General features: G+C 68.0%; 41 protein-coding genes and 1 tRNA gene (2 of these 42 running past the window's edge). 24 read left to right on the top strand and 18 right to left on the bottom strand.

Annotation, left to right across the window (positions count from 1 at the left end; translation table 11 throughout):
* The 5 genes from radC to ACIPR8_RS16380 form a co-directional block, all read left to right on the top strand.
* Window positions 1-251 carry the 3' portion of a RadC family protein gene (gene radC / locus ACIPR8_RS16400; protein ID WP_323438243.1) on the top strand. 424 nt of this gene lie to the left of the window's left edge, so only the last 251 of its 675 coding nucleotides appear in the window; its start codon lies off the left edge, out of view; its stop codon occupies window positions 249-251.
* Window positions 252-363: 112 nt separating this feature from the next.
* Window positions 364-2,052 carry an arginine--tRNA ligase gene (gene argS / locus ACIPR8_RS16395; protein WP_192288222.1) on the top strand — a complete coding sequence of 563 codons (1,689 nt, stop codon included), beginning with the start codon at window positions 364-366 and terminating at the stop codon, window positions 2,050-2,052.
* A 20-nt stretch (window positions 2,053-2,072) separates the two neighbouring features.
* Window positions 2,073-2,939: an SPOR domain-containing protein gene (locus ACIPR8_RS16390; protein ID WP_446541702.1), complete on the top strand. Its 867-nt coding sequence runs from the start codon at window positions 2,073-2,075 to the stop codon at window positions 2,937-2,939.
* 590 nt (window positions 2,940-3,529) lie between these two features.
* Complete coding sequence (locus ACIPR8_RS16385) at window positions 3,530-4,282, top strand: SDR family NAD(P)-dependent oxidoreductase (RefSeq protein WP_446541701.1); 753 nt, start codon at window positions 3,530-3,532, stop codon at window positions 4,280-4,282.
* Between the two features lie 56 nt (window positions 4,283-4,338).
* Window positions 4,339-4,800, top strand: a complete 462-nt coding sequence (locus ACIPR8_RS16380; RefSeq protein ID WP_446541700.1) for a hypothetical protein — start codon at window positions 4,339-4,341, stop codon at window positions 4,798-4,800.
* A 42-nt stretch (window positions 4,801-4,842) separates the two neighbouring features.
* On the opposite strand, the gene ACIPR8_RS16375 is transcribed toward ACIPR8_RS16380, so the two are convergent.
* Complete coding sequence (locus ACIPR8_RS16375; protein WP_446541699.1) at window positions 4,843-7,689, bottom strand: TonB-dependent receptor domain-containing protein; 2,847 nt, start codon at window positions 7,687-7,689, stop codon at window positions 4,843-4,845.
* Between the two features lie 221 nt (window positions 7,690-7,910).
* On the opposite strand from ACIPR8_RS16375, the gene ACIPR8_RS16370 reads away from it, so the two are divergent.
* Entirely contained in the window at window positions 7,911-9,071 is a 1,161-nt protein-coding gene (locus tag ACIPR8_RS16370; RefSeq protein ID WP_446541698.1) for an OsmC family protein, read from the top strand.
* Between the two features lie 129 nt (window positions 9,072-9,200).
* Here ACIPR8_RS16370 and speA read toward each other — a convergent pair whose 3' ends face one another.
* Window positions 9,201-11,090 carry an arginine decarboxylase gene (speA, locus tag ACIPR8_RS16365; protein WP_446541697.1) on the bottom strand — a complete coding sequence of 630 codons (1,890 nt, stop codon included), beginning with the start codon at window positions 11,088-11,090 and terminating at the stop codon, window positions 9,201-9,203.
* Between the two features lie 234 nt (window positions 11,091-11,324).
* On the opposite strand from speA, the gene speE reads away from it, so the two are divergent.
* Together speE and ACIPR8_RS16355 are read left to right on the top strand one after the other, a co-directional pair.
* Complete coding sequence (gene speE / locus ACIPR8_RS16360) at window positions 11,325-12,182, top strand: polyamine aminopropyltransferase (RefSeq protein WP_192288233.1); 858 nt, start codon at window positions 11,325-11,327, stop codon at window positions 12,180-12,182.
* Window positions 12,183-12,447: 265 nt separating this feature from the next.
* Window positions 12,448-13,110, top strand: a complete 663-nt coding sequence (locus ACIPR8_RS16355) for an RIO1 family regulatory kinase/ATPase domain-containing protein (RefSeq protein WP_132862600.1) — start codon at window positions 12,448-12,450, stop codon at window positions 13,108-13,110.
* A 125-nt stretch (window positions 13,111-13,235) separates the two neighbouring features.
* Here ACIPR8_RS16355 and ACIPR8_RS16350 read toward each other — a convergent pair whose 3' ends face one another.
* On the bottom strand, window positions 13,236-13,574 hold the full coding sequence (locus tag ACIPR8_RS16350; protein ID WP_057635941.1) for a P-II family nitrogen regulator: 339 nt from the start codon (window positions 13,572-13,574) through the stop codon (window positions 13,236-13,238).
* A gap of 179 nt (window positions 13,575-13,753) precedes the next feature.
* On the opposite strand from ACIPR8_RS16350, the gene ubiK reads away from it, so the two are divergent.
* The 3 genes from ubiK to ACIPR8_RS16335 all read left to right on the top strand — a co-directional run bounded on the left by ubiK (window position 13,754) and on the right by ACIPR8_RS16335 (window position 17,288).
* Window positions 13,754-14,011 (top strand): ubiquinone biosynthesis accessory factor UbiK, encoded by a 258-nt coding sequence (gene ubiK, locus ACIPR8_RS16345; protein ID WP_132862599.1) that lies wholly within the window; start codon window positions 13,754-13,756, stop codon window positions 14,009-14,011.
* 10 nt (window positions 14,012-14,021) lie between these two features.
* Complete coding sequence (locus ACIPR8_RS16340; RefSeq protein ID WP_446541696.1) at window positions 14,022-15,539, top strand: YifB family Mg chelatase-like AAA ATPase; 1,518 nt, start codon at window positions 14,022-14,024, stop codon at window positions 15,537-15,539.
* Window positions 15,540-15,761: 222 nt separating this feature from the next.
* On the top strand, window positions 15,762-17,288 hold the full coding sequence (locus tag ACIPR8_RS16335; RefSeq protein WP_132862597.1) for an esterase/lipase family protein: 1,527 nt from the start codon (window positions 15,762-15,764) through the stop codon (window positions 17,286-17,288).
* A gap of 9 nt (window positions 17,289-17,297) precedes the next feature.
* Here ACIPR8_RS16335 and ACIPR8_RS16330 read toward each other — a convergent pair whose 3' ends face one another.
* From ACIPR8_RS16330 to ACIPR8_RS16285, 10 genes are all read right to left on the bottom strand, one after another.
* Window positions 17,298-18,761 (bottom strand): aminotransferase-like domain-containing protein, encoded by a 1,464-nt coding sequence (locus ACIPR8_RS16330; RefSeq protein ID WP_313255181.1) that lies wholly within the window; start codon window positions 18,759-18,761, stop codon window positions 17,298-17,300.
* A 550-nt stretch (window positions 18,762-19,311) separates the two neighbouring features.
* Window positions 19,312-22,059, bottom strand: a complete 2,748-nt coding sequence (locus tag ACIPR8_RS16325; RefSeq protein ID WP_446541695.1) for a DUF6923 family protein — start codon at window positions 22,057-22,059, stop codon at window positions 19,312-19,314.
* A gap of 143 nt (window positions 22,060-22,202) precedes the next feature.
* Window positions 22,203-25,928, bottom strand: a complete 3,726-nt coding sequence (locus ACIPR8_RS16320; protein ID WP_446541694.1) for a hypothetical protein — start codon at window positions 25,926-25,928, stop codon at window positions 22,203-22,205.
* Window positions 25,925-32,830 (bottom strand): DUF7507 domain-containing protein, encoded by a 6,906-nt coding sequence (locus tag ACIPR8_RS16315; protein WP_446541693.1) that lies wholly within the window; start codon window positions 32,828-32,830, stop codon window positions 25,925-25,927. Before ACIPR8_RS16315 ends, ACIPR8_RS16320 begins: the two co-directional genes overlap by 4 nt.
* Window positions 32,831-33,530: 700 nt before the next feature.
* Window positions 33,531-34,094: a flavin reductase family protein gene (locus ACIPR8_RS16310; RefSeq protein WP_446541692.1), complete on the bottom strand. Its 564-nt coding sequence runs from the start codon at window positions 34,092-34,094 to the stop codon at window positions 33,531-33,533.
* 97 nt (window positions 34,095-34,191) lie between these two features.
* Window positions 34,192-35,787, bottom strand: a complete 1,596-nt coding sequence (locus ACIPR8_RS16305; protein ID WP_446541691.1) for an alkaline phosphatase D family protein — start codon at window positions 35,785-35,787, stop codon at window positions 34,192-34,194.
* Window positions 35,788-35,798: 11 nt separating this feature from the next.
* A complete protein-coding gene (locus tag ACIPR8_RS16300; protein ID WP_446541690.1) occupies window positions 35,799-38,738 on the bottom strand; it encodes a TonB-dependent receptor in 2,940 nt (979 codons plus the stop codon).
* Window positions 38,739-38,866: 128 nt separating this feature from the next.
* Window positions 38,867-39,880 (bottom strand): FecR family protein, encoded by a 1,014-nt coding sequence (locus ACIPR8_RS16295; RefSeq protein ID WP_446541689.1) that lies wholly within the window; start codon window positions 39,878-39,880, stop codon window positions 38,867-38,869.
* Window positions 39,877-40,392: an RNA polymerase sigma factor gene (locus ACIPR8_RS16290; protein WP_446541688.1), complete on the bottom strand. Its 516-nt coding sequence runs from the start codon at window positions 40,390-40,392 to the stop codon at window positions 39,877-39,879. Before ACIPR8_RS16290 ends, ACIPR8_RS16295 begins: the two co-directional genes overlap by 4 nt.
* Before the next feature lie 209 nt (window positions 40,393-40,601).
* Window positions 40,602-40,678, bottom strand: a tRNA-Arg gene (locus ACIPR8_RS16285).
* A 126-nt stretch (window positions 40,679-40,804) separates the two neighbouring features.
* Between ACIPR8_RS16285 and ubiA the strand changes: the two genes are divergently transcribed.
* Window positions 40,805-41,701, top strand: coding sequence for a 4-hydroxybenzoate octaprenyltransferase (gene ubiA / locus ACIPR8_RS16280; RefSeq protein ID WP_132862426.1), 897 nt, complete (start codon window positions 40,805-40,807; stop codon window positions 41,699-41,701).
* A gap of 136 nt (window positions 41,702-41,837) precedes the next feature.
* On the opposite strand, the gene ACIPR8_RS16275 is transcribed toward ubiA, so the two are convergent.
* Both ACIPR8_RS16275 and ACIPR8_RS16270 read right to left on the bottom strand, forming a co-directional pair.
* A complete protein-coding gene (locus tag ACIPR8_RS16275; RefSeq protein WP_192288244.1) occupies window positions 41,838-42,404 on the bottom strand; it encodes an HdeD family acid-resistance protein in 567 nt (188 codons plus the stop codon).
* A 79-nt stretch (window positions 42,405-42,483) separates the two neighbouring features.
* A complete protein-coding gene (locus ACIPR8_RS16270) occupies window positions 42,484-43,221 on the bottom strand; it encodes a double zinc ribbon domain-containing protein (protein ID WP_446541687.1) in 738 nt (245 codons plus the stop codon).
* A gap of 49 nt (window positions 43,222-43,270) precedes the next feature.
* Between ACIPR8_RS16270 and bioB the strand changes: the two genes are divergently transcribed.
* The 5 genes from bioB (at window position 43,271) to bioC (ending at window position 48,112) form a co-directional block, all read left to right on the top strand.
* On the top strand, window positions 43,271-44,299 hold the full coding sequence (bioB, locus tag ACIPR8_RS16265) for a biotin synthase BioB (RefSeq protein WP_446541686.1): 1,029 nt from the start codon (window positions 43,271-43,273) through the stop codon (window positions 44,297-44,299).
* Window positions 44,300-44,379: 80 nt separating this feature from the next.
* Complete coding sequence (gene bioF, locus ACIPR8_RS16260) at window positions 44,380-45,591, top strand: 8-amino-7-oxononanoate synthase (protein WP_132862422.1); 1,212 nt, start codon at window positions 44,380-44,382, stop codon at window positions 45,589-45,591.
* A 16-nt stretch (window positions 45,592-45,607) separates the two neighbouring features.
* The gene (bioH, locus tag ACIPR8_RS16255; protein ID WP_446541685.1) at window positions 45,608-46,375 is read left to right on the top strand and encodes a pimeloyl-ACP methyl ester esterase BioH; all 768 of its coding nucleotides are present in this window, start codon (window positions 45,608-45,610) and stop codon (window positions 46,373-46,375) included.
* A gap of 46 nt (window positions 46,376-46,421) precedes the next feature.
* Entirely contained in the window at window positions 46,422-47,204 is a 783-nt protein-coding gene (locus ACIPR8_RS16250) for an SDR family oxidoreductase (protein ID WP_192288248.1), read from the top strand.
* Between the two features lie 26 nt (window positions 47,205-47,230).
* Window positions 47,231-48,112 carry a malonyl-ACP O-methyltransferase BioC gene (gene bioC, locus ACIPR8_RS16245; protein ID WP_132862419.1) on the top strand — a complete coding sequence of 294 codons (882 nt, stop codon included), beginning with the start codon at window positions 47,231-47,233 and terminating at the stop codon, window positions 48,110-48,112.
* 58 nt (window positions 48,113-48,170) lie between these two features.
* Here bioC and ACIPR8_RS16240 read toward each other — a convergent pair whose 3' ends face one another.
* From ACIPR8_RS16240 to ACIPR8_RS16230, 3 genes are read right to left on the bottom strand one after another with little or no spacing between them, the layout of a single operon-like run.
* Window positions 48,171-48,596, bottom strand: a complete 426-nt coding sequence (locus ACIPR8_RS16240; protein ID WP_446541684.1) for a ketosteroid isomerase-related protein — start codon at window positions 48,594-48,596, stop codon at window positions 48,171-48,173.
* 36 nt (window positions 48,597-48,632) lie between these two features.
* Complete coding sequence (locus tag ACIPR8_RS16235; RefSeq protein WP_165931091.1) at window positions 48,633-49,250, bottom strand: YdcF family protein; 618 nt, start codon at window positions 49,248-49,250, stop codon at window positions 48,633-48,635.
* Window positions 49,235-50,197, bottom strand: a complete 963-nt coding sequence (locus ACIPR8_RS16230) for a pyridoxal-phosphate dependent enzyme (protein WP_132862416.1) — start codon at window positions 50,195-50,197, stop codon at window positions 49,235-49,237. The genes ACIPR8_RS16235 and ACIPR8_RS16230 overlap by 16 nt, the downstream gene beginning before the upstream one ends.
* A 140-nt stretch (window positions 50,198-50,337) precedes the next feature.
* Between ACIPR8_RS16230 and ACIPR8_RS16225 the strand changes: the two genes are divergently transcribed.
* The 7 genes from ACIPR8_RS16225 to ACIPR8_RS16195 form a co-directional block, all read left to right on the top strand.
* Window positions 50,338-50,907, top strand: coding sequence for a hypothetical protein (locus ACIPR8_RS16225; protein WP_192288251.1), 570 nt, complete (start codon window positions 50,338-50,340; stop codon window positions 50,905-50,907).
* 499 nt (window positions 50,908-51,406) lie between these two features.
* Window positions 51,407-53,296 (top strand): tRNA uridine-5-carboxymethylaminomethyl(34) synthesis enzyme MnmG, encoded by a 1,890-nt coding sequence (gene mnmG, locus ACIPR8_RS16220; protein ID WP_446541683.1) that lies wholly within the window; start codon window positions 51,407-51,409, stop codon window positions 53,294-53,296.
* Between the two features lie 108 nt (window positions 53,297-53,404).
* On the top strand, window positions 53,405-54,223 hold the full coding sequence (locus ACIPR8_RS16215; protein WP_446541682.1) for a nucleotidyltransferase domain-containing protein: 819 nt from the start codon (window positions 53,405-53,407) through the stop codon (window positions 54,221-54,223).
* Window positions 54,224-54,295: 72 nt separating this feature from the next.
* Complete coding sequence (locus tag ACIPR8_RS16210; RefSeq protein WP_446541681.1) at window positions 54,296-54,835, top strand: gamma carbonic anhydrase family protein; 540 nt, start codon at window positions 54,296-54,298, stop codon at window positions 54,833-54,835.
* Window positions 54,836-54,917: 82 nt separating this feature from the next.
* Window positions 54,918-55,826 carry a DUF2167 domain-containing protein gene (locus ACIPR8_RS16205; protein ID WP_132862412.1) on the top strand — a complete coding sequence of 303 codons (909 nt, stop codon included), beginning with the start codon at window positions 54,918-54,920 and terminating at the stop codon, window positions 55,824-55,826.
* A gap of 199 nt (window positions 55,827-56,025) precedes the next feature.
* Window positions 56,026-56,703: an RDD family protein gene (locus ACIPR8_RS16200; protein WP_446541680.1), complete on the top strand. Its 678-nt coding sequence runs from the start codon at window positions 56,026-56,028 to the stop codon at window positions 56,701-56,703.
* Window positions 56,700-57,671: the 5' portion of a stage II sporulation protein M gene (locus tag ACIPR8_RS16195; protein ID WP_446541679.1), read on the top strand. It continues 21 nt past the right edge of the window; 972 of the gene's 993 nt are visible here — the first part of the coding sequence; the start codon lies at window positions 56,700-56,702; the stop codon falls past the right edge of the window. The genes ACIPR8_RS16200 and ACIPR8_RS16195 overlap by 4 nt, the downstream gene beginning before the upstream one ends.

Here is a 57,671-nt window from a genome sequence, read left to right as displayed (position 1 = left end):
TGTTCAGCGGCACCCTCGACAGCGCCCAGGTCCATCCGCGCGAGCTGGTCCGGCGGGCCCTGGCCCACAACGCCGCGGCGGTGATCGTCGGCCACAACCACCCCTCCGGCGACCCCGAGCCCTCGGCGGCCGACCGCGCCCTCACCCGGTGCCTGCGACAGGCGCTGGCGCTGGTGGAGGTGCGCCTGCTGGACCATTTCGTGGTCGGTGACGGCCCGCCGGTGTCATTGGCCGCGCGTGGCTGGGTGTGAAGCCCGTCAACGCGGTTTTGACAATCCTGACCCCCACCTGCGGCGATCCGGGGGCGGTTGACCCACAGGTCGGGTAAAATGGGCAGTTCCGCGCTTCAAGCAGATAGTCCACGTGAAACCCCAACTCCGCGCCCTCATCGGCCAAGGCATCGAAGCCTTGCGCGCCAACGGCACCTTGCCTGCCGACACCCTGCCGCCGGAATTCGTGGTCGAGCGACCCAAGACCCGCGAACACGGCGACTTCGCCACCAATGCCGCGATGCTGCTGGCCAAGGCCGCGCGCAGCAACCCGCGCGCACTGGCCCAGGCGCTGGTCGAGGCCATGCCCGCCAGCGATGACATCGCCAAGGTCGAGATCGCCGGCCCGGGCTTCATCAACTTCAAGCTCGCGCCGGTGGCCTACCAGCGCGAAGTGGTCAGCGTGCTCAAGGAAGGCGCCGACTACGGCCGCAACCTGAGCGGCAACGGCCGCTCGGTCGGCGTGGAATACGTCTCGGCCAACCCGACCGGCCCGCTGCACGTCGGCCACGGCCGCGCCGGCGCGATCGGCGACTGTATCGCCCGCGTGCTGGAAGCCAACGGCTGGAACGCCAAGCGCGAGTTCTACTACAACGACGCCGGCGTGCAGATCGAGAACCTCGCCAAATCGGTGCAGGCGCGCGCGCGCGGCTTCAAGCCTGGCGACGCACAGTGGCCGGCCGACGCCTACAACGGCGACTACATCGGTGACGTGGCCAAGGCCTACCTGCTCGGCCAGACGGTCGAGCTGGAAGGCAGCCAGGTGGTCGGCACCAAGGATGCCGAGGACATCGAGTCCATCCGCCGCTTCGCCGTGGCCTACCTGCGCAACGAGCAGAACCTGGACCTGGCCGCGTTCGGGGTGGATTTCGACATCTACTTCCTGGAAAGCTCGCTGTACAAGGACGGCAAGGTCGCCGAGACCGTCAACCAGCTGATCAGCTCGGGCCACACCTACGAGGAAGGCGGCGCGCTGTGGCTGCGCTCCACCGATTTCGGTGACGACAAGGACCGCGTGATGCGCAAGTCCGACGGCACCTTCACCTACTTCCTGCCGGACGTGGCCTACCACCTGAGCAAGTGGCAGCGCGGCTACGAGCGCGCCATCACCGAGCTGGGCGCCGACCACCACGGCTCGCTGGCGCGCGTGCGCGCCGGCCTGCAGGCGCTGGACCTGGGCATCCCCCAGGGCTGGCCGGAGTACGTGCTGCACCAGATGGTCACGGTGATGCGCGGCGGCGAGGAAGTGAAGCTGTCCAAGCGTGCCGGCAGCTACCTGACGCTGCGCGACCTGATCGAGGAAGTGGGCAGCGACGCGGTGCGCTGGTTCCTGATCGCGCGCAAGCCGGATTCGCAGCTGACCTTCGACATCGACCTGGCCCGCCAGCAGAGCAACGACAACCCGGTGTTCTACGTGCAGTACGCGCATGCCCGGGTCTGCTCGCTGCTGCGTCAGGCCCAGGAGAAGGGCCTGGACTACAAGCAGGCCGACGGCCTGGCCGCGCTGTCGCTGCTCGGCGACGAGCTGTCGCTGGAACTGATGAACGAAATCTCGCGTTACCCGGAGGTGGTGGAAGCCGCCGGCGCCGCGCTGGAACCGCATCAGGTCGCGCAGTACCTGCGTGAATTGGCGCACGCTTTCCACACGTGGTATCACGGGACGCCGGTGCTGGTGGACGACGGGGCCTCGCGCAACGCCAAGCTGACGCTGGCCTGCGCGGCCCGTCAGGTGCTGGCCAATGGTCTGGGCATCCTGGGCGTGAGCGCCCCGGAAAAGATGTAAGTCAAGGAGACGCAGTAGAAATGGCAGCACGACGCGGCAAGACACAGGCACGACGCAACAGCGGCAACGGCACGCCCGGGTGGGTGTGGCTGGTCGCCGGTGCGGCGATCGCTGCCGTGGTGTTCCTGGCGGCCCCGAACCTGTTCAAGAAGGACGGCGACGGTTTCCTGCGGGTAGGCCCGCAACCCAACCCGGACGCGCAGCCGGCGCCGGTCGCCGATGCCGACGTCGATGCGGGCGTGGATGTGCCACGGCCGGCCGCGCAGGCGGCCACCAAGCCGGAAGACAAGCCTGCCACGCAGTACGAGTTCTACAACCTGCTGCCGGGCACCGAAGTGCAGATGTCCGACGCCGAGCTGGCGGCCAGTGCCAAGGCCGAGGAACAGCGCCGTGCCGCGGCTGCGCGTGCCGCCGCAGCGGCCAGCGCCACCCCGCCGACCGAGGCGCAGCGTGCGCAGGCCGCGCTGGAAGGTCGCCCGCTGCCGGCCACCGCCGCCCTACCGGCACCGGTCAGCGAAACGCCGCGCCAGCCGACGCCGGTGGCCGAAGCCACGCCGGCCCGCCCGGCCCAGGTCGCCTCCGCCCAGCCCGCTACCCGGCCGGCCGCGGCAACCCCGGTACCGGCCGCCGCCGCACCTGCGGCAGCCAGCGAGAACGTGCGCTACATCCTGCAGGCCGGCGCGTTCGGCGCTTCCGGCGAGGCCGAAGCCACCAAGGCCAAGCTGGCGATGATGGGCCTGGCCGCGCGCGTGGAATCGGCGCAGATCAACGGCAACACCGTGTACCGCGTGCGCATGGGACCGTACGGCACCGCCAGCGAACTGGCCGAGGCCAAGTCCAAGCTCGACGGCAGCGGACTGCAGGCGATGGCGATCAAGGCGCAGTGAAGTCGCCTACGGTGGCTTCACCCCAAAGTTTGTGAAGCAAACTTTGGGCCCCGTGCCCCTCTTCTCCAAATCCCCGCGCCTGTCGGCGCGCCCCCTTTACTCAAGGGGGCTGTTGCGACTGACAGATAACTTGAAGAGCCCTTCGAACATTCAGGCCCTGACATCGCTTTGGTGTTGGGGCTTTTTGTTTGTGCCGTTGTAGCCCGGGTAAGCGGAGCGCACCCGGGGCTTTGAGTGCGCGCCTGCTCGAAATTCAATCTTTATGCGACGTTGATTTACCTGCAAAGAGCACCCCTCCCCAACCCTCCCCAGCACCTGCGGCGCAAGGGAGGGAGCAGAGCGCTGCTTCGCCACGCCGCGGCCCGACAGATCACTCAGTCACCCCCTCCCTTGCGCCGCAGGCGCAGGGGAGGGTTGGGGAGGGGGGCTTTGGCTCTTGGCTCTTGGCTTTAGCCCTTCTCCCGCCTGCGGGAGAAGGGTTGGGATGAGGGGGCGCTTTGGCTTTGGCCCTTTGCTTGAGGCGGCGACCTCCCCACACCCGCACCACCGCAAAGTGCGAAAATCGAAATCCCTGCCCCAAGGATTCCGCAATGTCCAAGACTGCATTGATCACCGGTGCCACTTCCGGCTTCGGCGCCGCCACCGCACGTCGCTTCGCATCGGCCGGCTGGAAGGTGATCGTCACCGGTCGCCGTGCCGAGCGCCTGCAGCCGCTGGTCGACGAATTCGGTTCCGGCACCGTGCATGCGGCGGTGTTCGACATCCGCGACAGCGCGGCCATGCAGGCGGCGCTGGCGGCATTGCCGGCCGGCTTCCGTGACATCGACCTGCTGGTCAACAACGCCGGCCTCGCCCAGGGCACCGCCGCGGCCCAGCACGCCAGCCTGGACGACTGGCGCACCATGATCGACACCAACATCACCGCGCTGGTCACGCTGACCCATGCGCTGCTGCCGAAGTTGATCGAACGCCGTGGCGCGATCATCAACATCAGTTCCACCGCCGCCATCTACCCGTACCCGGGCGGCAATGCCTACGGCGGCACCAAGGCCTTCGTGAGCCAGTTCTCGCTGGGCCTGCGCTCGGACCTGCACGGCACCGGCGTGCGCGTGACCGCGATCGAACCGGGCATGGCCGAAACCGAATTCACGCTGGTGCGCACGCACGGCAACCAGGCCGCGTCGGACCAGTTGTACAAGGGGGCCGACCCGATGACGGCTGCCGACATCGCCGAGCAGATCTTCTGGGTGGCCACGCTGCCGCCGCACCTGAACATCAACCGCCTGGAACTGATGCCGGTCAGCCAGTCGTTCGCTGGCTTCCAGGTCGCGCGACAGGCCTGACCACCACAGCGGCGGTCGTGCGGACCACGCATCCACAGACAAGGAGACGCAGCGAGATGGAACGCCCCGGACATGCCGTCGCGGCACTGGCCCTGACCGCCGCATTCACCGCCATGCCGGCCGCGGCCAGCAACACCTGTGCCGCGACCGAAACACCGCTGTTCACCTGCAACACCACCAACGGCAAGCAGGTGCTGCTGTGCGATGCAGGCGATACGCTGCACTACACCTTCGGCAAGCCCGGACGGCCCCCGGAAATGCAGCTGAAGGTGCGCCGCGAAGAGGCCTCCACCTGGCAATGGGAAGGCATCGGGCGGGCGATCTCCTATTCGATCAACGTGCCCAACGGCAACACGGTCTATGACGTGTTCTGGAGCGTGGACCGCATGACCGACGAGCACGAAGTGCAGGCCGGCGTGAACGTGGAGGTCAATGGTCGCCACGTCGCCACCGTGCGCTGCAACGCGGACAGCGTTGAACAGGCGATGGAAGGCGTGGACCTCAAGCCGGCCAGCTGACCCCTCAACGGGCCAGCCTGGCCGGCGATGCCTTCCTGCGCCTCAGTACAGCGACGCCTGCACGGTCACGCCCAGCCAGCGCGGAATGCCCGGCTTGTACGAGTTCCAGGTCAGCGGCACGCCGGTGTCCTGGTCGAACAGGTTCCTGGCCACCAGGCTGATCGCGAAGCGGCCATCCTGGCGGCCCAGGCCGATCGAGAAATCGGTGGTGCCCAGCGGATCGGTCCTGGCGTAGCGCGACAGCAGCGTGTCGGTGTAATAGCTGCTCTGGTAGTTGTAGTTGAGGTTGGACTGCAGCGCCCACACCTGCCCCAGCGGGTACGAGAAGTCGGCGAACAGGTTGCCACTGACCTTCGGCGCACCCGGCAGGGTCTTGCCGCTGGCGTCGTAGTACGGGCCGGCCGGATTGCCGCCACCCAGCTCGGCCGGGTTCGGCGCGCGCGGGAACGAGCGGTAGGTCGCGTCGGTGTATGCACCGGAGAAGCGCAGCGTGGTGTACGGGATGCCGAAGTAGGCCACGTCCAGTTCCAGGCCGCGGGTGCGCACCTTGGGCACGTTGCCGAGCGCGGCCACGTAGGCCGACTTGCCGTCGTTGTTCAGCGCGGTCTGCACCTCGTCGTAGACGAAGGTGTTCTGGATGTAGTCGTTGATGTCCTGCAGGAACACGGTGCCGGCCAGCGAGAGCTTGTCATCGAGCAGCAGCGACTTGAAGCCCAGCTCCCAGGCATGCGTGGACTCGGCCTTGGCCGGCACCGACTTCCCGCCCAGCGCGGTGGCGCCAACGATCTGGGTGATGCCCGGCTTTTCGCCATAGCGGTACGAGCCGTACACGGTCAACGCGTCGTTGATGCGGTAATTCGCACCGAGCACGCCGCTGAACAGCGTCTCCTGGTACTCCGGCGCGGCAACCTCCAGGTAGGAGCTGCCGATGCGGCCGGCGCGGATCGCCTTGGCTGCGGCCACCTGCTGGCGTTGCCTGGTGCTCAGCGCGCCGTAGGTGGCCACGCCGAAGTACTTCTGTGCGACCAGGTCGGCCAGCGCCAGCTGCGCCGCGTTGTTGCCCGCGGCGAGGTTGCCGGATGCATCGTTGGCAAAGCCGTTGTAGGTGACGTTGTTGACCTTGGCCGGATTCAGCTCCCCGGCAAAGCCGTCGGCCAGGATCGCGCTGCCGGCGCGGGTGTTGCGGGTCTCGCGGCTGACACGCAGGCCCGCGTTGACGCTGAAATCGTCGCTGACCTCCCACTTGAGGTTGGAGTACGCCGCCAGCGTCTTGTTGTCGTAACGCTCCTTGCGCTGGGTGACCAACCCATAGGTGGAGTTGAACAGCAGCAGCCGGCCGGCGGCATCCACCGCATTGGGCAGTGCCGGATTGATCGGATCAAGCACCGCGTACTGCGCGGCGTTGGCGTAGTAGGCGCCACCATCGGTGCCATAACGCTCGGTCTGGCTGTAGTTGGGGAACTTGCCGTGGAAGTAGAAGCCACCGGCACGCAGGCTCAGGCCATCGCTCAACTGCGTGTCCAGGCGCAGTTCCTGGCTGAGCTGCTCGAAACGGGTCTGGGTGCCGCGCGGGGCACGCAACCACTCAAAGCCGGTATGCGAGCCCGCCCCCTGCGAGAAGTCGTAGTCGCGCCAGCCGGTGATCGAGGTCAGCGTAGTGGCGTCACTGAGCGTGTAGGCGACGTTGGCGGTGACGCCCGCGGTCTTGTAGGTGTTCGGGTACTCGCCGATGGTGTTGACGCGCGGGCGGTAGTAGTCATCGATGGTGTAGTTCGGGTTCTGCGCGAACCAGCGGCGCTGCAACTTGCCGAACACGTCCTCGGCGTAGTTCACCTGCCCCGGCTGGCCGGTGACCGGATTGGTCCAGTCGTAGGTGGCTGGCGTCCTGGTGTTGAACCAGAAGCAGTTCTCGCAGATCTCGCGGCCCTTCGGGGTGACATCCACCGACAGGTTCGCTTCCAGGTGGTCGTTCGGCGTGAACAGCAGTTGCGCGCGCACGTTGGTGCGGTCGGTATTGCGCCAGCTGTAGTGCGTGTCGTTGGCGTTGTCGAAGGGACCGTCGGCCGCCTCGCGGTTGACGCTCAGGCGATAGGCCAGCTTCCGGTCGATGAGGGCCCCACCCACCACCGCGGTGGCGATGGTGGTGTTGCGCTCGCCCAGCGTGATCGCCGCGCGCGCCTCCGGGGTGAAGCTCGGTTTCCGGGTGGTGATCTCCACGCGCCCCACGTTGGCCGCGCGACCGCCTTCGGTGCCGTTGGGCCCACGCACCACCTGCACCGACTCGATGTCCAGGTAGTTGCTCAACGCGGAGATCGCATTGATGCCGTGGCCGACACCGTCCACGCTGACGCCGACACTGGGCTCCAGTACACCGGCACCGGCGGCCCAGCCCACGCCACGCACGAAGATCGAGGCGGTGTTCGGGTTCTGCCACGAGGTGCGCACGTTGCCGATGCGATTGACGATGTCGCGGAAGTTGTTGACGTGGAACTTCTCCAGCTCCTCGCCGGTGACCGCCGAGATCGACGCGGCCTGCTGCTTGATCTGCTCGCTCTTGACGATCACCGCATCCAGCAGCGCTGCGTCCCCGACGTCCGATGCTGGTATCGGCTCGACCGATGCCTGCGCCGCGGTATTCGGCGGCGTCGCGGTGCCGGCTTCCGGCGGGAGGCCGGCCGCCTGGCGCAGGCGCGCGATCTCGGCCTTCAACTGCGCGTTCTCACGCTGCAGCTGTTCGGCCGATTGCGCATGGGCCTGCGACGGCGACAGCACACCGGCCAGCGCAGCGACGATCACGCAGGCAAGCACGGAGCGTGCAGGCAGATAACGGCTGTGCCCCGCGATAGCGGGACTGATGGTCTTGCGATGACGCTCGTGCTGGGACTGCATCCGTACACTTCCTCTGATCGGGCTGAGCGACGGATGCTAGGAACTCGTTCACACGCTGAATAATGACCGCATCGCATGAGATCCTGCGCTCGGCGGTATCAGCCAGCAGGAGATGCCGGCGGTAATAACAGCATCGCCATCGGCTATTTCCGCGTATTCATCGCAACGTGGAAAGTCGGCAGTCTTCCGGCCATCCGGCCCGCTGTGGAGTCCTGCCTGTCATGTCCATCGCACGTCCGTTGTTCCTTGCCCTCACCGTGCTGTCCACGACGTTGCTGCTGCCACCGGCATCGGCGGCGCCGTCGAGCACGCCATTGCGCGACTATCTGGTCGAGAAGAAGGCCGCCATCCAGGCGCAATCGGCGCAGGACGGCGTACCGACCGCCATCCATACCAAGGTCACCGCCGAAAGTCGCTCGGGCGTGCGCCGCCTGCGCATCGGCCCGACCGGCACCTTCCAGTACCTGAGCGACAGTGGTCGCGACTATGCCGGCTACAACCTGGGCGCGGGTTCGTGGGATTCGCTGGTGGGCGTGCTGTCCAGCGCCATCGCCGACGAGTACCTGGTGCAGGCCGCGGCGGCGAACATCCCGATCGATGGGCTGGACGTGGTGTTCACCAGCATCCCCAAGCGCAAGAGCGCCAACCTGAGCTACCCGAACAACCTTTCCTACGTGGCCTACATCGACTCGCCGGCCACCGATGCGCAGCTGCAGGCGCTCAAGCGCAGCGTCCACGAGCAATCCTCGGCGATCAACCTGGTGACGCAGGCGCAGCCGATCAGCCGCATCGAGGTCGAGTACATCCAGACCCCGGCCACGCGTGACCCCAGCCTGCCGCCGGGCCTGCGCGATTTCATCACCCAGGAGAAGCGCCCGGCCGTGCTGGCCAAGCAGCGCGAAGCCGCGTCGGGCACGCCGGCCAACCCCGAAACGCTGGTCGCGCGCGCGCACGTCGAGCCACACACCGGCCTGCGCCAGGTGTTCATCGGCAAGGACGGCTACCACCTGCAACTGCACGACAGCGCAACGGGCCTGCTCGGCTATGGACTAGCACCGACCGCCGAGGAACACCTGATCGGCGTCACCACCACCTGCCCCACGCATATCTTTGAAGTACAGGCCGGTGCGCGCAACGTGCTGCTGGATTCGCTGGAAGTCACCGCCGATGCCGAGCTCAGCCCGCGCTTCGGCAAGAACGTGAGCGGCCCGGCGCGCTTCCACAACATCCGCTACACCGCGCGGATCGAGTCACCGGCCTCGGAACAGGAGATCCTGGCACTGCGCGATGCGGTCGAGGAAACCTGCCCGTTGTACAACCTGGTCAAGGATGAGCAGACGCTGGAAGGCAGCATCGTCCACGGCGCCTACAAGGGCGGCTGAGGCCGTACTGCAGGAGCATAGCGATGCAATGCGAACGGCGGCGCAAGCCGCCGTTTTCTTTGGGTCGGATGCCGGAAACGAAAACGCCCCCCTCCCGCACGCGGGAGAGGGGCGCATCCACCACCGGGATCAGCCCAGCGGTTCGTCCGACAGGTAGGTGTAGCCGGTCAGGCCCGCTTCCAGCGCGGCATCCAGCTCGGCGGCACGCTCGGCCGACAGGTTGGCCGCAGCCACGCGCTGCTTGTAGGCCGCGCGCAGGTCGTCGAGCTTGTAGCCCACGTAGTCCAGCATCACGTCGGTGGTGTCACCGCGACGCTGCTGGGTGATCGAGTAACCATCGGCGTCGGCCACCACTTCCACCGCGTCGGTATCGCCGAACAGGTTGTGGATGTCGCCGAGGATTTCCTGGTAGGCGCCCACCAGGAAAAAGCCGATGCGGTAGCTCTCGCCGTGGCGCACCGCGTGCAGCGGCAGCGAGCTGTCCAGGCTCTCGTTCTCGACGTAGGTCTTGACCATGCCGTCGGAGTCGCAGGTCATGTCGGCGATCACGCCGCGGCGGTCCGGGCGCTCGTTCAGGCGTTCGATCGGCACGATCGGGAACACCTGGTCGATGGCCCAGGCATCGGGGATCGACTCGAACACGCTGAAGTTGACGAAGTACTTGTCGACCAGGCGCTCGTTCAACTCATCCAGCGCCGGGCGGTGGCTCTTCTCGTCGTAGCTCAGGCGCGCACGCACGCCGTGGGCGATCGCGTAGAACAGGTCGTCGATGCGTGCCCGCTGCGGCAGGTCGATCTGGCCCAACGCATAGGCGCTCAGGCCTTCGGCGTGGAAGTGCTGGGCCTCCTGGAACAGCTCCACCGCCGGACGCTGGTCCAGCTCGTCATGGATCTCGCGCAGGTGGCGGACCGCGGCCGGCTCATCGTCGTGCGCCTCGGGGATGCGGCCTTCGGCGGCCTGCTCCACTTCGGACACGTTGGCGATCAGCACCGCGTGGTGGGCGGTCATCGCGCGGCCGCACTCGGTGATGATGCGCGGCGGGGTCAGCGCGTGTTCCTCGCAGGCCTCGGCCAGCGGCTGCACGATGTTGCTGGCGTAGGCGTTCAGGCCGTAGTTGATCGAGCAGTAGCTGCGCGAGCGGGTGCCTTCGTAGTCGATGCCCAGGCCACCGCCGACGTCGACGTGGCTGATCTTCGCGCCCAGGCGCGAGAGCTCGACGAAGTAGCGGGTGGCCTCGCGCATGCCGTTGGCGATGTCGCGCACGTTGCTGATCTGGCTGCCCATGTGGAAATGCAGCAGGTTCAGGCAATCGGCGTACTCGGTGTCACGCAGCGACTTCCACAGGTCCAGCAGCTGCCGCGGCGACAGCCCGAACTTGGCCTTGTCGCCGCCGCTGTTCTGCCACTTGCCGGCGCCCAGCGAGGCCAGGCGCATGCGCACGCCCAGGCCCGGCTTCACGTCCAGTGCCTTGGATTCCTCCAGCACCAGCTTCAGCTCGGAGGGCTTCTCGATGACGATGTAGGTCTGCAGGCCGAGCTTGCGGCCGATCAGCGCCAGGCGGATGTATTCACGGTCCTTGTAGCCGTTGCAGACGATCAGCCCGCCCGGCCGGCTCAGCGCCAGCACCGCCATCAGTTCCGGCTTGGAGCCGGCTTCCAGACCGAAGCCCTCGCCGTGGTGGCTGGCCAGGGTGCCGGCCACGCCACGGTGCTGGTTGACCTTGATCGGGTACACCGCGGTATAGCCGCCGGCGTAGTCCCAGTCCGCCTGGGCCTGGGCGAAGGCCGCCTGCAGCTTGCCCAGGCGCTCGCCCAGGATGTCCGGGAAGCGCACCAGCAGCGGCAACTTGGCGCCTGCGGCACGGGCCGAATCGACGATCTGCGGCAGGGAAACGGTGACGCCCGCGCTACCGGCGGGGCGGACCACGACATGCCCTGCGGCATCGACGTCAAAATAACCATCGGACCAGTGCGGGATCGAATAGGTCTTGCGGGCCTGTTCGAGGGACCAATCGCTCATCGGCGTAGCAACTCTCGGCTGTGGATAAATAAGGACGCGCATTCTAACGCCAGCGGGGCACCGGTCCGTTACAATCCGCGCCCGCGCCACGCCCTCTCTCTGCCCGGGAGGGGGATCGGGGGTGAGAGTAAGCGTGAAACCTGACTGTGACAGGCTTCGCCCTTACCCTCATCCGCCCCTTCGGGGCACCTTCTCCCGGTGGGAGGAGGACAGCCCCAGCACCCAGGAATCATCATGACCTCCAACGAAAACTGGTTCATCGAACACTTCCAGCCGACCGGCTCGGCCATTGGTTTCCGCATCACCGGCAAGCTGGACGAAGTGCAGTCGCCGTTCCAGAAGATCGAGATCTACGACAGCACCGACTGGGGCAAGTTGATGGTCATCGACGGCGCCATGATGCTGACCACCAAGGACAACTTCTTCTACCACGAGATGATCAGCCATCCGGTGCTGTTCACCCACACCGCGCCCAAGCGCGTGGTGATCATCGGCGGCGGCGACTGCGGCACCCTGCGCGAGGTGCTCAAGCACCCGGGCGTGGAGAGCGCCACCCAGTGCGACATCGACGAGCAGGTCACCCGCATGGCCGAGAAGTACTTCCCGGAACTGTGCGAATCCAACGGTGACGCGCGCGCCGAGCTGCTGTTCGACGACGGCGTGGCCTACATGGCCAACTGCGCCCCGGGCAGCGTGGACGTGGTGATCGTGGACTCCACCGACCCGGTCGGCCCGGCCGAAGGCCTGTTCAACAAGGCGTTCTTCGAAAGCTGCTTCCGCGCCCTGAAGGACGACGGCCTGCTGGTGCAGCAGAGCGAGTCGCCGCTGGCGCTGCTGGACCTGATCAAGGACATGCGTGCGGAGATGGGCAAGGCCGGCTTCCAGTCGTTCAAGACCCTGCCGTTCCCGCAGCCGTGCTACCCGACCGGCTGGTGGTCGGTGACCGTGGCCAGCAAGCAGGCCGGCTTCGGTTTCGGCTTCCGTGAGGCCGATGCGGCCGCCAAGCCGTTCGACACGCTGTACTACACCGCCCCGCTGCATACCGGCGTGCTGGTCAGCCCGCCGTTCGTGGCCAAGGCACTGGGCGAGTAAGCCACCCAGGCCCGCCGTGGTGACCCAACCCCGCGCCCGCAAGGCGCGGGGTTTTCGTTTGTGGCGATGGCGAGCGCAAAGGCCCGGCAGTGTTGCAAGCCAACCAGCGCAACGATCCTTTCCGTCACACGGTTCCTACATTTTTTTTACATTCAGCAATTCGTGGACTGTTCAGTTTTATAATTCGGCCACTCAACACGAATCACCCCGAAGACCGGCAGTTCACGACGCTTTCCGCGCCCACGCCGCGTCAGGAAGGTCTGCCATGAATTCCCTGCCCGCCTTTGACGGTGAACATGCCGTCGTCCCCACCCCCAACCTGCTCAAGCGCGGCGAACGCCTGCTCGAGCCCGACGTCTACCGCACCGAGCTCGATGGTCGGCCGGCCGTGGTCAAGGACTACCGCCGCTACCGTGGCACGCCGCTGGCGCCGGTCGCGCGCCTGCTGGTCCGCCGCGAGGCCCGGGTACTGGAACGCCTGAAAGGCTGGAAACATGCGCCGGCGCTGCTGGGCACTCTGGGCGGCCTGGCGCTGGGCATGGAGTTCATCCCCGGCGATACCCTCAGCGCCGGCGTGCAGGGCGTCACCCAGGAAGTCTTCGACCAGCTGCAGAACGCGCTCGGCCGCCTGCATGCCGCCGGCATCACCCACAACGACCTGCATGGCACCAACGTGGTGGTCAGCGCCGGCGTGCCGGTGCTGCTGGATTTCACCTCGGCGTGGCGCTCGCCGCGCTGGTTGCGCAACGGGCCGATCAGCCGCCAGCTGCGCCGCAGCGACATGAAGAACCTGGTGAAGATGCGCCAGCGCCTGACCGGCCAGCGGCCGAGCGCCGAACAGGTGGCCCTGCTGGCCGAGCCGGGCTGGGTGCAGGCCATTCGCGGTACGTGGAAGCGCCTGTACCGGCGGATCAAGGGCCAGGAGTGACCACGCGGGGCGTGCAGGCCTGGCGTGATGGGGCCTGATGCGTTGGTTCCGGGCGGAACCGGGAGCCGGAGCCCCCTCCCCGGCGATGTGCACTGCCGGGATGGCGCCCCGGCCTGCGCGGCGGCTCAGAGTGCGTCGGCGTCCACTTCGCCGGTGCGGATGCGCACCACGCTGCCCAGGTCGTAGACGAACACCTTGCCGTCGCCGATCTTGCCGGTACCGGCCGCCTTGACGATGGCCTCGACCACTTCGTCGGCCTGGGCGTCGGTGACCGCCACCTCGATCTTCACCTTGGGCAGGAAGTCGACCACGTACTCGGCACCGCGATAGAGCTCGGTATGGCCCTTCTGCCGGCCAAACCCCTTCACCTCGGTGACGGTGATGCCGGCCACGCCACGCTCGGCCAGCGCTTCACGCACATCGTCCAGTTTGAACGGCTTGACGATGGCCATGATCATCTTCATCGGTCGCTTCCCTCGGGTTATCTGTCCGAAGGATACCCTCTACGCCGGTGCGCTTGGCCACCCCGGCCAAGGTGCCGGCATGGGCATTACGGACTATCCTTACCGCCTGCCATAACGGACCCCGATGCGCCGCACGCCGCCGACCCACTAGGCTCGGCCAATTCCTGCGGAGACCCACCATGATCGACCTGAACCACATCGACGAACTCGCCCGTCGCCTGAGCGACCTGGTACCGCCGGGCCTGCGTCAATCGCGCGAGGAGCTGCAGGCCACCTTCAAGAGCGCCCTGCAGGCCGGCCTGGGCAAACTGGACCTGGTGACCCGCGAGGAGTTCGAGGTGCAGCGCGCCGTGCTGCTGCGCACCCGCGAGAAGCTCGAGGCGCTGGAACAGGCCGTCTCCGCATTGGAAAGCCGCACCGACACCCCGTCCGCCTGAGCCGGGCCCGATGAGCCTGGCGCTGGTGCACAGCCGCGCCCGCGCGGGTGTGCACGCGCCCCCGGTACGGGTGGAGGTCCACCTGTCCGGTGGCCTGCCTTCGACCCAGATCGTCGGCCTGCCCGAGGCCGCCGTGCGCGAATCGCGTGACCGCGTGCGCGCCGCCCTGCTCTGCGCGCAGTTCGAGTATCCCGCGCGGCGCATCACCATCAACCTGGCACCTGCCGACCTGCCCAAGGACGGCGGCCGCTTCGACCTGCCGATCGCCCTGGGCATCCTCGCCGCCAGCGGCCAGATCGACCGCAATGCACTGGCCGGACACGAGTTCATCGGCGAGTTGGCGCTGACCGGCGAGCTGCGCGCGGTCGACGGCGCGTTGCCCGCGGCCATTGCCGCCGCGCAGGCGCAGCGCACGCTGGTGGTCGCCGAAGGCAATGCCGCCGAAGCGGGGCTGGCGCGGCATGCGCAGGTCAAGGTGGCCCGCACCCTGCTGGAGGTCTGCGCCGGCGTGAGCGGCGCCAAGGCGTTGCCGGAGGCAAGCGTGCCGATGGCCACGCCTTCGCCACAGCCGGACCTGGCCGATGTGCGCGGCCAGCAGCAGGCGCGACGTGCCCTGGAGATCGCCGCCGCCGGCAGCCACCACCTGCTGATGCTGGGTTCGCCAGGCTGCGGCAAGACGCTGCTGGCCTCACGCCTGCCCGGCATCCTGCCCGATGCCAGCGAAGCCGAGGCCCTGGAGACCGCGGCGGTCGCCTCGTTGAGCGGGCGTGGCTTCGATCCGGCGCACTGGCGCCAGCGCCCGTTTCGATCCCCGCACCACACCGCCAGCGCGGTGGCGCTGGTGGGTGGTGGGTCGCACCCGCGCCCGGGCGAGATCTCGCTCGCGCACAACGGCGTCCTGTTCCTGGACGAATTGCCGGAATGGAACCGTCAGGCGCTGGAGGTACTGCGCGAACCACTGGAGTCGGGCACGGTCACCGTGTCGCGGGCGGCGCGCAGCCTGGAATTCCCGGCGCGGTTCCAGCTCGTCGCCGCGATGAACCCGTGCCCATGCGGCTGGGTGGGGGATGCCAGTGGCCGCTGCCGGTGCCCGCTGGAAGCGATCCGCCGCTACCGGGCGCGTATCTCCGGACCGCTGCTGGACCGCATCGACCTGCACCTGCAGGTGCCGCGCCTGCCGCCGGCGGAACTGCGCGGCGATGCACCACCGGGCGAGGACAGCGCGACCGTGCGTGCGCGGGTGATGCAGGCACGTCACCGGCAGCTGGCGCGGGCCGGCAAGGCCAACGCGCACCTGGGGCAATCGGAAACCCTGCGCGATTGCACGTTGCAGGCGGCCGACCACGACCTGCTCGAACAGGCGATGGAACGGCTGCAGCTGTCGGCGCGCTCGATGCATCGCATCCTGCGGGTGGCACGGACCATCGCTGATCTGGCGGGGGCCGCTGCGATTGAACGGTCGCACCTGACCGAGGCGATCGGGTACCGGCAGCTGGATCGCGGGAGCGCGGCGGGAGACCGGCGGTAGTCCTGCGTGTGGCGTTGGGGCGTCAGGGGCGATCTACGGCCCCACCCCTTGCGGGAGGGGCGGAAGCAGGCCCGTGAAGGTCGGCAATGGCCTGCGCAACGGCGCGCCCGGTGCAGGGAGGGCCAGGGAAGGCGCGATCATGTGAGACGCGACGCTTCCCCGATTCATGCAACTGACCAACAATCCGCCCACCATTCCCGCGTGCAGCGACGGAGCCGTCCCATGGAACGTATCGAACGCCCCTATTACCCGATCATCTACGTGCGCGGCTATGCGATGACCCGCGACGAGATCGTGGAAACCACGTCCACGCCGTTCATGGGTTTCGAGGCGGGCTCGACCAAGATGCGCCAGGCGCAGGACGGCTCGGTGGTGAAGTTCGTGTTCGAATCGCCGCTGGTGCGGCTGATGAAGGACCACAACTACCGCGACGTGTACGAGTTCGGGGCCGAGCGGCGCGACCGCATCTCGCCGCGCTGTATCGTCATCCACCGCTACTACGACCCGGCCGACCCGGCCTTCGGCGATGGCCGGACACCGTCCATCATCGACGCCGCCACCAGCCTGGGGCGTCGCATCGAGGAACTGCGTGACAGCGTCTGCGGCAACAACGCCGCCATGCGCCGCGACTTCCGCGTCTACCTGGTCGCCCATTCGATGGGCGGGCTGATCTGCCGCTGCCTGCTGCAGAACCCGGAGGTGGCCAGTGCACAGACCCGTGCGATGGTCGACAAGGTGTTCACCTACGCCACCCCGCACAACGGCATCGAGGTCGGCGGGATCAACCTGCCCAACCTGCTGTCGATCAATGACCTGAACAACTTCAACCGCACCAATATGGGCAAGTACCTCAAGGTGCCCAAGGACAAGGTCAACACGCTGGGAAAGGCGGAGTTCCCGCCGCAACGCATGTTCTGCCTGATCGGCACCAACAGCCGCGACTACGCCGCCGCGCATGGCCTGTCCTCGTTCGCGGTGGGCGCGCTGAGCGATGGCCTGGTGCGCATCGCCAACGCCTACGTGGAAGGCGCGCCGCGCGCCTTCGTCAACCGCAGCCATAGTGGCTACTTCGGCATCGTCAATTCCGAGGAGGGCTACCAGAACCTGGTGCGCTTCCTGTTCGGCGATACCTGCGCCACGGCGCAGCTGGACATCACCGCCCTGCCCTTCCCGCCCGAGATCGAGGCCGCGCGCCGCAAGGGCAAGAAGATCCAGTCCTCCTACTACATCGAGTCCACGGTCGCCCCGCGCGGTGCGTATACCTACGAGCTGACCTCGCGCACGCAGGCCAACCAGTGCGCCATCCGGCGCAGCTACGACGAGATGTTCAATGCCGACGGCAGCGTGCGCCGCGAGGCACGCTCGCCGGTGCTGTTCTCGGTGTTCCTGGACAGCGGCAGGATCATGGCCGGCAGCGAGATCGCCTTCTCCATCGACCTGGCGGTATGCAATGCCGGCTACGAGGTCGATGGCGCGCTGTTCCTGAAGAACCACATCCCCGGCGAGCACCTGTTCCGCAACACGCTGGTGCTGTTCGCCAAGCCGGCCGATGGCGGCGGCTGGCGCCTGCGCTATGTCTGGAGCGACGACCAGTGGGCCGGCGGGCCGAAGAACGAGGCCGAGCTCGACGCCGCGCGCACCAAGGCGATCGGCATCGTGCAGCAGGCACCGGATGTGTTCTCGGTGCCGCTGCGCTCGGCCAAGGGCTTCGCCGCCGAGCTGAAGCTGTCCCTGTCGGCCTGGCAGTGAGGGCCGCGCCTAGCGGCCCCATTCCGGCGGCGTGAACAGCCCCGGGCGTGCCAGCGGCGACGCGGTTCCCGCGGCCCGGTCCAGCTCCTGGTTGAGGCTGTCCACGAACACCGGCTCGTTGAGGTAGGCCACGTTCAACCGCGTCCACGGCGAGACCCGTTCCGGATCCAGCTGGAACAATGCGCCCGGGGCCAGCACCACGCCGCGCGACAACAACCGCGTGGTCAACTGGTGGGTGTCGGTGATGTTGGCAAAGCGCGCCCACAGGTACAGGCTCTGCGCCGGTTCGGCGAACACGGTGGCGCCCATGCCGTGCAGCACCTCCAGGCCCCTGGTGGTGGCCGCGCGGGCGCGATCCTGCAGGCGTTTGACGTGGCGCAGGAAGTTGCCCCCGCGCAGCATCGCCTCGAGCACCCGCTCGGCGTACTCGCTGCCTCCCAGGTGCAGCAGCAGCTTGATGTCGGCCAGCTCCTCGACGTGGGCCTTGTCGCCGGCGATGAAGCCCACCCGCAGCGAGGCGGACACCGATTTGGAGAAACTGCCGACGTAGATGACGTTCTTCAGCTGTGCCATCGCCGATACGCGCGGCGTGGCGTTGGCCTTGAAGTCGGCCATCGCATCGTTGTCGACGACCAGCAGGTCATGCGCGGCCGCGAGCTTGGCCAGGCGCTGCGCGACGTCGGCCGAGATATCGGTGCCGGTGGGGTTGTGGGCCACCGACTGCATGAAGAACAGGCGCACCTTGTTCCGCTGCAGGATGGACTCCAGCACGGCCAGGTCCGGGCCATCGGCGCGCCGCGGCACCGCCACCAGGTTGGCCCCCTGCAGGCGCAGCTTGCCGTACAGCGGGTGGTAGCCCGGCTCCTCGACCAGCACCGTGTCGCCGGGACGCACGTGGCAGCGGATGATGATGTCCAGGGCGTGGTTGGCACCGAAGGTGGTCACCACCTGCCGGGGGCCGACCTCGATGCCGTAGCCGGCCAGCCGGCGGACCAGGTGCTGGCGCAGCGGCAGGTGACCGTAGCGGTTGCCGTAGCGGAACAGGTTGGCCACGCCGGAGCGGACGATATGCCGGTGGAAGCGGTCCACGCGCATGTCCATCAGCCACTCCACCGGCGGGAAGCCCTCGCCCAGATGCGCGCGGCCGGGTTCGCGCACTGCCTGCTGGCGCATCAGCCAGATGGTGTCGATGGCCTGGTTGTAGGCCGGTGGATCCTCGTCGGTATCGCGCTCCCCCAACCCGGCCATTTCGCGCACGTAGAAGCCCTTGCCATGGTGTGGCTCGACCAGGGCGCGCTCGCTGAGCAGATCGAAGGCGGCGATCACGGTGTTCTTGGAGTAGCCGTTCAATCGGGCGTACTCGCGCAGGGAGGGAAGCTTGTCACCGGGCTTGAGCGCGCCGGCCAGTATCTGCCGGCCGATATCGGTGGCGACTTTTTCAGCCAGGGAGAGAGGGGGGTAGTCGACAGTCATGGTTGTCCATACGGCAGATGCGTCCAATCGCGCCACAGGGATGACGGACCCAACGCGTGTGCCCGTCGGCGAGCGGACTGTCCATGGATGCCTGAAGCATCGGGGCCCGCATCGCAGCGCGCCGCTACTGTCGTCGCAAACTGTACCTCCGGGCGAAGCGTGCAACGCAACGCTCCATCCCGGTTGGGCGACAGCACAGGCGACTTCTTATGTGTACCAGATGCGGCGCCGGGCGCAGTGGAAAACCTTGCAGAACATGTCGGTGCTGACATGGATCTGCATGGACCGATCCAGCCATCGCATTGAACGTCCTTCGGCACGGCGCTCGCTCCACGCACGATGTCGTCGCGTGTCAGCCCTGCCACAAAGCACGGCAAGGGCCGATAAGGGTTTCATCTGGCTTTCACGCCAGCGGCATCAACAAAGCACGCCGGATGCCGGCGATAGGCACGCTTCCGCGCACAGATCCAGCAATGGATCGCTTCGTCCCATCGCAGCCTTGCAACCGGGACGTCGGCACCTGCGCACGATGCGCAGGTGCCGGTGGCGCTCAATCGGCGCTGCAACGCAGCTTCAGCTCCACGCTGCTGTCCTTCGGCAGGCCGGGAATCGTCAGGCCGGTGGTCGACTGCAGCGCGGCCACGGTCAGCGGTGTCGGGCAGCTGGCGCCGCCAGTGCTGGTGCAGGTCAACGCACTGCACGCCAGGCCAGCCACCGCCGGGTCGCGCACGACCGCGCCGTCCGCCGGCTGCGGCCCCTTGTTGCCGATCACCAGCGTGTAGTCGAACGGCGTGCCCGGCACCACCGCGGCAGCGTTGTTGGTCTTGGTGATGTACAGGTCGACATCACTGCGCTCGTTGACGAACTCGCACTGGTAGACCTGCGAGGTAGCCAGCGTGCCGGCCGGCAGCGTGTAGGTGCTGCCGTTGAGAGCGCCCAGCACCGTGCCCTGGCTGTTCCGGCAGGTCGCCGACGCCAACCGCCAGCCCGGGGCGACCGTCTCGCTGATGGTCACCGCCTGCGCGGTCACGTCCACCGTGTAGGGCTGCACGCCGTTGGCGGCGTTGCCGTCCGCGTCCACCTGCGTCGGCGTGCCGGCGGTGGTGGTGGTCACCTGGCCGCTGGCATGGGTGCGGGTATTGGTCAGCGCGAAGGAGAACGGCCCACCGGTCGCGCCGGTGGTGGTCTTGCTCAGCGCGATCACCGGCGGCAGGGCCGGCGGCGGCGCGGCCGGGCACCGTGCGCCGTCCAGGTTGCTGGAGGTGGGGGCATTGGGTGCCAGCACGTCGTAGAACATCGCACCGCCGCTGCCACTGACGTTGAAGATCCGATAGACCAGGCCCGGCGGCGTGGTCGCACCCGAGCGGTAGGCGTACATCGTGCCCGCGCTGTCGAAGAAGATGCCGCCCCAACCACCGCTGCCCGGTGACAGCGGCAGTGCCAGCGGCAGGTCCACCTTGGCACCCGTGGCGGAGTTGACCCGGAACACCACCCCCGTGGTGTTGTTGACGCCGTAGATGTTGCCATCGGTCGGGTGGAAGGCCATGTCCGAGGACTGCGCGAAGGCGGTCGTGGCCACCGGCGAACCGACCACGGCGTTGGTGACCACGTTGATGTAATAGAGGCTGCCGGCGTTGGCGGCGGCGTAGTAGCCGGTCCCCGGCTGGATGTCGGCGACGACGAACTGTCCGCTGAAGCCCAGCCCGCCCGGCGCCGCGGCGAACGGCAGGTCGGCCACGCCGTTCTGGCCGATGCGCACCAGCCGCGGCACGTCGCCGGCGCCGGTGCCCTTGTAGTAGCCCCACAGGTAGCCGTCCTGCTGGCGGAAGCCGATGCCGTTGACGCCGCTGTTGGCCAGCGGGCCACTGGTGCCGAGCAGGCTCATGGCACCGGTGCTCAGGTCCATGGTGTAGAGGTTGCTGTCACGGGTGACGAAGGCATCGGTGGGGCACGTGGCAAACGGCGCCGGGCACAGCACGGTGAAGTTGGCGGTGGCGCTGTTGTCGCCCGGGTTCATGTCCGAGAAACCGGAGCTTGCCGGGAACACGGCTGCGGCGGTGTTGCTGACGGTGGCGTTGCACTGCGCGCTGTCGGTGACGTAACCGGTGATGCTGAAGGTCAGCACGCCGCCCGGGGCCAGCGTGTAGTTGCTGGTGCTGATGCTGCCGGTGCCGCTGGCGGCCGGGCAGGTCGAGCCGCTCGAAGCGCTGCAGGTCCAGGTGGCATCGCGCAGCTGGCTGGGCAGGCTGTCACTGAACAGCGCCGCGTTGGCCGGGGTGATCGTCGGGGCCTGGTTGCCCGCATCGACGGCGTTGATGTCCTTGTTGGTCAGGGTGACGGTGTAGCTGAGCCGGTCGCCCTTGGCGGCCTGCGGCGTGGACACCTGCTTGGTCACCACCAGGTCGGCCGGGGCACGCACGAACACCTCGCGCACCTCATGCACGTTGACGTAGCCGCCGGTGGAGCCGCCAAAGCCCAACCGCAGGTTGGCCGGGGCCGCGTAGGCGAAGTCCTGGTTGCTGATCAACTGGGTCATGGTCTCCGGCGTTGCGCCGTAGAACACGTTCACCCGGTAGCCGGTGCCGCTGCCCTTGGGGACCAGCACCAGGCGCACGCGCCGGTTGGTCGTCGGGCGCGAGGTCACGCCGGTCACGTCCAGGGTCTGCCCACCGGGCAGGGTCAGGCCGGCCACGTAGGGATTGCCGCTGCCGACCGGGCCACGGATGGCGATGCTCTGCGGCTGGCGGGTGGCGCCGTGCGGCGTGATGCCGGTGCAGGCATCGGTCACCGTCCGTGCGTCGCTGGAGAAGTTGCCGAACTCATCCAGCGCCACCGCCAGGTACCCACCGTTGCCGTGGCAGAAGCCCAGGCTCGCGCCCGGCTTGGCGCCGGCCATGCTGCCGTTGGCGTCGTACAGGAACGCACTGATGCCATCGGCGCCATTGGATGCCACGCCGCCCCAGCTGACGTAGTCGAACTCCAGCAGCACGCCGCTGGAAGACGGGAAGCCCGAACCGGTGTACAGGCTGACGCCGGCCTGGTTCTGCCGCTTGGTGGTCAGGCGCAGCCAGCCACTGCCGTTGGCATCGTTGGTGTTGGTATCGGAGATCGCGCCGTAGCCGCCGGTGAGGATGTTGCTGTCATCCACGGTGCTGGCGTTGTCCACCTTCGGGATCGACCAGCCTGGCGCGGTGGTGTTCCGGAAGCTGGCATTGACCACGAACTGCGCCTTGGCCGGCACGACGTGGCCTGCCAGTGCGCCGGCCGCCGCCACCACGATGGCTTTCTTCCAACTCATCAAGATCCTGTCCCCCATGACTCTCTGGCGTCGCACCCGGCCACCGGGCCAGGCGCGCGCCGCTTGGTTTGGTTCAATGACGGGAAGCCCGCGGGTGCTTCCCGAAGGGATGGCGCGGGCCAGCCGCGCCACCGGTCCGCGCATCAGTAGCTGCCCACCACGTTGAGGAACCACCCCCGGTGGTCGTAGTCGAAATCGGTGAGCTTGTCGCTGAAGTCGGTGAAGTTGTAGCCGACGCCGACGCGGAAGTTACGGCCGATGTCGCGGTCCAGCCCCACCAGGGCACCCTGCCGGCGGCCACCGTCCTTGACCGCCAGCGAGCGGTACTCGGCCAGTGCGTGCCAGTTGGTGGTGACGCCATAGCGCACCTGCCCGGCCAGGAACGTCGCCGCCGAATCGGCCCAGGCCCCGGTCATGCGGCCCATCCGCACTTCGCCCTCGCGGCGAGCCGCCTTGAGCGCGAATTCCCAGTGGTTGAGCGGGCGGTACACGCCCTCGAACGACAGCACCTGGCTGCGCTGGTCGTAGTAGGCGCTGCTGGTGTCCTGCGCCAGCGTGGAGACGTCGTACAGGTACGTGTAGCGGCCCAGCAGGCCCCAGCGGGTACTGTTGAACGGGCGGTAGGCGAAGCCGAGGTTGCCTTCGATGAACTTCGCCCCGGCCAGCGGATCCAGCGCGTCGTCGGTGTCGGAGTAGTTGAAGCGCGCGGCGATGCGCAGACTCTCGCTGAACTTGTGGGTCAGCGCATTGGTGGTCACCCACTGCACGCGGCGCTCGGCGCCGCTGTCCTTGCGCCACTCCAGCTTGCTGCTCCACTGCGTGGCCGACGAGGTGCGGCCACCGCTGAGGCTGACCGCGCGCCGGTTGATGTTGCCGGTGCCGCGGTCCAGTTCCGCATCCTGCAGCTGGAAGCCCAGGTTCCAGCCCACGCCGGGATAGAAGTCCATGCCGAAGGTGTGGGCCAGCCCGGTTTCGTTCGGTGCCTTCAGGTACTGGCTCTCGTTGAACACGTTGACCTGGTTGGACAGGCGCCAACGCTGGCCCAGCGTCCAGCCATCACGCTGGGTCGGGCTGAACAACGAGTCGTAGCTGCTGCTGGTGGCGTTGGTGAAGGTGTAGTTGCCGTAGATCGAATGGTCCGGGGTCAGCCGGTACTCGGCATTGACCTGCGCCGCATCGCCGCGATCACCCTGGGTGACTTCCGCACCGACGCTGGAGAGGTTGCCGAACTGGTAGTTGCCGCCCAGCGTGACCGCATCATTGCTTTCGTACTTGCCACCATCATCGTCCAGGGTGACCTGCGCGGTGCCGTACAGGTCGAGCATGTTGCCGAAGCGACGCTTGTACTGCAGTGCGCCCAGCGTGCCGATGCCCTGCCCGGTGTAGCGGTTCTCGTCGACACGGCGCAGCTCGGCACTCAGGGTGTCGACGTCGGTGATGCGCCATTCGCCGGTCAGCTGGCTCTGCTCCAGGTACTCCGCGCCGCGCTCGGCGCGGCTGTAGCGGCCGTAGAGGTCGATGTCCGGGCTGAGCTGGCCACGGAACTCGGCGCCGTGCTCACGCACCTCCTCGCCGGTGTCGTAGCGGGCAATCGAATACCCGGCGTCGACACGGCGCATCCACGCGCCGGCCGACCAGTCCAGCGCGGTCCAGCCCATTTCCTTGAAGTTGACGCGCGCCTCCACCGAGGTGGCATCGCCCTGGCGGCGTGCGCCCAGGCCGGAGTTGAGCTCGGCGAAGGTCAGGCCACCGTTTTCCGAATAGAACACCGGGGCGCTGGTGGACTCGGTGCGGGCACGTTCCACCTTCACGTAGGTGCCGCGCCCGGCCTGCAGGGTGAGGTCGGCCGACGCCAGCGTGTAGTCGTCGCCGGCCCGGTTCTCATCGACGTAGGTGGCTCCCACGCCAACGTGGTCGCCGAACCAATGCTTGGCGCGCACGCCCGCGGTGACCTCATCGGGGTTGAAGCCGGTCGGCAGGTATTCGTAGTCGACCAGCAGCACCTGGGTGTAGCCGTCCAGCGGGGTGTCGCGCGACAGGCGCGGCAGCCCATCCCGTGTGACGATGGACAGCGCGTCGGACAGGATCAACCGGCCCTGGAAGTTGTCGACCTGGTAGTCGGCACCGGGCTGCAGGTCGATGCGCTTCTCCACGCGGCCAGTGGTGGCGTCGCGGATCTCGATGGCAACCTTCTCCGAGCCCGGCAGGATGTCGTTGTGGCGCAGGTAGTACAGGCTGCCGCCGGTGCCGAGGAATTCGCTGTGGCCCGGCGCGGTCTGCGCCTCCGAGCCGAACGCGCGCACTTCGCTGCGGGCATCGCCCCACGGGTTGGTCGCGCGGCTGCGCCAGTTCAGCGCGCCGCCGTACAGCGAACGCGAATACTGGCCGTACTCGGTGCCGGTGAAGCCGGTGTTGTAGTTGCCCCACAGGGCCTGGCTCTTGTCCCAGTCCACCCGGACGTACAGCCGCCCCTGCGTGTCCACGTCGCGGTAGGTGGTGGAGTCGTCGCCATAGACCGGGTAGTACTGGTCCGGGTCCAGACGACGGAACACGTCCTGCGGATCGGCATCCCAGAAGCCACGGAACATCTCGTTGACTTCGCGCTCCTGGGTATCGGCCTGCGCGGTGACCAGGTACTTGCCCTTGACCTTGCCCTTCAGATAGAACGCCAGGCGGCCGTCGACCACCAGGTCCTTCTCGTAGCGATCGTCCTGGCCCAGCGGTTCCAGCGAGCCGGACACGCTGTTGCCGGACAGGGTGAAGTCGGCCAGTGCCACGGCGAACATGTAGCGGCCGGTGACGTCGATGTCCAGCTGGTCGCGCACCGTCATGCCATGGGTGCCGGCACTGATGTCGATGTCGAAGCGGTGCTGGCCCACCGGCACCAGGTACTCGGCGACCAGTTTGCTCTCCATGTCCACCGGCTGCATCTGGCCGTTGATGCGGACGCTGGCCTGCTCGGGCAGGTTGCGGCCCTGGATGCGGATGCGCGAGCCGTAGATCGGGATGTTCTGCTGGCGCAGGCTGTCGCGGCCGAAGCTCTGGTCGACCAGGCTCTGCAGCTGCGCATCGTCGGTGCTGAACGCAGCACCCTTGCTGCGCTCCACCGCGTTGCGCAGCATCTGCGTGCCGCGCTCGGCTTCTTCCGGGCGCACCAGCTGCAGCCGGCTCGGGTAGGTTTCGTCGACGCTGCCATCGGCGCCGTAGGCACGCACGATGTAGACCAGTTCGTCACCCACCTTGGGCCGGTAACCGGACGGCAGGCCGCCATCCCATTCCAGCGTGGTCGAAGCGGCCACCGGCAAGGCGACGGTGGCGACCGGATCGACCAGGTCGGTGTCGGAGGCACGGAACACCCGCACCTCGGCACGCTGGATGAAGGCCGAATAGTTGTTGAAGGCGTAGAACTGCACCGGCTTGGTGATGCGGCTGCCATCGAACGGCACCAGCGACGGTGCCGACAGGCTGAAGGACGGCTTGCCCAGGTTGGGGTCTTCCGTGGCCCAGATCACGCCGCCATTGGGCAGCTGCAGCGACCACTTGCCAATGGCCACGGCCTGGCCCGGCTGCAACGGCATCGCCGCCTCATTGCCCGGCTTCTCCGCTTCCACCGACACCCGGCGGTCCGGGGCCAGTGCAGCCGAGCCGCTGGCTGCCTGTGGCACCACGGTCTCGCGCTTGCCGCGGCTGTTGATGCGGAACAGCATGCCTTCCTGCCCATTGCAGCCTGCGGCATCACAGGCTGGCTCGACCGCATCGGTTGCCGGGCCACGGGCAATGGCCGGCGCCTGCGCGGCCTGGGCGTAGACCGCCGGGGCCATGCCCGACAGCGCGCACAGCAGTGCGTAATCCAACAGTTTCATCTTCATGGCTTGGCCTCCTGGACAGCACGCTCAGATGGGGCGTTGAGCTCGCCAGGGACGATTTCGACTCGGACATCCTTCCGCTGCGCTTCGGGCATGGCGGCGGTGATGGCATCCAGCACCGCCCGCGCACGACGCATCCCCAGTGCGTCGTTGTGGGCATCGGAAGCCCGGCGGTCGGCATGGCCGGTGATCTTCACCACCCGGCCGTCCATCTCCACCAGGTACGCACCGATGCGACGCAGCAGCGCGCCGTACTCCGGCTTGATGTTGGCCGTGTCGGTGTCGAACAGCACGTTGCCCAGCACCGGCCAGGACGACAGCCCCACCACCGTGCTGTCCGCATCGGTGGTCACCGTGCGCAGACTGACCCGGGTACGCGCGGCGACCTCGGCGGGCAGTTCGGCCACCAGCGCCTTGCGCACCGCCACGGCGCGCTCGAAGGCCAGCAGCTCGTCCTCGCCCTGCGCACCGATCACCACCTCCCCACCGTCGTGGGCGCGGACCTGCTCGGCCATGCGGCCGATCATCGGCTGGTACTGGCTGCGGATCTGCGCGCTGGCCGGAGCGAACATCACCTGGCCCAGCTCCATCTCCACCTGCTGCGTGCCCTGCCCCTTGACCAGGCCCGGCGGCAGCTTCACGCCGAAGTCGAAGCGCACCGGCAGCCCCGGGGTGATGCGGCGTACCAGCGGATTGGCCGTGGTGAACACGCTGCCCGGCGGCAGGGTGGCCGGATCCACCTTCAGGATGAAGTTGCGACCGCGCTCGTCGCGTCCACCGTCGATGCCGATCAGGTTGTAGCGACCGAACTGGTCGGTCTCCACCAGCAGCCCTTCGACCGAGGCGATGCGCACGCCCGGGATGCCGCGCTCGTCCACGCCTTCGTTGCGGATGACGTAGTCCACGCGGTAGCCGCCCTCGACCTGGCTGATGCGCCGCTCCACGCTCGGCACGGCCGCGGTCAGGCCGCGGGCGGCGTCGCCGCCGTCGGCGCTGACCACGGTGGTGCCGGCCGCATCCATGCGCAGCGTCGCGCCCTGGCCGGTGGTCAGCACGAAGTCGCCGGTGAACTCGGGCGCACGCAGCAGCTGGCTGACCACCACCTCGCGTGCCTGCGCCGGATCGGCGTCGGACTGGCGCCCACCGATGCGGCCGATGGCGATGCCATGCAGCAGCGGCGCACTGGCGTCGGGCTCGGGTTGCGGCCCCTTGCCGTGATCGACCGTGGTGGAACTGGCGATGTATGCGCCGGCGGCGAAGCCGCCCTGCACGCGCACGTCGGTCATTTCGGCGCTGTCCTGCCAGCCATCACCGTCGCGGTCGTCGAACACGGTACCGATCAGGGTGGATTCGTCGGTCATCGGGTCGGCCACCATCTGCACCGTGGCGGTGGCGACGTTGGAGACACGGCTGCCGTTGTCATGCATCTCCGCCGTGTTGGTGTGCAGGCCGGCGCGCACGCCGGCGCCCACGCGCAGCAGGTAACTGACCGTGGCGCGACCACCATTGGCGATGTCGATCTGGTCCACGCGGATCGGATGGCTGCCGACCTGGCGGCCGACGCCGTCACGGTCCGCCACTTCCAGCGAGCCCTCGACCAGGGTGAAGCCGGCCGGCGGCGTATCGACCAGCGTGCCGTCCACGACGTCGACGCTGCCGATGTTTTCCAGCGTCACGGTGTAGCGGACCAGGTCACCGACCTTCACGTCGCGTGGGTTGGCCTGCTTGGTGACACGCACCTGGGTGCTGCCCTCGACGGTCAGGTTCACCGTGGCGGTGTCGCAGACCGGGGTTGGCACCGACAGGTCGCAGACCCGGTACACGAAGCTGTCCTGGCCCACGAAGCCCGGGTTCGGCGTGTACACGCAGCTGCCGGCGGCACAGCTCACCGTGCCATTGCCCGGCGGGGTCAGCACCGTCACCGACGCCGGATCCAGCGGCACCCGGGTGGTGGTGTCGTTGCCGATCACGTTGACGCTCACCGGCGTGTCGACCTCGGTCCTGCCCGTGTCGTCGATGGCCTCGATGCGGTTCGGCTTCACCACGATGACGACGGTGGCCGTGTCGCAGGACGCGGTCGGCCTGGAGGTGTCGCACACCCGGTAGACGTAGGTATCCGTGCCGGTGAAGTTCGGGTTCGGCGTGTAGGTCACCGAGCCGTCCGGATGGACCACGACGCTGCCATTGGCCGGCGGCGTGACCACGGTGACGCTGCCCGGATCCAGCGGGATGCCGGTGGTGGTGTCGTTGCCGGTCACCGGCGTGGTGACCGGGGTGTTGGGCTCGGTGGTATCGGCGTCGTCCTTGGCCTCGATTTCGTTCGGCAGCACGGTGATGGTCACCGTCGCCGTCGCGCAGTTGGCCGGATTGCCGTTCTCGCAGATCCGGTAGGTGAACGTATCGGTCCCGGCGAAACCCGGTGCCGGCGTGTAGGTCACCGTGCCGTCGGCGTTGATCACCGCATTGCCATTGGCCGGCGTGCTGACCTGGGTCACCGTGACCGTCGTCGGATCCACCGGCTGGCCGTCGAGGCGGTCATTGCCCAGCACCGACACCGTCACCGGCGTGTTCTGCGGCGTGGTCGCCGCATCGTCGCTGGCGGTGATCGGGTGTGCCTTCAGGGTGATGGTCACCGTGTCGGTCGGCGGCACCAACGTACCGCCGGTCGGCGTGCCGTTGGCGGTGGCGATGTTGGTCACCGTTCCTGCAGTCACGTCGGCCTGGGTGACGGTATAGCTGGCCGTGCAGACCGTGCTTGCAGCGGGTGCCAGCGACGTCACCGGGCAGTTGACCGTGGCGATCCGGTCATCGGCCACGCGCAGGCCGTTGATGGTCACGTTGCCGGTATTGGTCACCGCGTACTGGTAGGTGATGACCTCGCCCACCACCGCATAGGTGGCCTGCTGGGCGGTCTTGTCGATGCTCAGCGATGCGTTCTGCACGACCGGCGTGGTCACCGTCGGCGCGCAGTCCGCCGCGGTGGCACAGGCATCGCGCGTACCGGTGGTGACCAGCGCGGTGTTGATCACCTTGCCGGCATCCACATCGGCCTGGGTCACGGTGTACGTACCGGACAGGGTGCAGGTCGCACCCGGCGCCAGCGTCGTGCAGCCGATGCTGGACGGGGTGAGCTTGCTGTCGGCCACGAGCACGTTGACCAGGGTCATGTTGCCGGCGTTGGTGGCCACCACCGAATAGCTGATCGCATCGCCCACGCCATACGGACCGGTCGAGGTCACGGTCTTGGTCGAGGTCAGCTTCGGCGTCTGGGTGATCGGCGTGGTCACCGTCGGTGCACAGTCACCGGCGGTGGCGCAGGCGCCCGGGGTGTCGGTGCCGATGGTGGCGGTGTTGATGACCTGGCCGGCGTCCACGTCAGACTGGAGCACGGTGTAAGAACCGCTCAGGGTGCAGCTCGCGCCCGGTGCCAGCGTCGCGCAGGTGGTGCTCGACGGCGACAGCTTGGAGTCGGTGACCACCACGTTGGCCAAGGTCATGTTGCCGCTATTGGTGGCGACCACCGAATAGCTGATCGCATCACCCACGCCATACGGACCGGTCGAGGTCACCGTCTTGGTCGAGGTCAACTTCGGCGTCTGGGTGATCGGCGTGGTCACCGTCGGTGCACAGTCGCCGGCGGTGGCGCAGGCGCCCGGGGTGTCGGTGCCGATGGTGGCGGTGTTGATGACCTGGCCGGCGTCCACGTCGGTCTGGAGTACGGTGTAAGAACCGCTCAGCGTGCAGCTCGCGCCCGGTGCCAGCGCCGCGCAGGTGGTGCTCGACGGCGACAGCTTGGTATCGGTGACCACGACGTTGGCCAGCGTCATGTTGCCGCTATTGGTGGCCACCACCGAATAGCTGATCGCATCACCCACGCCGTACGGGCCGGTCGAGGTGACCGTCTTGGTCGAGGTCAACTTCGGCGTCTGGGTGATCGGCGTGGTTACTGTCGGCGCACAATCCGCCGCCACGGCGCAGGCACCGGGCGTATCGGTCGTGATCGCGGCGGTGTTGATCACCTTGCCTGCATCGGCATCGGCCTGCAGCACGGTATAGGAACCGCTCAACGTGCAGCTCGCGCCCGGTGCCAGCGTCGCGCAGGTGGTACTCGACGGCGACAGCTTGGTGTCGGTGACCACCACGTTGGTCAGCGTCGTGTTGCCGCTGTTGGTGGCGACCACCGAATAGCTGATCGCATCGCCTAGGCCATACGGACCGGTCGAGGTGACCGTCTTGGTCGAGGTCAACTTCGGCGTCTGCGTGATCGGCGTGGTCACCGTCGGTGCACAGTCGCCGGCGGTGGCGCAGGCACCCGGGGTATCGGTGGTGATCGCGGCGGTGTTGATGACCTGGCCGGCATTGATGTCGGACTGGAGCACCGTGTACGCGCCGGTCAGGGTGCAGCTCGCGCCCGGTGCCAACGTCGCGCAGGTGGTGCTCGACGGCGACAGCTTGGTGTCGGTGATCACCACGTTGGTCAGTGTCATGTTGCCGCTGTTGGTGGCCACCACCGAATAGCTGATCGCATCACCCACGCCGTACGGACCGGTCGAGGTCACCGTCTTGGTCGAAGTCAGCTTCGGCGTCTGGGTGATCGGCGTGGTCACCGTCGGTGCACAGTCGCCGCCGGTGGCGCAGGCACCCGGAGTGTCAGTGCTGACGGTAGCGGTGTTGACCACCTGGCCGGCATTGATATCGGACTGGAGCACCGTGTACGAACCAGTCAGGGTGCAGCTCGCGCCCGGTGCCAACGTCGCGCAGGTGGTGCTCGACGGCGACAGCTTGGTGTCGGTGATCACCACGTTGGTCAGTGTCATGTTGCCGCTGTTGGTGGCCACCACCGAATAGCTGATCGCATCACCCACGCCGTACGGACCGGTCGAGGTCACCGTCTTGGTCGAGGTCAGCTTCGGCGTCTGGGTGATCGGCGTGGTCACCGTCGGTGCACAGTCGCCGCCGGTGGCGCAGGCGCCCGGAGTGTCAGTGCTGACGGTAGCGGTGTTGACCACCTGGCCGGCATTGATATCGGACTGGAGCACCGTGTACGAACCGGTCAGGGTGCAACTCGCGCCCGGTGCCAGCGTCGCGCAGGTGGTGCTCGACGGCGACAGCTTGGTGTCGGTGACCACGACGTTGGCCAGCGTCATGTTGCCGCTGTTGGTGGCCACCACCGAATAGCTGATCACATCTCCCACGCCATACGGGCCGGTCGAGGTGACCGTCTTGGTCGAGGTCAGCTTCGGCGTCTGGGTGATCGGCGTGGTCACCGTCGGTGCACAGTCGCCGGCGGTGGCGCAGGCACCGGGCGTATCGGTGGTGATCGCGGCGGTGTTGACCACCTGGCCGGCATTGATATCGGACTGGAGCACCGTGTACGAACCAGTCAGGGTGCAGCTCGCGCCCGGTGCCAGCGTCGCACAGGTGGTGCTCGACGGCGACAGCTTGGTGTCGGTGACCACCACGTTGGCCAGCGTCGTGTTGCCGCTGTTGGTGGCCACCACCGAATAGCTGATCACATCGCCCACGCCATACGGGCCGGTCGAGGTGACCGTCTTGGTCGAGGTCAGCTTCGGCGTCTGCGTGATCGGCGTGGTCACCGTCGGCGCACAATCCGCCGCCACGGCGCAGGCACCGGGCGTATCGGTCGTGATCGCGGCGGTGTTGATCACCTTGCCCGCATCGGCATCGGCCTGCAGCACGGTGTACGAACCAGTCAGGGTGCAGCTCGCGCCCGGTGCCAGCGTCGCGCAGGTGGTGGTGGACGGCGACAGCTTGGTGTCGGTGACCACCACGTTGGCCAGCGTCATGTTGCCGCTGTTGGTGGCCACCACCGAATAGCTGATCACATCACCCACGCCATACGGGCCGGCCGAGGTGACCGTCTTGGTCGAGGTCAGCTTCGGATTCGGGATGTCGACGATGGCGGTGCCTTGGCAGCGCTCGTCCGACGGACAACTCGCATCACCGCCGCCAGTCACATTCGCCACGTTGGTCACACGGGAGGCCGCCGCCGCGGTGGGCGTCACCGGGATGACGAAACTCACCGCATTGCCGGCGCCGATCGCCATGCCTGCGGCAACCGTACACGTCACCGTCTGCCCGCTGGCAACGCAGCCCGGCGGCAGGGTGCCGATACTGAGGCCCGCAGGCACCGAATCGGTGATGACCGCCGGCGCCGTGGTCGCGCCGCTGCCGACGTTGGTCAACGTCAACGTGTAGCTGGCCGGTGTTCCAATCGTGAAGGTGGTGGAACTGGCGGACTTTTCCAGGCTCAGTTGCGGCGAGGTGATGATCGTCGTCACCGCGCTGCTGTTGTTGCCCGGGGTCGGGTCGGAGGTGCCGGCCGGCGCGGTGACCGTGCCGGTGTTGACCACGCCCACGCCGGACGTCCCGGTCGTCGCGGTGGCCTGCAGGATCACCGTGCAGGTCGCATCCTTGGCACCGGTGAAGGTGCCGCTGACCGTGTTGGCCGATGCGCCGGCCGAACACGCAGCCGCCGGGACGGCACTCAGCACGCTCACCGAGGTGAAGTTGCCCGGCACCACGTCGGCGAAACTCGCCGACGTCACCGCGCTCGGCCCGATGTTGCGGATTTCCAGGCGGAAGCGGATCACCGCGCCCTGGTTCACCGTCGCCGTGCTGGAAACGAACGTCGCACCGCCATCGGTGCTCTGGGTCTTGATGATGGACAGGTCCGACTCGCGCGTGAGCGGGTCGGTATCGGCGGCCGTGCACACGCCGTTGCTGAAGGCCACGGAGTTGGCCGGCGTCGATTGCCCGGCGAGCGTGGTGCAGGTGGTGCCGACGTTGGTCACGCCACTGGGCGGGGCCACCGTGGCTTCATTGCGGACGTTCTGCGCGTGCACTCCCAGGGGAGCGAGCAACAGCCCGACGAGTGCGAACACCCCCGGACGCATGACGCGACCGATGCTAGAAACAACTGGCTTGGCAAACACACGCAGCTCCAATGGGCCCGCCAGGCCCATGCATTAAACGCGCTCCCCCCGTGCACGCTGGAGCGGCGATCCGAAAGCAGAAAAAGCCCCACTTCCCCCGACGCGGCGTTGCCCGACCCATGCCTGACGGCTCCCCTGGCACGGATCCGGGGCGGCGCAAGCCTTTGCGCCGCAATCACATCCGAATATCAGATGCAATGTCTTGAAACGCTACACGTCACAATTTATGACGAATCTACGTCACAGTTTCGAACGAAATATTAGCGAAGCCCCCTCATCGCCAGATGAAGGAAATTTCACGACGTAGCGGGAACGCGGCTTTTTCCGGGCTGGAGCGCCCTGTGCGCTGCGGTGGCGATGCCCACACCGGCAGCTTTTTCCTTGTGCTGGCGCTGTTTCGAGTGTCTTGGCGCCCAGCGGAGGCGCATGCTGCCGTCAGCGGTGTGGTCGCACCGTGATCAGCGTCGGCGCCCGACCCCTGCGCTGCACCGCATGTCGCGGCGGACAGTCGAACGCCTGGATGCAGCCGGCCGCGGTTGCCCGGGACCGGCCGGATGCGCAGCAACCCTGTGCAGCACGGCCGGACCGTCCATCCAAGTCTTTGATTCGAAACATGAAGTTACCGGGACAGGGCCTGCCCGGGCGCGCATCACGGCAGCATGTCAGGCCTGAACATCGCGCACCGGCTGATGACCTTGCCGGCCACCATGAATGCGCCGTCGCCGGTGTAATGCAGCGTCCGCGGATGGCGCGGGGAAGGCGCCACATGTGCCTTGACGACTTCGAAGATGAAGAAGTTGTAGCGCTCCACCAGCGCGTCCTCGCGCAGCCGGCACTCGAAGTGCGCGTGGCATGCCGCGACCAGCGGAGCGCGAACGATGCTGGCCTGCGCCGTCGCCAGGCCATACGCGGCGAACTTGTCGACCTGCGCGCCGCTGCTGTTGCCCACGCGTACCACGCCGTCCACCAACGCCTCGGTCGGCACATTGATCACGCACTCGCGGCTGCGGCGGATCATCTCGAAACTGTGGTTGCCGCGGGAGATCATCAACCCGACCAGTGAAGGCGAGAACTCCAGCACCGTGTGCCAGCCCAGCGTCATGACGTTGGAACGCCCCTGCCAGTGCGAGGAGACCAGCACGATGGGGCCGGGCTCCAGGTAGCGGCGCACGTTCTGGACCGGGAAATCCTGCTTCTGGCGAGGCGATGGCATCAGCGCGCTCCTGTGGTGGCCCCATCATGCCGCCATGCTTGCCACCCTGCCAGCGCGCCCCGGCCACCGTCGGCACGCGACGGCCGGGCGCGAACGATCAGGCGGGCTGCAGGCCCGGACGGCCATGGGCGATGGCATAGCGCCGCCAGCTTTCCAGCCTGCCGCCGGGCTGCATCACCTGGTCCAGCGTCTTCATGTCGCCGATCCAATGGTCACGGGTGACATCACACAGCACGTAGCCGCGTTTGTCGGTGGTCGCCTTCAGGTGTGGGCTGTGCTGCAGCAGGTTGCGCGCCAGCGCATCCTCGCCCTGGCCGTCGGCACCGGAGGTGATCGAGGTGGCCAGGAACTCGCTGGAGATCACCCCGCTGTCGGCGTTGTCTTGCACCAGGTCGCTGGCGTAGTGGCGGTGCGCATCGCCACAGGCGGTGACGACATTGCCGAACCCCACCCGCTGGATGTGATCAAGCAGGCGCCGGCGGCTGTCCAGGTAGCCGGACCACTGGTCGTCGGAAGACACCAGCACCCCGTCCTTCTCGCGCAGGTAGTTGCCCAGCGACACCTGGTGGGCAATCGTGTGCCAACGCGGCGTGGCGTCGGACAGGCCATCGAACAGCCAGCGTTCCTGCGCCGCGCCCACGATGCTGCGTTCCGGCGATTCCACCAGGGCACGCTGCGTCATGTCGACCTGGCGGCTGCGGTACTGGCGGGTATCGAGCAGGTGCAGGTCCATCAGCGTGCCGTAGCGTGCGCGCCGGTACATCTGCATGTGGCCATCCCGCGGGAAGGCACTGCGTCGCAACGGCATGTTCTCGTAATAGGCCTGGAAGGCCTGTGCACGGCGTAGCAGGAACAGTTCGCCTGGCGTCCCGTCCTGATCCTCCGCGCCGGCCCAGTTGTTGTCCACCTCGTGGTCATCGAAGGTGACGAACCACGGCGCGGCCGCATGCGCCGCCTGCAGGTCGGCATCGCTGTGGTATTGCGCGTAGCGGCGCCGGTAGTCATCCAGCGTGTAGGTCTGCGGGCCCACGTGGTTGCGCAGGTTGGTGAATGGCTGCCCGTTCATGCGGCGCACGCCGGGCTGGCTCTCGCCTTCGTAGATGTAGTCGCCGTAGTGGAAGACGAAGTCCAGCGGCTCCTCGGCGATGCAGCGCCAGGCGGTGTAGTGGCCCTCTTCGTAGTGCTGGCAACCGGCCACCGCGAAGCGGACCCGGTCCACCTCGGCCGTGGGTGACGGCAGCGTGCGGGTACAGCCGGTCGCACTGGCGTGGCCCGCAATACTGAAGCGGTACCAGTACGGCCGTCCCGGCGCGAGCCCTTCCAGCTCCACGTGCACCGAGTGGCCCAGTTCCGGATGCGCCAGCGCCGAACCGCTGCGCAGCACCCGGCGCATGCCCGCGTCATCGGCCAGCTGCCAGTCCACGATCAACGGCCGCGCCGGCATGCCCCCGCCGTACTGCAGCGGCTCGGTGGCCAGCCGCGTCCACAGCACCATGCCATCCGGCGCGGGGTCGCCCGAAGCCACGCCCAGGGTGAACGGCGTGCCGGCAAAGCGTGGCGTGGCCAGCAGGTTGCGCGGGTTCAAGGCCTTGGCATCGAGCTCGGCGGCCAGGGCGGCGGCGGTACCCATCCATGCGCCGGCCGTGGCCAGCCCGGACAGCGCCAGGAAGCGCCTGCGGTTGATCTTGTCCATGGCGTGCCTGCTCAGTTGTAGATGATGTGGAAGTAGTAGAAGCGGCCGTAGTCGTCGATCTCGGTACGGAAGCGCCCGTCCGGCCCGGTGCTGTAGGTCGGCTGCGTGTTGAACAGGTTCTTGGCTTCGTACTTGAGCGTGAAGTGCTTGCTGAGCTTGTGGCTGAAGGCCAGGTTGAAGGTCATGTACGGGTCGTAGTACGAGTCCAGCCATTGCGTGTCGCCGAAGTCCACCAGCATGCGCGTGCGGTAGGTGCCGGAGACGCGCAGCTGCGCCTTCTGCCAGGGCATGCGCCAGATCACCGAGCCGTTGAGCGACCAGTCCGGCTGGTACAGCAGGCGGTCCAGGCGGCGTTCGGTGCCGTCGCTGATCTTGTAGTTGGTCTGCCCGTCCAGGCGGGTGGCATTGAAGAACATGTCCAAGCGCTGACGGCCCCAGCGCAGGTTACGGTTGGCCACGGCGAACTCCACGCCGCGCAGCTTCGATTCATCGGTGTTCATCGGCTGGGTCACCCGGTAGGTGGTGTCACCGATGTCCTGGAAGGTGGTCAGGGTGTAGATGTCGTCCTTGATCACCTTGTCGAACAACGCCACCGAGACGATGCCGTTGTTGCCGTTGAAGTACATGTCCCAGGCCAGGTCGATGTTGGTGGCCCGGCGCGGGTCCAGCCCGGCATTGCCCTGCTTGATGGTGCAGAAGCCACGCCCGTCCTCGTCGTCGCTGCAGCTGCTGCTGGTGGCCTGGGCGATGTTGCTCGGCGTCGGCCGGCCCAGCGTCTGGCTGGCCGAGAATCGCAGCCGCTGGTCCTCGCCCAGGCTGAAGGTGGCGTTGAGCGACGGCAGCAGGTTGCTGTAGCCGCCGCTGCTCCTGCGGAAATCCGCGGTGTACGTGGTGCCGCCGTTGGCGCTGTACGGGCTGTAGGCGTCGAACGAGGTGTCGTCGTAGCGCAGGCCGCCGATCAGCAGCAGCCGGTCCCAGGCGTAATGCGCCGAGACATAGGCATTGGCGATGTCCTCCACGTACTTGTAGTCACTGGTGAAGTCGGCGTTCGGGTAGGCCGCGTCGTTGTTGCCCAGCGTCGGCAGCAGTTCCTCGGTCCACTTGGGGTTGTCGATCAACGGGAAACCCGGCACCGTGCCCAGCAGCGTCGCGCCCGGGTACAGGTAGTCGTTGAGCGTGGCGCTGGTCTTGTAGTAGTCGAAGTCGATGTCCTGCCAGATGTTCAGGTGCCGGTACTCGGCGCCGGCGGCCAGCCCGAAGCCACGCGCATCGGCACCGATGTTGTGGGTGAAGTCCACGCGCAGGTTGTCGATCGTCTCCTTGGCATCGCGCGGCGAGATGTACGCCTGCGCCGGGTTGAGCTTGAACGCCGAGCTGGTCAGCAGGCTGGGGTCGGACACGCCCACTGCATTGGGGAAGCCATGCCTGTCGTTGGCATAGTCCACGAACAGGTTGCTGGGATAGGCACGCACGCCCCAGTAGGTCTGGGTGTTGTTGAAGGTTTCCTCGGTATGGCCGCCGCGCAGGGTCAGCCGGGTGTCCTGGCCCAGGTCCCAGCTGAAGTTGGCGATCGCACCACGGTTGCTGCGGTCCCAGCGGTCGTGCCGGTTCTTGATGTAGATGCTGTTGATCTGCGTGGTGCCGCCCTCGGCGGTCTGGTCCCGGATCGGGAACTTGGCGTTGGAGTACAGGTCGGTCTTGTTCATCGTCGAGTTCTCGTAGAACCGGTACGAGTACAGCAGCAACGAGGCGTAGAACGGATCCTGCGAGGGCTTCCACTCCAGCTTGGCCGAGCCACCGAAGTTGGTGATGAAGTTGGTGTAGGTGCCGGTGCTGAAGTTGCCGGGCGCGCGCAACCCGTTCCAGCCCTTGAGTTCGGTCGGGTCGGTGCTGCCGTCGGTCAGGTACTTGCCCGCGTCGTTGAAGTAGTAGTTCGACTCCACCCAGCGCTTGGTGCTGTTGCGCGAGCGCTGCTCGTAGCGTGCCACCGCGACGATGCCGAACTGGTCATCGGCGCCGAACTGGTCGGAGAACACCAGCTTGGCGCTTTTGCCGAAGTGGCCGAGCGTCTTGTGGTCACCGCCGGCACTGCGATCGACATGGGTCTGGGCGGTGGAGTAGATGCCGGCAACGTCGGCGAACACATACTTGCCGGAGCGATCGAACGCACTGCGGCTGATGATGTCGATGACGCCGCCGATCGCGTCCGGCGCCTGCTCGGCGCTGAAGCTCTTGTAGATGTCGGTGCGGGTGCCGATGTCGCTGGGGATCAGCTGCAGGTTGTTCATGCGCTCGCCCGAGCCGCTGCCGCCGACGCTGGCAATGGCGATGCCGTCGATGGTGGTGTAGTTGAGGTTGGCCTGCACGCCGCGCACGGTGACGTAGCGCGGCTCGCCGGCGTCCTCCACCGCACTCAGCCCCGGCGCCGCCATCAGGCTTTCGGCGAGCGTCTCGTCGCCGTAGCTGTCCATCTCGTCGTAGATCACCGAATCCTTGATCACCGGCGAGTGCTTCTTCTGGTCGATGACCTCGTGGGCGGCGATCACCTTGACCGTGCCCAGCGTGGCGGCGGCGGCCGGGACGCTCTCGCGCGGCCTGGGCGGCGGCGCGGCTGGTGCTCGCGGGGCCGGCGCCGGTGCCGGGTCGATGGCGATGACGTTGCCTTCCATCACCGTGTAGCCCAGCCCGGTGCCCTGCAGCAGCGTGTCCAACGCCTGCCTGACCGTCGCGCCCGGTGCCACCGCACCGGCCATGCGTGGCGTGCCGGCGGCCGCGTACAGGAACTGCACCCCGGAGCTGCGTGAGAGCTGCTCCAGCGCGCGGTTCAGTGGCTGTGCCGCGATCGGTGCGGCCAGGCGCGCCTCCAGCCCCTGCGCAGCGGGCGCGGCGGCATGGCTGGCAAAGCAGGGGGAGAGTGCGAGGACAACCGAGAGGTAGAGCTTGTTGCGCATCACGATTCCTGGGAGGAGGTAGGCAGTTGCGCCGTCGTCGAAAACGAAGACGGCCTATTCCAGGAATGAGCGGGAAAGCGCGGGAATGGAGAACGCGGATTCGATGAATTTTTTTTGACAGCCATCGATCAGCGGCTGGATACGCGCACCGTGTCACCGTCACGTTCGACCACGAAGCGCGGGTCACGCGCCAGGAACGCCTGCAGCGCACCGATGCGGTGGGCTTCCAGGCTGCCGGACAGGCGCATCGCCGCGGCGCGCGTATCGATGACCTGCACCTGCACCTGGTTGTGCCGGTTGAAGGCGGCGGCCACCTCGTCCAGGCGCTCGTCCAGGAAGGAGACCTTGCGCTGCTGCCAATCCAGCAGCATCGACGCCGGCATGTCGAGCGGCTGCACCGCCTGGCTGGCATGCTCGACCAGCACCACGCGCCCGGCATCCAGCTGCGCCAGCCGTCGTGTGTCCCTGCCCCCGCTCCATATCTCCACTTCACCCGACACCACGCCGACGCGGGTGCCCTGCAGGCGGCGCGCCACGTCGAAAACCGTGCCGATGTCGCGGATGCGCAGCCCCGCCACGTTCACCTCGAACGGCCGGCGGTCGGCGGCGACGTCGAAACTGGCTTCGCCGTGCAGCAGTTCGACCTGCCGCCCGAACCAACCCATGCGCACCTGCACGGTGCTGTCCGCGTTGAGCCGCAGCTTGCTGCCATCGGCCAGCACGATGTCGCGCAACTGGCCGTGCCCGGCACTGAAGCGCGTCGGCTGCGGCCAGAGGTGCGGGGCCAGCCCGCCCACTGCCAGCAGCAGGCAGGCCGCGCCGGCCAGCGCGCGCCAACGCCACCGGCGCGGTGCGCGCTGCGGCTGGCGATGCCGCGGCGCGACGGTGAACAAGGGCACGACATTGCCCTGCGCGCGGCCAGTTCCCGCACGTGCCGGTGTCGGCGCCATCGCCGCGCCCACCTGGCGGTGCAGGTTCAGCGCGCGCAGGTAGGCGCGCACGTGTTCGGGCGAATGCTGCAGCCAGGCCAGGAAGGCGGCTTCCTGGGCGGCATCCAGCTCCCCCTGGCGATGGCGCAGGAACCAGTCCAGCGCCTGCTGGCCGGGATCTTCGGCATCGGCCCGCGATGACGCCTGGCTCATGCTTCCTCCGTGATGCACAAGGCTTTCCTGCAGGCCTCCAGGCCCTTGCCGATGTGTTTGCGCACCATGTGCACGGACACGCCCAGCTCGGTGCCGATCCGGCTGCATTCCAGGCCTTCGCGGTAATGCAGCTCCATGACCTGGCGGGTGACCTCGGGCAACTGCGCGATGGTGCTGCGCACGTCGCTCCAGCGCTGCATGCGCTCGAAGTCGCCTTCCAGGTCCTCTTCGCTCTTCAGTACCTCGGCCAGCAGGTCCACGTCCTCCAGGGCCGGCTGCAGGCTGCGCGAACGCGCCTGCTCGCGCGCCAGGTTGGCCGCGACGGTGTACAGGTAGGCTTCCGGGTTGGCGATGGCCTCGGCGTTGTCGCCGGTGCTGCGCAGCAGCCGCAGGTAGACCTCCTGGGTCAGGTCCTCGGCATCGGCGGCGTGCGAGCCCCGGCGGAGGAAGAAGCCACGCAGCAGCCTGCGGCGCAGCGCATAGCTCTTCTCCCAGATCCGTACGCTGCTCACGACCGCCCACCGAGGCACAGAAGCGGCGCATCATCGCGGCCGATGATGACAGCGGCATTGCACGCGACCGGGCGCGCCTGCCCTGCCCTTCGCTGGGCTGCATCCACCTGACCGGCTGCACCGGCGCGGCGCGGCGCGGCGCGGAAAAGCAGAAACCCCGGATCGCTCCGGGGTTCCTGGGCATTCCGGGAGGTTCCCGGAAGTGAATCTGGCGCGCCCGGAGGGATTCGAACCCCCGACCAATGGCTTCGGAAGCCACTACTCTATCCGGCTGAGCTACGGGCGCAGAGTAGACCCGACCCGGATCGCCGGGCGGAGGCGCATTCTAACGACAAAGTCGCCGCAGGTCTTCCCCCACTCAGCTTCGTCATCGCGCTGGGGCCCGCCCGGGCCCAACTGGTACCCTTTACGCATGAGCCGTCTCCCCCGAAATCCGCCCGCCGCCGGCACCCCGTCGCGGTTCGGGCACTACTGGAAGCTGATGCGCGCCGATCGCCCGATCGGCACCCTGCTGCTGCTGTGGCCCACCTGGTGGGCGCTGTGGCTGGCCGCCGACGGCCTGCCCCCGCTGTGGACGTTGTTCGTGTTCACCGCCGGCGTCTGGCTGACCCGCTCGGCCGGCTGCGTGATCAACGACTACGCCGACCGCTGGCTGGACCCGCACGTCAAGCGCACCAAGGAGCGGCCGCTGGCCACCGGGGCGGTCTCCGGCCGCGAGGCGTTGGCCCTGTTCGCCGGGCTGATGCTGGTGGCGTTCGCGCTGGTGCTGACGATGAATGCGCTGACCATCGGCCTGAGCTTCATCGGTGTGTTCCTGGCCGCCAGCTATCCCTACCTGAAGCGCTACACCCACCTGCCGCAGGTCTACCTGGGCATGGCCTTCGGCTGGGGCATCCCGATGGCGTTCGCCGCGGTGCAGGGCGAAGTGCCGCCGCTGGGTTGGGTGCTGTACGGCGCCAACATCCTCTGGTCCACCGCCTACGACACCTGGTACGCCATGGTCGACCGCGACGACGACCTGAAGGTCGGCTCGCGCTCCACCGCCATCCTGTTCGGCGAGCTGGACCTGGTCATCCAGGGCATCCTGTACGCCCTGTTCTTCGGCGCGATGGCCCTGGTCGGGCAGCGCGCGGCGCTCGGCAGCGCGTACTGGGCCGCCCTGGCGGTGGCCCTGGCAATGGTGGTCTACGAGTTCTGGCTGTGCCGCAACCGCGAGCGCGAGCCCTGCTTCAAGGCCTTCCTGCACAACAACTGGGTCGGCGCGGTGTTGTTCGCCGGCATCGTCGCCAGCCAGTACCTCAACCGATAGCAGAAGGCCCGCAATGCGGGCCTTCTTTCTACGCAGCAGCGCCTCCAGGCGCGAGGCCGACACCCTGCAACGGGTTCCGGCTCTTCCCGCCCCGGCACCATCGCCGGCTTCGCGGCCCAGGCCGCACCTGCGTCGCTCAGGCTTTCAGCGCGCGCAAGCGGAACGCCGCGATCACCTGCAGCACCCCGTACACCAGGGCCAGCGCACCGATCCACAACGAGGTCACCATCAGCCCCGACAAGGGGTTGAGTGCGAACATCACGCCCAGCGCGACCGCCAGCAGGCCACTGAGGACCAACATCCACTCGCCGCGGATGTGCTTGCGCACGCGGATGGCGAACACGATGCGATAGATGCCACCGACGATCAGCCAGCCGGCCAGGAACAGCAGCAACACGCTGGCCGTGGCCAACGGGTTGAGGATGGCCAGCACGCCGAAGGCGATCGATACCAGGGCATAGAACACCGCCCAGCCCCGGGACACCGGCGCCGCGCCGCTGACCAGGCCGACCAGCACCACCACGCCCTCGACCACTGCCATCACGCCCAACCACCACGCCAGCAGGGCCGCCGTGCGCACCGGCGACATCAGCGTCAGCACGCCGAACACCACCGCCAGCAGCCCGAACAGCAGCACCACCCACCAGTTGCGCGTCAGCGCACTGAACAACGAACCTGCGGGAAACACCGGGGAACCGCCCATAGCCATCTCCTCATGTGATGCACGAAAGTTGATACCCCCTCGGCACTGACTTTATGCCACCGGCGCTGTCATGGCGCGATCACGGCACCCGCGCGCAGACCCAGGCGTCCACCCGGGTCACGCCGGCACGGCGCAGGGCAAGCGCCGCCGCCTGCAGCGTGGTGCCGGTGGTCATCACGTCATCCAGCAATGCCACGTGCGCCGGCAAGCCCGGCCTGGCAAGGAAGGCCGCGCGCAGGTTGCGCCGCCGCTGGTTGGCATCCAGCTCCGACTGCGGCAGGGTCGCGCGCGTCCGGCGCAGGCCATCGCAAAGCGGGATGCCCAGCGCCCGGGCCAGGGGCCGGGCCAGCTCGCGCGCCTGGTCATAGCCGCGCTGGCGCAGCCGCGCACGGTGCAGCGGTACCGGCAGCAGCGCCTGTGGCCGCGCCACGCCGGACAACCGCTCGGCCATCAACCCGGCCATCAACCCGGCCAGCAGGCGGCCGGCCGGCAGGTCGCGATGGAACTTGAAGCGCCGCAGCAGCCCATCGACCGGGCTGGCGTACAGGAATGCCGCGTGCACCTGCTCCAGTACCGGCCGCTGCTGCCGGCAGAACCCGCAGACCTGCCCCGCATCACCGGCCGACAGGGGCAGCGCGCAACGCAGGCAGGCCGCGCCCTGCCACGGCAGGTCCCCGGCGCAGGCGCGGCACAGGTCGCGCCCGCCGGCACCGGCCTCGCCGCATACCAGGCACTGCGGCGGGAACACCCCGCGGGACAGCCCTCTGGCCATCCTGTAAACCATCGATATCATGTTCAGGTTGACAGCTTCGCGCATGCTCACCAGACTGCGCCGCTTCTGTAGTCACCACCGTCAGGTAACACCGATGTCCGCTGTCATCCGCCACGACTGGAAACGCGAAGAGCTGCTGGCCCTGTTCGAGCTGCCGTTCCCCGAACTGCTGCACCGGGCCGCCAGCGTGCACCGCCAGCACTTCGATCCGGCCGAAGTGCAGGTCTCCACGCTGCTGTCGGTCAAGACCGGCGGCTGCCCGGAAGACTGCGCCTACTGCCCGCAGGCGCAGCGCTACGACACCGGCGTGGACGCGCAGAAGCTGATGGACACCGACAGCGTGGTCGCCCGCGCCCGCGCCGCCAAGCAGGCCGGCGCCTCGCGCTTCTGCATGGGCGCAGCCTGGCGTTCACCCAAGGACCGTGACATCCCCAAGGTCGCGGCGATGATCCAGCAAGTGAAGGCGCTGGGCCTGGAGACCTGCGCCACCCTGGGCATGCTGGAAGGCCACCAGGCACAGGCGCTGAAGGACGCCGGGCTGGACTACTACAACCACAACCTGGACACCGCGCCGGATTACTACGACTCGATCATCCATACCCGCCAGTACCAGGACCGCCTGGACACGCTGGAGCACGTGCGCAATGCCGGGCTGAAGACCTGCTGCGGCGGCATCGTCGGCATGGGCGAGACCCGCGAGCACCGCGCCGGCCTGCTGCTGGCGCTGGCCAACCTGCCGGCGCACCCGGACTCGGTGCCGATCAACCGGCTGGTGCAGGTGGCCGGCACCCCGCTGCACGGCAGTGCCGAGCTGGACCCGTTCGAGTTCGTGCGCATGATCGCCGTGGCCCGCATCGCCATGCCGCACTCGATGGTGCGCCTGTCGGCCGGCCGCGAGAGCATGAGTGATGAACTGCAGGCGCTGTGCTTCCTGGCCGGTGCCAACTCCATCTTCTACGGCGAGAAGCTGCTGACCACCGGCAACCCGGACACCGAGCGCGACCAGGCCCTGTTCGCCCGCCTCGGCATCCGGCCGATGCAGGTGAGCGTGGACGCGGACGACCACGACCACCCCGGCACGGTGCACCTGGACATCGCCCCGGCCTGCGCCCACGGCGCCTGAGCCCCGGCTGGCGACCGCCTCCGGGAATTCTCGCGGGCAACCGGTTACGCTAACCGGCCGTCCGACCATGAACCGATGCCATGGCCCGTCCCGACATCCACGACCGCATTCAGGACCAGCGCAAGCTGCGTCTCGCGCAGAGCCGCATCCGCACCCGCCGCACCGTCGGCCGGCGTGATGGCGTTCGCCTGGAGGTCGATGGCCGCTGGCTGACCGGCTTCTGCAGCAACGACTACCTCGGCCTGGCCCAACAGTTCGAGGTCATCGCCGCGCTGCAGGACGCGGCCTCGCGCGAGGGCGTGGGCAGCACCGCCTCGCACCTGGTCTGCGGCCACCACAGCCTGCACCAGCAGCTGGAACGGGAAATGGCCGACTGGCTCGGCTACCCGCGTGCGCTGCTGTTCGACAGCGGCTTCATGGCCAACCTGGCCGTGCAGCAGGCGCTGTTGAGCGAGGAGACCGACGTCTGCGTGCAGGACCGGCTCAACCACGCCAGCCTGCTCGACGCCACCCGCCTGGCCGGTTGCCGGCTGCGCCGTTACCCGCACCTGGACAGCGAAGGCGCGATGCGCCAGCTCAAGAACGCCGCCGACGGCGCCGCCATGCTGATCAGCGACGGCGTCTTCAGCATGGATGGCGACATCGCCCCGCTGCGTTCGCTGGCGCTGGTGGCGCGCATGCAGGAAGCCCTGTTCTACGTCGACGACGCACATGGCATCGGCGTGGTCGGCGAACACGGCCGCGGCTGCGTGGCCGACGCCGGGCTGGGCGTGAACGAAGTGCCGCTGCAGCTGGCCACGCTGGGCAAGGCGCTCGGCGGCCACGGTGCGGTGGTGCTGGGCGAGGATGCGCTGATCCAGCACCTGGCCGAGACCGCGCGCCCGTACATCTACACCACCGCGCTGCCACCGGCGCAGGCCGCCGCCTCGCTGGCGGCGGTCAAGCTGGCGCGCCGCGACCATTGGCGCCGCGACAAGCTCACCGAGCTGATCACCACCTTCCGTGAGGGCGCGCGCCGCCACGGACTGGAGCTGATGCCGTCGGAAACCCCGATCCAGCCGCTGCTGTGCGGCGACGAGGCCACGGTGATGGCGCTGTCGGCGACGCTGGAACAATCCGGCTTCCTGGTCAGCGCGATCCGCCCGCCGACCGTGCCCGAAGGCAAGGCGCGGCTGCGCGTGACGCTCTCGGCGCTGCACACCGTGGACCAGGTCAAGGCGCTGCTGGAAGCCATCGCCAAGGCCCGCGACCTGGTGCTGTACCAGAAATCATTGAACACCGTCGGCGCCTGAGCAGGTTGTACGCCCCATGCATATCGAAGTCACCGGCAGCGGACCGGCACTGGTCCTGATCCACGGCTGGGCATTGCATGGCGGCATCTTCGCACCGCTGGTCGAACGGCTGGCGGGGCAGTTCGAGCTGCACATTGTCGACCTGCCCGGCCATGGCCACAGCCGTGACGACGCCACTCCGTTGCGGCTGCCCTACCTGGTCAACGCCATCGCCGCCGCCACCCCGCCCGCGGTGTGGTGCGGCTGGTCGCTGGGCGGGCTGGTGGCCCTGCATGCCGCCGCCACCCTGCCGCAGGTGCGCGGACTGGCCATGCTGGCCGCCACGCCACGCTTCGTGCGCGGCGACGACTGGCCCGATGCGGTCCAGGCCAGCGTGTTCGAACAGTTCGGGCGTGACCTGGAACAGGACTACCGTGGCACGCTGGAGCGCTTCCTCGCGCTGGACGTGATGGGTTCCCAGCACGGCCGCAGCGAACTGCGCACCCTGCGCGAGGCCCTGGTCGCCCGCGGCGAGCCGGCGCCGCGCGCCCTGCACGAAGGCCTGGCCCTGCTTGAGCGCAGCGACCTGCGCGGCGCGCTCCCCAGCCTGCACAAGCCCGGCCTGTGGATCGGCGGCCAGCGCGACCGGTTGGTACCGGCCCGCGCGATGCACACCGCCGCTGCGTTGGCGCCGGCCGGCCTGCACCTCGCGCACAGCATCGAAGGCGGTGGCCACGCGCCGTTCCTGGGCCACGCCGACCAGGTCGCCGGGCTGCTGCAACACTTCGTTGCAGGCTGCGCGTGAGCATTTGTCCGATCATGTCGCTCCCCGCGTCGCACGAGGAATAAGCATGGATCTTGGAATCGCCGGCCGCTGGGCCCTGGTCTGTGGCGCCAGCAAAGGCCTGGGCCTGGGTTGCGCACGCGCATTGGCGGCCGAAGGCGTCAACGTGGTCATCGTTGCGCGCGGTGCCGACGCACTGGAAGCGGCTGCAGCGGACCTGCGCGCCCTGCCCGGTGCCGCGCAGGTGGTCACCGTCGCCACCGACATCACCACCGCGCAGGGCCGTGCCACGGCGCTGGCGGCGTGCCCGCAGGTCGACATCCTGGTCACCAACGCCGGCGGCCCACCCGCCGGGGATTTCCGTGACTGGGACCGGGACACCTGGCTGGCCGCGCTGGACGCCAACATGCTCACCCCGATCGAACTGATCCGCGCCACCGTCGATGCGATGGCCGCGCGCGGCTACGGGCGCGTGGTCAACATCACCTCCAGCTCGGTGAAGGCCCCCATCGACGTGCTCGGCCTGTCCAACGGCGCACGCTCGGGCCTGACCGGTTTCATCGCCGGCATCGCCCGTACCCACCTGGCCCGCAATGTCACCGTCAACAACCTGCTGCCTGGCGCCTTCGACACCGACCGCCTGCGCGGCATCCTGCAGGCCAGCGCGGACAAGCAAGGGCAGCCGCTGGCGGACGTCTCCGCGCGCCGCCAGGGCAGCATCCCCGCCGGCCGCTTCGGCACTGCCGACGAATTCGGTGCCACCTGCGCGTTCCTGTGCAGCGTGCATGCCGGCTACATCACCGGGCAGAACCTGCTGATCGACGGCGGCGCCTACCCCGGCACTTTCTGACTCCCGACCTTACCGACGTACCCGCCATGTCTTCCCTGTTCGATCCCAAGCACGTCCGCCGCGCCTTCTCGCGCGCCGCCTCCAGCTACCACGCCGCGGCGGCACTGCAGCAGGAGGTGGCCAAGCGGCTGCTGGAATCGCTGGACTACCTGGCCGACAAGCAACCGCAGGTGGTGCTGGACGTGGGCAGCGGCCCGGCCCACGCCACCGCGGTGATGAAGAAGCGCTGGCCCAAGGCGCAGGTGATCGCGCTGGACCTGGCCCTGCCGATGCTGGTCGAGGCAAAGCAGCAGGCCGGCTGGTGGCGCCCGTTCTCGCGGGTGTGCGCCGACGCGCGCGCCCTGCCGCTGGCCGACAACAGCGTGGACGTGATCTTCAGCAACCTGTGCCTGCAGTGGGTGGAAGACCTGCCGGCGGTGTTCGCCGGCTTCCGCCGCGTGCTCAAGCCCGGCGGCCTGCTGGTGTGCTCCACCTTCGGCCCGGACACGCTGGTGGAACTGCGCGAAGCCTTCGCACAGGCCGACGACACCGCGCACGTCAGCCGCTTCGTGCAGATCGCCCAGTTCGGCGATGCGCTGATGATGGCCGGCTTCCGCGACCCGGTGCTGGACCGCGACCTGTTCACCCTGACCTACGACGACCTGCCGGCGCTGATGCGCGAGCTCAAGGCGATCGGCGCGACCAACGCGATGAGCAACCGCCGCCACACGCTGACCGGCCGCAGCCGCTTCGCCGCCGCCAGCCAGGCCTACGAGCCGCTGCGCGGCGCCGACGGCAAGCTGCCCAGCAGCTGGGAAGTCATCTACGCCCATGCCTGGGCACCGGAACCGGGCGCCCCCATCCGCGAACACGGCCACGACGTCGCCGCCGTGCCGGTGTCGGCCATCCCGATCCGTCGCAAACAGTAGGCGCGGCCCCGCGCAGGAGCGGCCCCGGCCGCGAAGCCGATACCGCCTCAGTGCCGGATCAGGCGCTGACCTGCGTGATCCAGTCCTGCAGGTTGTAGTAATTGCTCACGCGGCTGATCCGCCCATCACGCACGTCGAAGAACGCACCGCCCGGCAGCACATAGCGTTGCCCCTGCGCCGGCGGCAGGCCGTCGTCGGTGTGGTGGTATTGGCCATGCACCACGTACTCGGCCGCCACCCGCAGGCCATCCTCGCTCGCCATCACCACCACATCGCGCAGTTGCTCGTGGTAGCTGGCTTCCATGCGTTGCAGGAACACGGCAAATGCTTGGCGGCCGACCTCGCGCGCGCCCTGGTTCAGGTCATGCGCCACGTCGTCGGACAGCCGTTCCAGCATGCCGGCCCAATCGCCGCGGTTGAAGGCATCGTAGTAGCCGCGCACCAGCGCGATCGCCTGCTGGCGGGAAGTATCGTCGTTGCTCATGCAGAACCCCTGCGTGTCGTGCGCCGCCGTCGCGCCTCAGGCGCCCTTGACGAACAGGTCGCGGTGGAAGAAATAGATTTCCTGCGCCAGGAAGCGCCAGCTGGTGTGGAAGCTGCGGAAGCGCGTGCTCGGCGTGGAGGAGGCCAATGCGTCGATGCCCAGTTCGTGCGACAGGCGCAGCGCGCGCGCCATGTGCAGCGGGTCGCTGACCACGATCACCCGGTGCATGTCGTTCTGCGCCATCACCCGGCGCGCCTCGACCAGGTTCTGCCGGGTGGTCCGCGAGCGGGTCTCGATCAGGATGTCCTCGGCCGGGATCTTCTGCTTGAGCGCGTAGCGGCGCGCCACCTGCGATTCGGAGAAGCGCGCGCGTGAGCCGCCAAACCCGCCGGTGAAGATCAGCTTGGGCGCATAGCCCTGCCGGTACAGGTCCAGCCCGTGGCGGATGCGCTCCTCGAACACCGGCGAAGGCTTGGCGTCATACGCCGCCGCGCCCAGCACGATGATCGCGTCGGCCGGCGCGGCCTGGTCGCGGTCACCCACCCAGATGATCCATGCCGCCACGCCCAGCAACCACAACGCCAGCAACACCCCGAACCGCCACAACCAACCCACCAGGCCGGTGCGTCCCTTGCTGCTCATTCCTTCCCCCACGGCAACGCATCCAGATCCACGTTGCCGCCGCTGAAGATCAACCCCACGTTGCGCCCGGCGAAACGCTCCGGCTGTGCCAGCACCGCGGCCAGGGTGATCGCCGATGACGGCTCGACCACCTGCTTCATCACCTGCCAGACCCGTCGCATCGCGGTCACGGTGTCCACGTCATCGACGGTGATCACCTCGGCGCGCTGGTTGAGCAGTTCGAAATTCGGTGCGCCCAGCGCGCCGCGCAGGCCATCGCAGACCGTGTCCGGCACGAAGTCCAGCAGTCGTTCGCCGGCGGCCAGAGAACGCGCGGTATCGGCGGCACCGGCCGGCTCGGCCAGCACCAGCGCGCAGTCGGGCAGCAGTTGCTGCAGGGCCAACAACGTCCCCGCGGCCAGCCCGCCGCCGCCCACCGGCACCACCAGCACGTCCAGCGTCGCCCCGGCCTGCCGCACCAGCTCCAACGCCGCCGTGCCCTGCCCGGCGATCACCTTGGCATCGGCATACGGGTGCACCAGCGTCGCCCCGGTCTCGCGCTGCACGCGCGCGCATTCGACCTCGCGCGCGGCCTGGTTCGGCGCGCAGCGCCACAACGTGGCGCCATTGCGCACGATGTTGGCCAGCTTGGTCGCCACCGCGCCCTCGGGCACCACCACGTGGCAGGGAATGCCACGCGAACGTGCCGCCAGTGCCAGCGCGGCCCCGTGGTTGCCGGAAGAATGGGTGACCACGCCACGCTGCGCCTGCTCGGCATCCAGCGACCACACCGCATTGCAGGCGCCGCGGAACTTGAATGCGCCCCCGCGCTGCAGGTGCTCGCCCTTGAAGTGCAGGCTTGCACCGGCCAGCCCGTCCAGTTCGCGCGAACGCAGTACCGGCGTGACCGTCGCGTGCGACGCGATACGCGCCGCGGCGGCCAGTACGTCAGCGAACCCGGGCAAGGAATGTTCGTTCATGGTGGAAGGTTAGCGTAGGCTCGCTGCCTTGGACCATCTCATTCGCGCATGGAATGTGTTCAGCCAAATCGGTACCGATTAAGGGCCGATTCAATCCACCAGCACGAAGCTGGCGCCATACCCATTGGGGGGGACGACACATGATCAAGCGCCTGATTGTTTCCACCGGCCTGTTGCTGGCCCTGTCCGGCTGCGCCACGTATGACTACGTCGGCGGTAGCGGTGGCGGCTACTACCATGGCTCGCCGTCGGTGCAGTACAGCTATCCGTATGGCTACCCTTACGGTGCCTACGGCGGCTATGGCTCCGGCTATTACGGTTACGGCAGCGGCTACTACGGGGGTGGCTACCCGGTCCATCGCCCGTACTACCGCCCGTACCCGCAGCGTCCGCCGCACGGCCACCGGCCGCCCCCGCCGGGCAACGGTCATGGCCATGGCGACAACCGTCCGCGTCCGCCGCGTCCGGGTGACAACCGCCCCAACCCGCCGACCCGTCCGATGCCGCCGGCCAACGGCGGTGGCAGCAAGTCGCCCTGGCGGGACATGGACCGCCTGCAGCGTCCGCAGCCCCGCGCGATGACCGAGCCACGCGCGGTTCCGCGTGCCCAGGCCATGCCTTCCCGGCCGGCCATGCAGTCCCGGCCGATGCCGGCCCGACAGCCGTCACAGAACCGCCTTCCACGCGAAGTCAGGAATGTGGAGAGATAAAAAGGTTGCATTTGCGGAAAATGCAGGCATCCTTTGTCCCACGGGTGACCGGTTACGTCGCAAACTGACCTAAACCGGTCCCGCCCAACCGCTTCAATGTCGATGTCCGCCAGGAAATCTGGATCCCCCCTGTTCCGGCCCTGTCGGGCATCGGCGCCTAAAAAAGACGAAGCCCCGGCCTAGGCCGGGGCTTCGTCTTTACTGCCTTGCTGCTTTCAATGCCTTGCAAGGCATTGTCGGATACCAGAGCCGGTAGTCCCCCGACTACCGGCCCCTGCTACCCCAACGTGCGCTTCGGTCGGCCCCTGTTCCAATTCCGACCTTGTTGCGCCTGTGTCGCATGCCACGTTGGGTGCAATGTATTAGCTGCAGGTTGCGTGCCAACTTTAGGCCTTCGTCTCAAGAATTTTCGTTGGCGGTAAAATCAGCAACCGGGCCGCCCTGGCACCGGAGGCATGCCCGGCAACGGACTTCACACTTCTCGACCAATCTCACGCCCATGAGCGACTCCTTCTACCGTTACGACGTCATCGTCATCGGCGGCGGCCACGCCGGCACCGAGGCCGCACTGGCCGCGGCCCGCGGCGGCGCCCGCACCCTGCTGCTGACCCACAACGTCGAGACCGTCGGCGCGATGAGCTGCAACCCGGCCATCGGCGGCATCGGCAAGGGCCACCTGGTCAAGGAGATCGACGCCCTGGGGGGCGCCATGGCGCATGCCGCCGACCGCGCCGGCATCCAGTGGCGCACCCTCAATGCCTCCAAGGGCCCGGCCGTGCGCGCCACCCGCTGCCAGGCCGACCGCAACCTGTACCGCATGGCGATCCGCGGCATCGTCGAGTCGCAGCCCAACCTGACCGTGTTCCAGGCGGCGGTGGACGACCTGGTGATCGAAGGCGACGCCGTGCGCGGCGCCATCACCCAGACCGGGCTGACCTTCCATGCCGCCGCCGTGGTGCTGACCGCCGGCACCTTCCTGGCCGGCAAGATCCACATCGGCGAGACCCAGTACACCGCCGGCCGCATGGGCGACCCGCCGGCCACCACGCTGGCCGCGCGCCTGCGCGAGCGTCCGTTCGCCATCGACCGCCTGAAGACCGGCACGCCGCCGCGCATCGACGGTCGCTCGCTGGATTACAGCGCGATGGAGGAACAGCCCGGCGATGACCCGCTGCCGGTGATGTCCTACCTGGGCGACGTGCGCGAGCATCCGCGCCAGGTCAGCTGCTGGATCACCCACACCAGCGAGCGCACCCACGAGATCATCCGCAACGCGCTGCACCGCTCGCCGCTGTACAGCGGCCAGATCGAGGGCATCGGCCCGCGCTACTGCCCCTCCATCGAGGACAAGGTGGTGCGCTTCGCCGAGAAGGACAGCCACCAGATCTTCGTCGAGCCCGAGGGGCTGGACGTGGTGGAGATCTACCCCAACGGCATCTCCACCTCGCTGCCGTTCGACGTGCAACTGGAGCTGGTGCGCAGCATCCGTGGCTTCGAGAACGCGCACATCACCCGCCCCGGCTACGCCATCGAGTACGACTTCTTCGACCCGCGCGGGCTGAAGAACACGCTGGAGACCCGCCAGGTCGCCGGCCTGTTCTTCGCCGGGCAGATCAACGGCACCACCGGCTACGAGGAAGCCGGCGCGCAGGGCCTGCTGGCCGGCATCAACGCCGCGCTGTTCGTGCAGGGCCGCGACGGCTGGTGCCCGCGCCGCGACGAGGCTTATATCGGCGTGCTGGTGGATGACCTGATCACCCACGGCACCAGCGAGCCGTACCGCATGTTCACCAGCCGCGCCGAATACCGGCTGCAGCTGCGCGAGGACAACGCCGACGTACGCCTGACCCCGACCGGCCGCGAGCTGGGCCTGGTCGATGCGCGTCGCTGGTCGGCGTTCCAGGCCAAGCAGGAAGCGGTGAGCAACGAAAGCGCGCGCCTGCGCGCCCTGTGGGCGACGCCGGCCAATGCCCTGGGCCGTGAAGTGGCGCAGGCCACCGGCGTGGCCGTCAGCCGCGAAACCAACGTGCTGGACCTGATCAAGCGCCCGGAACTGGACTACGCCAAGCTGATGCAGGTGCCCTCGCTGGGCCCGGGCGTGGACGACGCGCGCGTGGCCGAGCAGGTGGAGATCAGCGTCAAGTACGCCGGCTACCTGGACCGCCAGCGCGAGGAGATCGAGCGCCAGCAGCGCCACGAGAACACCGTGATCGCCGAAGGCTTCGACTTCGCCTCCGTGCGCGGCCTGTCCGCCGAAGCATTGCAGAAGCTCGAACGCGTGCGCCCGCAGACCATCGGCCAGGCACAGCGCATCCCGGGCATGACCCCGGCGGCGATCTCGCTGCTGCTGGTGCACCTGGAACGGGCACGGCGCGGCAAGGTGGCTTGAGGGGCGTTGCGCCTCCCCAACCGTCCCCGCCGGCTTCGGCGCAAGGGACGGAGCCAGAAGCAGAATCCGCCTACACTCATCACACCACGACGATGAGTACTGCAGGATATGGATATCCATCCGATCGACCCCGACAAGCGTGAAGCGGTGCTCGCCGCTCTGGAGCAGATCGAGCGCCAGCATGACGTCCGCGTGCTGATGGCCTGTGAGTCCGGCAGCCGGGGCTGGGGCTTTTCCTCTCCGGACAGCGACTACGACGCACGCTTCATCTACGTGCATCGGCAACCGTGGTACCTGAGCGTCAACGAACGCACCGGCCCCGGCGAACCGCAGCGCGACGTCATCGAGCTGCCGATCGACGACGAACTCGATATCAGCGGCTGGGACCTGCGCAAGGCGCTGCGCCTGGTCTCCAAGTCCAATCCGACACTCTCCGAGTGGCTGCGCTCGCCCATCCTGTACCGCGGCGACATGCAGGCCATCGCGTCGTTGCGCGAAGCGGTGGAAACCTTCCATTCACCGCTCGGCAGCTGGTGGCATTACTTCAACATGGCCACCACCAACCATCGCGGCTACCTGAAGGGCGAACGGGTACGCACCAAGAAATACCTGTACGTGCTGCGCCCGCTGCTCGCCTGCCAATGGATCGAGAGCGATCCCTCGCCGCCGCCAATGACCTTCGAAACCCTGCTTGATCGGCTGCTGCCCAATGGCCCGGTGCGAACCGCCATCGACCAGCTGCTGCAGGTGAAGCGTCGCAGCACCGAGGTCTCGGACGGGCCGCGCATCGCCGCCATCAGCGACTACATCGACGAGCAGTTGCAGCGACGCAGCGGCAGTGCTCCGTCATTGCCGGCAGGACAAGGGGATGGCGAAGCACTCGATGCATTGTTCCGAGGCATGCTGGAACGCCACGCACCACGCTGATGCCATGCCGCCGCGTGCTGCGGGAGCGCGCGGTATCATGCGTGTCACGCTTTTCAGAACCGGATACCACGCATGACCGCCCTGCGCCCCTTCCTGGACAAGATGCCCGTCATCGGCGAGCGCGTTTACGTGGACCCGGCCTGCACCATCATCGGTGACGTGGAAATCGGTGATGACGCCTCGATCTGGCCGGGCACGGTGATCCGTGGCGACGTGAACCACATCCGCATCGGTGCGCGCACCAACGTGCAGGACGGCACGATCATCCACGTCAGCCATGACAGCCCCTACAACAAGGGCGGCTACCCGACCCTGATCGGCGAAGGCGTCACCGTGGGCCATGGCTGCATCATCCACGCCTGCACCATCGGCGACTACTGCCTGATCGGCATGGGCGCATGCATCCTCGATGGCGCGGTGATCGAGGCCAACGCCTTCATCGCCGCCGGTGCGGTGGTCGGCCCGGGCAAGGTGGTGCGCAGCGGCGAGCTGTGGGCGGGCAACCCGGCGCGGTTGATGCGCCAGCTCAGCGAGAAGGACATCGAGGGCCTGCGCTACTCGGCCGACCACTACGTCAAGGTCAAGGACCAGTACCGCGGCATGCAGGGCTGACCAACGGCCCATTGCCGTCAGTTGCGATGGCGCGCAAACTGCGCGCCCTGGGCGTGGGGACGCCCCCTTGAAGGATCAAGAAATGAAGTCGATCAAATCCGTCGCGCTCGGCCTGCTGGCCGCTGCGTCGCTGCTGTGCCTGCTGCCCGCTACCGCCGCCGCCCAGGAAGAGCAGGGCATGAGCGCAGAACAGTTCGTGAAGTCGCTGGACTTCCATACCGGCCCGATCGCGGTGCCGGCGGCCAAGGCGCATTTCAACCTCGGCGACGAGTTCCAGTACCTGGAAAAGGCCGATGCCCGCCGCGTGCTGGAAGACATGTGGGGCAACCCGCCCGATGACAGCGTGCTCGGCCTGATCGTGCCGCGCAGCCCCGGCCTGCTCGAGGACGGCAGCTGGGCGGTGGTGGTCACCTACTCCGACGACGGCTACGTGTCCGATGGCGACGCCAAGGACATCGACTACAGCGAACTGCTGGAGACCATGCAGACCAGCATCCGCGAGGCCAACCCGGAGCGGGTGAAGGCCGGTTATGGCTCGCTGGACCTGATCGGCTGGGCCGTGCCGCCGCGCTACGACGCCGACAGCAAGAAGCTGTACTGGGCGCGTGAGCTGGCCTTCAACAACGAGCCCGCGCACTCGCTGAACTACGACATCCGCGTGCTCGGCCGCTATGGCTACCTGAGCCTCAACGCGGTGTCGGCGATGTCGGACCTGTCCGCGGTGCGCACCGGCATGGACCGCCTGCTGCCGATGACCGAGTTCAACGAAGGCGCGCGCTACGCCGACCACAACGCCAGCACCGACAAGGTGGCCGCCTACGGCGTGGCCACGCTGATCGGTGGTGGCCTGGCCGCCAAGGCCGGCCTGTTCGCCAAGGTGGGCCTGCTGCTGGCCAAGTTCTGGAAGCTGTTGCTGATCGGCGTGATCGCGCTGGGTGCCGGCGTCCGCAAGCTGTTCAGCGGCAAGCGCGAAGGCGGCACGGTCCGCTGAGCCGCCCCCGCCCAGCCTGCCGCCACCAGCAGCAGGCTGGGCTTTCACATGGGCGCCAGTTAAAGTCTGCACCCTGACAGGACGCAGTCGAGACACGAATGCCACAGGCATCCGTCCGGGCCGGAAACCGGACTTCCCGCCAGCCCGGGCCAACGCAGCACGCTGCGCAGGCGGTGCCGTGATGCCCGCGGGCGCGCCCATGCTCGATACCTATCGCGAAGTGATCACGCCCGAAGGCGTGCCGCTGCAGTTGCCCGCCGCCGGCCCGGTGCCGCGCGCACTGGCCTGGTTGATCGACCTGCTGGTCCGCTTCGGCGTGTTGATGGTGATGAGCCCGGTGCTGCTGGCCCTGGGCGACTTCGGCCAGGGCCTGTACCTGGGCCTGATGTTCCTGATGTTCTGGGCCTACCCGATCGTGCTGGAAGTCTGGTTCGGCCAGACCCTGGGCAAGCGCGTGCTCGGCCTGCGCGTGGTCGCCAATGACGGTGCGCCGCTGGGCTGGATGCCGGCCATCGTGCGCAACCTGCTGCGCACCGTGGACGCACTGCCGTTCGGCTACGCGGTGGGCCTGATCAGCTGCCTGTGCGACCCCTATGGCCGGCGCCTGGGTGACCTGGTCGCCGGCTCGCTGGTGGTGCATGCCCCGCCGCGCGCGGCCGAACCGCCGGCGCGGATCGAGACCGTGCTTGCCCCGCCGGTGCCGCTGCAACCCGGTGAACAGATCGCCCTGATCGCCTTCGCCGACCGCGCGCCGGCCCTGTCCGGGCCGCGCCAGAACGAACTGGCCGACATCGCCTGGGGCCTGAGCCAGGCCAGCGGCGCGGCCGGCGTGCTGCGCCTGTATGCCATGGCCAACTGGTTGTTGGGGCGGCGATGAAGCAGGAGCAGTTCGTCACCCGTTACCAGCATGAGTGGCAGCAGTTCGAGCAGTGGCTGCAGCGGCGCGGGGGCCATGCCCGCAGCGTGCGCGGCACCGTGGACGCCGACCTGCCCGGCGATGAGACCATCCCGCAGCGCTACCGGCGGTTGTGCCAGCAGCTGGCGCTGGCCCGCCACCGCGGTTACAGCCCGCAGCTGGTCGAACGCCTGCAGCAGCTCTCGCAGAACGGCCACAACCTGCTCTACCGCACCCCGCCGCCGCGCTGGTCGCGCGCGGTGGAGTTCCTGTTCGCCGACTTCCCGTTGGCCGTGCGCAGCCAGGCCGGCGCGATGTGGACCGCGCTGGCGCTGTTCGCGGTGCCGCTGGTGGGCATCTTCGTGCTGCTGCAGCTCAAGCCGGACCTGGTCCACATGCTGTTGAGCACCACCCAGATCGCGCAGATGGAAAAGATGTACGACCCGGCCGCCGACCACCTGGGCCGCGACAGCGGCACCGACTGGGCGATGTTCGGCCACTACATCATGAACAACATCAGCATCGGCCTGCGCACCTTTGCCAGTGGCCTGTTGGCGGGGATCGGCACGGTCCTGGTGCTGCTGTTCAACGGCATCACCATCGGCGCGGTGGCCGGCCACCTGCAGCAGGCCGGCTTCGGCGAGCCCTTCTGGCGCTTCGTGGTCGGGCATGCGCCGTTCGAGCTGACCGCCATCGTGATCGCCGGCGGCGCCGGCCTGCAGCTGGGCCTGCGCCTGCTGGCACCGGGTCGCATGCGCCGCATCGATGCCCTGATCGAAGGTGGCCGGGTCGGCGCCCGACTGTGCCTGGGCGTGGCCTTCATGCTGCTGATGGCCGCGTTCATCGAGGCGTTCTGGTCATCGATCGCGTGGGTGCCGATGTGGGGCAAGCTGACCGTCTCCGGCGTCCTGTGGACGCTGGTGATCCTCTGGCTGTGGCGCGGCGGACGT

This window comes from Stenotrophomonas sp. LARHCG68, from assembly GCF_052871705.1.
Note: the sequence above shows the minus strand (reverse complement) of the source record. Positions and strands in the feature narration are given on the sequence as shown.

Bases quoted from the DNA above. Each gene is read 5' to 3' on its own strand.
- ACIPR8_RS16390 (WP_446541702.1), top strand. From the start codon at position 2,073: ATGGCAGCACGACGCGGCAAGACACAGGCACGACGCAACAGCGGCAAC.
- ACIPR8_RS16385 (WP_446541701.1), top strand. From the start codon at position 3,530: ATGTCCAAGACTGCATTGATCACCGGTGCCACTTCCGGCTTCGGCGCC.
- ACIPR8_RS16380 (WP_446541700.1), top strand. From the start codon at position 4,339: ATGGAACGCCCCGGACATGCCGTCGCGGCACTGGCCCTGACCGCCGCA.
- ACIPR8_RS16375 (WP_446541699.1), bottom strand. From the start codon at position 7,689: ATGCAGTCCCAGCACGAGCGTCATCGCAAGACCATCAGTCCCGCTATC.
- ACIPR8_RS16370 (WP_446541698.1), top strand. From the start codon at position 7,911: ATGTCCATCGCACGTCCGTTGTTCCTTGCCCTCACCGTGCTGTCCACG.
- speA (WP_446541697.1), bottom strand. From the start codon at position 11,090: ATGAGCGATTGGTCCCTCGAACAGGCCCGCAAGACCTATTCGATCCCG.
- speE (WP_192288233.1), top strand. From the start codon at position 11,325: ATGACCTCCAACGAAAACTGGTTCATCGAACACTTCCAGCCGACCGGC.
- ACIPR8_RS16355 (WP_132862600.1), top strand. From the start codon at position 12,448: ATGAATTCCCTGCCCGCCTTTGACGGTGAACATGCCGTCGTCCCCACC.
- ACIPR8_RS16350 (WP_057635941.1), bottom strand. From the start codon at position 13,574: ATGAAGATGATCATGGCCATCGTCAAGCCGTTCAAACTGGACGATGTG.
- ubiK (WP_132862599.1), top strand. From the start codon at position 13,754: ATGATCGACCTGAACCACATCGACGAACTCGCCCGTCGCCTGAGCGAC.
- ACIPR8_RS16340 (WP_446541696.1), top strand. From the start codon at position 14,022: ATGAGCCTGGCGCTGGTGCACAGCCGCGCCCGCGCGGGTGTGCACGCG.
- ACIPR8_RS16335 (WP_132862597.1), top strand. From the start codon at position 15,762: ATGGAACGTATCGAACGCCCCTATTACCCGATCATCTACGTGCGCGGC.
- ACIPR8_RS16330 (WP_313255181.1), bottom strand. From the start codon at position 18,761: ATGACTGTCGACTACCCCCCTCTCTCCCTGGCTGAAAAAGTCGCCACC.
- ACIPR8_RS16325 (WP_446541695.1), bottom strand. From the start codon at position 22,059: ATGAGTTGGAAGAAAGCCATCGTGGTGGCGGCGGCCGGCGCACTGGCA.
- ACIPR8_RS16320 (WP_446541694.1), bottom strand. From the start codon at position 25,928: ATGAAGATGAAACTGTTGGATTACGCACTGCTGTGCGCGCTGTCGGGC.
- ACIPR8_RS16310 (WP_446541692.1), bottom strand. From the start codon at position 34,094: ATGCCATCGCCTCGCCAGAAGCAGGATTTCCCGGTCCAGAACGTGCGC.
- ACIPR8_RS16305 (WP_446541691.1), bottom strand. From the start codon at position 35,787: ATGGACAAGATCAACCGCAGGCGCTTCCTGGCGCTGTCCGGGCTGGCC.
- ACIPR8_RS16300 (WP_446541690.1), bottom strand. From the start codon at position 38,738: ATGCGCAACAAGCTCTACCTCTCGGTTGTCCTCGCACTCTCCCCCTGC.
- ACIPR8_RS16295 (WP_446541689.1), bottom strand. From the start codon at position 39,880: ATGAGCCAGGCGTCATCGCGGGCCGATGCCGAAGATCCCGGCCAGCAG.
- ubiA (WP_132862426.1), top strand. From the start codon at position 40,805: ATGAGCCGTCTCCCCCGAAATCCGCCCGCCGCCGGCACCCCGTCGCGG.
- ACIPR8_RS16275 (WP_192288244.1), bottom strand. From the start codon at position 42,404: ATGGGCGGTTCCCCGGTGTTTCCCGCAGGTTCGTTGTTCAGTGCGCTG.
- ACIPR8_RS16270 (WP_446541687.1), bottom strand. From the start codon at position 43,221: ATGCGCGAAGCTGTCAACCTGAACATGATATCGATGGTTTACAGGATG.
- bioB (WP_446541686.1), top strand. From the start codon at position 43,271: ATGTCCGCTGTCATCCGCCACGACTGGAAACGCGAAGAGCTGCTGGCC.
- bioF (WP_132862422.1), top strand. From the start codon at position 44,380: ATGGCCCGTCCCGACATCCACGACCGCATTCAGGACCAGCGCAAGCTG.
- bioH (WP_446541685.1), top strand. From the start codon at position 45,608: ATGCATATCGAAGTCACCGGCAGCGGACCGGCACTGGTCCTGATCCAC.
- ACIPR8_RS16250 (WP_192288248.1), top strand. From the start codon at position 46,422: ATGGATCTTGGAATCGCCGGCCGCTGGGCCCTGGTCTGTGGCGCCAGC.
- bioC (WP_132862419.1), top strand. From the start codon at position 47,231: ATGTCTTCCCTGTTCGATCCCAAGCACGTCCGCCGCGCCTTCTCGCGC.
- ACIPR8_RS16240 (WP_446541684.1), bottom strand. From the start codon at position 48,596: ATGAGCAACGACGATACTTCCCGCCAGCAGGCGATCGCGCTGGTGCGC.
- ACIPR8_RS16230 (WP_132862416.1), bottom strand. From the start codon at position 50,197: ATGAACGAACATTCCTTGCCCGGGTTCGCTGACGTACTGGCCGCCGCG.
- ACIPR8_RS16225 (WP_192288251.1), top strand. From the start codon at position 50,338: ATGATCAAGCGCCTGATTGTTTCCACCGGCCTGTTGCTGGCCCTGTCC.
- mnmG (WP_446541683.1), top strand. From the start codon at position 51,407: ATGAGCGACTCCTTCTACCGTTACGACGTCATCGTCATCGGCGGCGGC.
- ACIPR8_RS16215 (WP_446541682.1), top strand. From the start codon at position 53,405: ATGGATATCCATCCGATCGACCCCGACAAGCGTGAAGCGGTGCTCGCC.
- ACIPR8_RS16210 (WP_446541681.1), top strand. From the start codon at position 54,296: ATGACCGCCCTGCGCCCCTTCCTGGACAAGATGCCCGTCATCGGCGAG.
- ACIPR8_RS16205 (WP_132862412.1), top strand. From the start codon at position 54,918: ATGAAGTCGATCAAATCCGTCGCGCTCGGCCTGCTGGCCGCTGCGTCG.
- ACIPR8_RS16200 (WP_446541680.1), top strand. From the start codon at position 56,026: ATGCTCGATACCTATCGCGAAGTGATCACGCCCGAAGGCGTGCCGCTG.